We start from the raw sequence: 57,671 nt of genomic DNA on the forward strand, positions 1-57,671 counted from the left end.
GGGTTTAGGGACAATTGTAGGGGCGGGTTTAGGGACAATTGTAGGGGCGGGTTTAGGGACAATTGTAGGGGCGGGTTTAGGGACTAAATTCAGATATTCACCGATAACGGAACAACAAAACCCGCCCTCCTCACCGATAACCCAACAACAAAACCCGCCCTCCTCACCGATAACCCAACAACAAAACCCGCCCTCCCCACCGATAACCCAACAACAAAACCCGCCCTCCCCACCGATAAATGAACAACAAAACCCGCCCTCCCCACCGATAACGGAACTCTCATAGATTCTATTTTTTGAGAAAATTGGATGTCTGACCCAAAGTCGCACCAGTATGTCCAGTCGTCACCCATAATAAAGCTCTCGCACCATCCCGCAGGGATTTCTCAATGGGTTCAGGATCACGTCCTAAAGACACAGGGACGGGTTTAATCATGATCCCGCGACTGCCAAACACAATTTCACCAATGACACGCGCACGCAGCATGTGATCGTCCGCCGTAATCAAATAGACACCATCGATTCCTTTGGCTTTCAACTCATCCACCAACGTCGTAAAGTTGGTTACCGTATCGGTAGCACGGCGATCAATATGGAGATGGTTGCGGGGAATTCCGGCTTTGGCGAATACCTTTTCGGTGTACCAAGACGGACTACCCGACGATACCCAGATATGGAGATTGGGGTGCTGCTGGGCGAAATCCGCCGCAAAGAGTTCTCGTTCTTCTTCTCCCCCTAAAACCAAAATAGCTTCCGGCTGGATCAAATAACTTTGAATTTGCTTATAGCCACACAATAGCGAAACCGCCAAAATCGGCATCAACCAGGACAGTAATCTAACCTTAGAGCGCCGCGATCGCGAAAACAAGTATCGCCGTTGACGCACAGACATCCTCAAAAGCATGAGTAAATAGATGAATCAGGTGGTATCAAGGAGGAGCGCTCTTTTGGGCGGAACCTGAAAATGCCCTCGACATCGCAAGTTACCAGTCTAAAGGTACGGTTAACCGCAATGCAATCCATTACTGGAAAAGTTCAACGATCCTTCAAAACTTTCCACCCTAACCCTCTGCTAGTCCGTACAGATTTTGATGTAGCAATCGCCATAGCGATTTAAACCGAAAACTCTTCGGTCTACTGATATTCTCTTAATTACGGGACTGGCCGGATTTGAACCGGCGACCTAGCGCTTCAGATTGGTGTGAGTTTCCTCACTCTCTGGACTATCCCTTCACCTTGGGCTTGTCGCCTTTAGGTGGTAGCCGTTCTGTTTAAGGACGTTTGTACTTTATAGAGCATACTGTCGTGGATGTAAGGACGAATGAAAGCTAGAAATCGTTTTCCTTCCTTCGTTCCCATTCGCAGACGATAAAGACCTTTCCCTTTACTCAGCCCCCACTTAAATCCCCAAACCTCTGCAAAATAAGCAACAATGATCTCATTTTGTGGTTTCGAGAGATAAGTATTGAGATTAAGCGTCAAAGCATGAACCTTTCCGTCTTTTTTCGGGAAGGACTTAGCACCATCATCCATAAACCAGATGGCTATTCCCTGGGGGGTTAAGAGATTCAGGAACTTCCGGGTGATTGTTTTCGTTCCAGCTTGATAAAGCTTCTTAACCAAAACCCGCGTCAGCGGAATCAACTTGGGTTCCAGGCGAATCTGCTTATAGCCCTTCCTTGTACTCCCGCGTCGGATACTGACTGATTTTCCGGTTATTTGTTCGAGAAGCTTTTTCTTAAATAAGAGATACTCCTCATGTTTAGATGAAGTCTGGATAAAGAAGTTTTTTTGATTTCTTTTTCCATCACCTAATAACAGTCCAGCCAGAATACCGCGTTGCTCTACTTTCGATGAGACATTGTAGTCCATCTTTTATTGGCTTCCTTAAACCAGTCTCTGCACCTTCCGATTAGTTATAAGGTTGGAGTTTTGCCAGATTGACTTAAACTCCAACTAATCGGCTTGGCTCAAGATTACCTTATCTGTGATCAGACTTAGGCTTCCTTGAATTTGACTACATTCACTCGTTAGGTTTCCCTGACGGTGCCCGATTTTTCAGGAGGCGCTTGCTCTATCCATCTGAGCCACAGCCCCATTTCAATTCAACCATTATACCCAATAGTTTCTCTCTAGTCTTGCCTGATCCCCAACTTCAGCAAAAAATTGTCATTTGTCATTCGTCATTTGTCTGTCGAAGAATTCTGACCCTCAGCCGGGGCGGGTTTAGTTATATCAGGGTGAAAACCTTCCCGTTAATGGTAAAACCCGCCCCTACAACTTTCAAAACTCTTCCCAGCTCCCCCAGCTCCCCCAGCTCCCCCAGCTCCCCCAGCTCCCCCAGCTCCCTCAGCTACTAGGAAATCCAGGGCAATTTTGCTTGAGCTGTCCAAGCCTCATCCCAAGGTTCCCCACCCACTTCTAGTCCGCAAAGAGAGCTATGGGCTTTAAGAATCGTTTTAGCAGTTCCCCCGCGTCGCGATCGCAGTTCCAGGGTAAGCTTACCCTGCATGGTATCGCGGCAAACAAAAATTAAACCCTGTTCCGTTGGGGCGCGTAGGAGAGTACCCGGTTGATTTGTCGTACTGATTAACTCAACCTCATACTCAGCATTGCGGGCTTGCATTTGCCAGTCTCCCCAAGGCTGAATCTGCCAGCGCACTTCTGAATTCCAGGGGACAAACTCATAAAATTGCCCTTGATAGTGGATACCAATTAACGCCGCTGATTCCATCCACCACAGCACTCCCCGCCTACCCCCACCCGCCGTGAGCGCCAAGTCAGGTTCATTGTCAAAGCTGTTGCAATTGAGCCAAAACCACTTTTGTGGAAAAGAACGTCCCCAGTTTTTTTCGCCGTAAGCGGGAGCATTGGTAAACTCGTAGCGTTGACCCTTCCACTCAATCCAACCCGTCGCCCAGCCGTGAGCCATCAAAATCTGCCAACCGGGTTCAAATATCTGGAATGACGATAACCAGCCTGCGGTTGATTGCTCAGGTGCATCGCGACTCGCCCAACCATAGATGGGTTGAATTTCATAGCGCCAATGGCAGTAATCTCCCGTGGCAGGATCACTAATTTTACCTTGATTCAAGGTAGCGGTGGCTTGATACCCTTGGTGGATATGATTGTCAAAGGTGGCGGGATCTAAATAGTGGGCAGGAATGGCTAAGTCTGTTTTGCCCCAATGTCCTAGGGCTAAGGATGTGGGAGATGCCCAAAATTGCTCAACATCTGGAAAAGTACGGCACAGATAACCATCCTCAGGACCCAAAATTTGAGCGGCGCCACCGGTGTGGGGTTGACCGGCGATGGGATCTTCAATGGAATACATAAAGCCAAAGGTCTGACCCCAATCGGGTAAGGTTACTCGATAGTACCATCCTTCAAAGAAGCGAGAACTACTTCCATCCCAGTGATAGCCGCTATGGGGGGTTTGCAGGAGATTGGCATTCATTCGTTGAGGTAAGGTGAAAGGGAGCAGAGGGAGATGGGGCAGATGAGGGAGATAGGGGGAGAATTTACAAATGACGAATGACGACTAAAACTTTACCAAAACTTTATAGAGGATCAGTATCATTCATAAATATTACGCCATAATTATGTAAAGCACTGGGAGAATAATAATTGTGTCACGTTTGGTTATCAATTTTTAAGATTAGTTAAGTGTTCGAGAGGATCGGGTAGCCCAGCTAAGGTGGCGAATCAAACGCCGACTACAAATGGAGCGATCGCGGCTGCAACATCCTAAAGTTAGCCCAAGCCAACTCCTTAGACAACGTTATTAAAAATGGTTCAAAACCCTGCTAGTTCGACAAATTCCCTAGCTGAATTTTCTACACTTACGGAACTGCTACGTTGGAGGGCGCTGCAGCACCCAGACAAGTTAGCCTATAAATTTCTCGTTGATGGCAAGCCAGAAGGACCCGAACTCACATACGCTGACCTTGACCGTTTAGCCCGGGCGATAGGGGCTTGGCTGCAACAGCATAGTGCTAGAGGTGAACGTGCTTTACTCCTCTATCCCCAAGGATTAGAGGTGATTGCTGCCTTTTGTGGCTGTTTGTATGGGGGGATTATTGCCATCCCTGTCCCGCCTCCGGATGGGGGACGAATGAAGCGCACGTTACCCAGACTGCGCTCTATTGTTCAAGATGCCCAAGCCTCTATTTGTTTAACCACAGGTCGAATTCTTTCTCTGCTGGAGAATGGACGGGAGGAGTTTCCCGAATTCGACCAAATGCAGTGGCTGGATACTGAACAGGTCGATCTCAATCTGGCTCAAGCATGGCAAGACCCCCAAGCAAGTCGGGATGAGCTAGCTTATCTCCAGTACACATCAGGATCTACCTCCACACCCAAGGGGGTAATGCTATCTCACCATAACCTGATGTTCCATTCCGGCTATCTTAATCAAGCCTGCGGTTACGATGCAGATAGCGCCACTGTCACCTGGATGCCTTACTTCCACGATTACGGGTTAGTCCAAGGCATGGTTCAACCCCTCTATAACGGGACGCCCTGTTATGTAATGTCGCCCTTTTCCTTTATTAAGCAACCGATGCGATGGTTAGGGGCGATTACCCATTATCGGGCAACTCATAGCCAAGCGCCTAACTTTGCTTACGATTTGTGTGTGCGGCGGGCAAAACCCAAACAACTAGCAAAACTGGATTTGAGCAGTTGGCAAGCGGCGGGAAATGCGGCGGAACCGATTAACCCGAAAGTGATGCAGTCTTTCTTTGAAACCTTTGAAAAATGTGGGTTCCGTTGGAATGCCTTTGCCCCTGCTTATGGACTAGCAGAAGATACCCTGCTGGTATCCAGTAAGCCATTGCTCACCCCGCCGGTTCTTTGTATCCTTGATGCGTCTGCTTTAGAAAAAAATCGGATTGTTCCCGTATCCAGCCCCCAAGAAGGGGTAAGGATGTTGCCCAGTTGTGGGCGTCTGGTTTGTGATACTCAAGTCGTTATCGCGAATCCTGATACATTGACCCAATGTGAGCCTGATCAAGTAGGGGAAATTTGGGTGAAAGACCCCAGTGTGGCTCAAGGGTATTGGCAACGTCCAGAGGCGACGAAGGAAACATTTCAGGCAAATCTTGCAGATACCGGGGAAGGTCCGTTCTTACGGACAGGGGATTTAGGATTTTTGCGAGACGGTGAACTATTTATTACCGGTCGGATTAAAGACCTGATTATTATCCGAGGTACTAATCATTATCCTCAAGATATTGAATGGACGGTGCAGCAGGTTCACTCCGCTTTGCGTCCTGATTATGGCGCCGCCTTTTCGATTGAGGCTGGCGGTGAGGAACGGTTGATTGTGCTACAGGAGGTTGAACGTCGGACTCAAGATGTCAACTTTGAGGCAGTGATTACGGATATTCGTCAAGCTGTAGCCGAGGAACATGAAATCCCAGCTTATGCTGTTGTCCTAGTTCAACCGGGAACAATTGAGAAAACCTCAAGTGGCAAAATTCAGCGCCTTGCGGCGAGAACTAAGTTCTTGAATGGAGAACTGGGTGTGATCGCGGATTGGAGTGAAAATCCGAAACTCAGGAGTAAGTTCCGCACCCTCCAGGGAGAAGTCGATGCTTTGGTGCAGCAATTACAAGTTCCCAAGTCTTAGGTTTGGTGATTGGGGATTGGTGATTGATTAAAGATTTATTCCACCATATCGGGGCGGGTTTAGGAACATCAGGGTGACAAGTAAGGATAATCGTAAAACCCGCCCCTACGAAAAAACAAAGAGGGTACAAAGAAATGCATCAACTGAAACAGTATCAAATAGCACAAGCCCTAGAACGGGATTTAGGAGATCCGGCTCATCCAGAGAGTACGATGTCCTTCAAACGGGTGATGGAACTGGATGAGAGCGAAGAGTTTCCTGAAGCTGAAGTGGATTGGCTTTATAACTGGAAACTGCAAGATTACTACGTCCCAGAAAACTGTGGGGGTAAATTTACCTCCTTTGAGGAATTCGTCGCCTTTGTGCGGGTGATGTCAAGGCGGGATCAAACGATCGCGATCGCATTTACCACCATGTTCTGGTCGTTCCTCACCTGGATGGCGGGTACAGATGCCCAAAAAAAGAAACTTTCCCAGTTTATCCGCGAGGAAAAGGGAACCATGTGTCTTGCCTATTCCGAACGAGCCCATGGGAGTGACTTGATTGGTGGCGATGTGACTGCCAAAAAAGTTGAGGGAGGGTATCTCCTGAATGGGGAAAAGTGGCCCATTAACCGCGCTACCCGTTCCGGGGTATCGTTTGTTTTAGCCAAAACCAGTGAAGAAGAAGGCGCTCGTTGTCTGTCCTTATTTATGGTTGACAAACGTAAACTTGACCCCTCTACCTACTACAACCTGCCCAAAATCCTCACCCATGGTATTCGCGCCTCAGATATGAGTGGGATTGGGTTTAAGGATTGCTTCATTCCCGAAGGGATGCGCTTAAAGGACGAAGGTTCGGGTTTAGAACTTGCACTCAAGGGCTTCCAAATCACCCGCATGTTGTGCGCCGCCTTCTCTCACGGTGCTGCTGATACCGCGATGAGAACCACGCTAAACTTTGCCATTAACCGGGTTGTTTATCACAAAACTGTTTTTGATATCCCTCAACCTCGGCAAACCTTAGTCGATGGGTTCATCGATATGTTGGTTTGTGATTGTGAAACCATTGGTGCCGCGAGAGGGTTTCATATTATCCCCGAACAATTTTCCGTCTGGGCGACGGTGGTTAAATACTTTGTCACCATCAAACTAGAAGAGGTGATTAACAGTGTTTACGTCGTCCTCGGTTCCCGTTTCTATATGCGCGATGAGCATGACTACGGCATTTTCCAGAAACTGCTGCGGGATAATTCGATTATCAGTATGTTTGATGGCAGCAGCGTGGTTAACCTTCATGCCCTAATTCTTCAGTTTCGCCCAATCGCCAAATATCGCTCCAGACGCAAGCAGAAGACGATGGAGGGTATCCAATCCCGTCTGGATGCCATTTTCTCCCTAGAAAAATCCGTCCCGCCATTTGAGCCAGAGAAGCTGGAATTATTTGGTCGGGGGGCTGACGATGTTCTGCAAGGGCTAGAAATTGCCTGGGAACAACTCCAGGCGCTGAAGACACAAGGGGATGTTGACGCCGAAGTAGTGGAAAAAATTATCACATTAACTACCATTGTTCTAGAAGAACTCGACGCCTTCGATGAACGTATTGCCAACTCCGGATTTGAACATGGTCATGATCAAGATCCCGAATTATTTGAACTGGCGAAAAAATACTGCGACTTACACGCCGCCGCCGCATCGGTTCACACCTGGATTTACAACCGGACAATCTTAGGTGAGTTCTTTAGCAAGGGAGAATGGTTAGTATTAGGACTTTATCGCCGCTTACGCCCCTGGCGATCGCTGCCCAATATTGTCCCGAAAGTCTACAGTGAAAATGTGGCACAACACCTGCTGAAGCTGCATCAGGAAAACAAAATGTTTTCCATTGTACCCATTCAACTAGCCCACACTGAAACACAAGAGGAAAAAACCCATGCAAGTGCAGAACTCCAACTCCAAGCCTAATGACGTTATGGTTCAAAGCGACGTAGAAACCACCAATCAGCCCGTTGATTCCGTTCAAGCTATTCAAAACTGGATGGTAAATCAACTGGTAGAACAACTATCCCTAGATGCCAAAAACATTGATGTCACCGAACCTTTAACCCGCTATGGGCTGGATTCCATTGACGCGGTAACCATTGTCGGTGAACTCGAAGATTGGTTAGAAGTTGAATTACCTTCGACATTGTTCTGGGATTATCCGACAATTGAGAAATCGGCTCAATACCTAGTCGCAGAATTCGATGTTTCAGCCGCATTAAACAACGCCGAACCCGTAGCCCCCTCGGATAATAAAGACGTGGAACCCGAAGCATCCGAAAAATCCGGCAAAGGCTGGGGTGGATTTTGGAAAGGATTGGGAGGGTAGAGACGTGCCATGGCACGTCTGGGAGCAGGGGGAGCAGGGGGAGCAGGGGGAGCAGGGGGAGCAGGGGAAGTTAACTCAAAAATCTACCTTACCTATTGCCTATTGCCCATTGCCTATTCCCTATTCTCTGTTCCCCGTTCCCTAACAAATGACGAATGACGTAGCTTGCTTCTCGCGAAGCGAGTATGACAAATGACAAAAAAGGAGGAAGCTGTTAATTGAATTTTTCTGACTTTTCCTTCTGGTGGGTGCTACTGCTTTACGCCATTCCTTTCTTTGCCATTCGCTATGTTGGCAAATCCCTGAAGCTGTGGCGAGACAACTTTGACACCATCGGTTTGGCGGTGATGTCACTGATATTGTTTTTGAATGCCAGTCGCTCTAGTTTCGCCATCTTTATGGTTGAGGTAGTGTTCAACTACTTCATGGTACGGCTGATGCTCCAGCGGCGGGGGAATGGTGCTAAGTTAATTGCCGCGATCGTGATTATCACCGATATTGCGATCCTCGCCTACCTAAAATACTTGACATTTTTTGCCGAAGATGTATTGGGAATCGTTGTACCGGGATTCAGGAACAATTGGGAACAAAACTTTCCCTTGCCAATTTTTCAACAGATTCCCCCTGGCGTTTCCTTCTACACCTTCCAGATGGTAGCATTTGTGGTCGATTCCCTCAGACCTAAATATAAAAAACCTATCGCTTTTCTGGATTACATTAATTTTATTGCCTTCTTTCCGCAGATTGTCGCAGGACCGATTGAACGACGGGCTGACTTATTACCCCAAATTCAAGGGTTTCGCTTTAAATTCACAGCAGAAAATTTTGAGTTGGGATTACGATGGCTATCTTTGGGCTTCTTTATGAAGTTGGTGCTAGCCGATAATATCGCCCCCTACATTAACTTACAAGAAACTGCAAATCCCTGGATTGTTTGGTTCTTTGCTTACTTATTTACCCTGCGAATCTACTTTGATTTTGCCGGCTATAGTTTCATGGCGATAGGTGTGGCGAGAATATTGGGAGTTCAACTAACCGTAAACTTCCTGGCTCCCTATACCTCCGTCAGTATTCAGGAATTTTGGCGGCGATGGCACATTACCCTGAATAACTGGTTTCGCGACTATGTGTTTTTACCCCTAATGGGTTCTAAAAAACAATTAGCCGCCTTCTTTTTATTCATCACCTTTACCCTATCAGGGTTCTGGCATGGTGCGGCGTGGAATTTTATTATTTGGGGCGCGTATCACGGCTCGTTACTGTTGCTATTACGCTACACAGGTAGACCTTTTCAACGCTTTATGGGAAAAGGAAAACAGGTGTCCCGTTTTCAGTTTATCTCTTGGGCGCTAACATTTGGAGCCGTGACGCTGGGGTGTCTGTTCTTTATGGAAACAGATATTCTACGATTACTCTCAAAGTTACGCACGATTATTACCCCATGGGCGTATTCTTTATCGAATTTAGGCGAATTCTTGAGTTCCTACAGTCTCAACGAGGGTGCTGTTTTGATTGTCACACTCTTGCTGGCAAATGCTGTGTTATTTATGGAACATCTCGCCGTTTGGCAAAAACGGAAGTTTGAATATGAATTGTTACTATTGCCTTGGGTATCGCGAGTTTTATTAGGATTAACCATCCTATTCGCGGCGAATCAGCCGTCTGAGTTTATTTACTTTGAATTCTGATGTGGAAATCATTAAAACTGAGCAGTTGGATTGCAGTTGCTGCGATCGCGTGGACAATAGGTTACATTTACAACGCCCGCTATGGTGGAGAGTTGAGCTGGCTGCGGATGATGTACGAAGACAAAATCGCGTTAGCCGAGAAGGTGGAAGCGCCGCGACGTTTATTGATTACTGGGGGTTCAGGGGCGCATTATACGATAAACTCCGAGTTGATGCAAGAGAAACTGGGGATTCCCGTGCTGAACTTGGGAATCGATGGACCGGTGGGTTTAAATGTGATTCTGCCCAGTATTATTGATCAGGTTCGTCCCGGAGATATCGTGCTACTGATTCCCGAATATCTCATTTTATGGTCAGAAAATGGATTAGGCGATCGCTCGGCTCAATTTGGTGTCGCCATTGGACGTCCCGGGTTAGGTGGAATTCCCCCCAAGCAACTGGCTCAAGATACCCTAATGCTGGGTACCGCCACACTCAGAGGCGTCACCAAGTCTACGATAGATGTGATCCAAAAAGGACAGATGACGGGTTACTACTCGGATGGGGTGAATGCTTATGGAGATCCCGCCCCTGAAGATGATAAACAGCGCACGGGAGACTGGTGGGAATTACCGATTAATCAACCCATCACCAAACAAGCCGTCAAGCGGATTGAGCAATTTCGTCAGGAAGTAGAAGCCAAAGGAGGAACATTAGTTCTATCATTACCCTGGGTCTATGCTCGCACCGATGAGAAATCAGTTGCTAATGTGGAAAAAACGGCAGAGGAGTTAGCCAAAATTGGCCCGTTAATTTATGATCCAGAGTCTTTAAATATGAAGACAAACTCAGATTTATTTGCCGATACCCACTACCACCTAACCCCTAAATCTCGGATAATTCGCTCCAGGGAGTTGGTTAAGCAACTGAGGGAAATTCCTGAACTAAACTTTAGGAATGAACAATGAACCATGAACCATCTATTCACATCTGTATTCTAGGCGGGGGGTTTGGTGGACTTTATACCGCCTTATACCTGCAACGGTTTCGCCTGTTTAAATCACCCAAATATAAAATTACGTTAATTGATCGCAAAGATCATCTGGTGTTTACACCCTTACTCTATGAACGAGTTACCGAGGAACTGCAAGCCTGGGAAATTGCCCCCCGTTATCGAAACTTAATTAAAAACACAACGATTGACTTTTGTCAAGGAACGATTCAGGCTCTCGATCTAGAAAAACGCCAAGTTAAGCTGCAATTAGAGACACTATCAGAATCAGGGCAAAATCTCAGAATTGTAAATTATGACTATTTAGTATTAACCGTTGGTGCCGAGATGCGCTTGGAGGGCGTAACTGGTGCAGCGACGTATGCTTATCCCTTCCGCACCGTTACTGATGCGGAACGCCTCAACCAACGGCTTAAGCAGTTAGAACAATCCAATTTGCCACAAATTCGCGTCGCCGTGATCGGCGCAGGACCGAGTGGTGTAGAGTTAGCCTGTAAAGTGAGCGATCGCTTGCAGAAACGGGGACAGGTAAGACTAATTGAACGGGGTCAACAATTGCTGAAAACCTTTACCCCTTACAGTCAAAAATCCGCCTATCGCGCCTTAAGTGCCCGTCGGGTACAAATGGAGTTTGAAACCAGTGTAGAAGCAATTGAAGCCGATCAAATTACTCTAATTAATCCCAACGGAAAAACCATTATGCCCGTTGATCTGGTGTTATGGACAGTGGGGACTCGTTCCATTGAATGGGTAAGCCATCTCCCTTGTCAACAGAATCCTCAAGGTAAGATACTCACCCACCCTACTTTACAGGTTGTGGATTATCCAGAAGTCCTCGCCCTAGGGGATATGGCAGAAATCCCAGATTATCCACAACTCCCCAAAACCGCACAAGTAGCTTACCAACAAGCGGATTGTGCCGCCAAAAACCTGTATCGGGCGGTTAGGGGTAAACAGTTAAAGCCGTTCCGCTATTTACATTTAGGAGAAATGTTGACCTTGGGAAAAGGGGAGGCGGTAGTTTCCAGTTTTGCCCTGAAGATAAGCGGTCCTTTGGCTGGTATGATTAGACAATTCGTTTATCTCCAGCGATTGCCAACCCTGCGCCATCGCTTGCGGGTGTTGCAGCATTGGGTGAGTCAATGGTTGGTTAATTTGAGGCGAAAATTAGCACAGCTATTCTGGAAGCGTCGGCGGCGAAGGACGGTTCATCGTTAATTGTCATTGGTTATTCGTCATTCATCATACACAGAGGACTAACGTTTATGGCGTCCAGTGTGCAGAAACCGAAAGGCAAGTGGGTGAGTAAGATTGAACCATTGTTTGGGTTTGATTTGCGATCGCTCGCTGTTTTTCGTATTGGTGTAGCGATTATCCTGATTGCCGATTTGCTCATCCGTGCCCAGGATATTACAAGACTTTACAGTGATGCTGGGGTATTACCGCGCACCGCATTGATCGATGAGATTCTTCCTCCTTGGTATTGGTCCGTGCATCTAATGGGGGGTCAACCCTTTATTCAAGGTGTTGTCTTTTTGCTGGCGGGATTAATCGCGGTAGCCCTACTTGTAGGATACCGGACAAGGTTGGCTGCGATCGCGTCTTGGGTCATGCTAATCTCCCTGCACAACCGGAATCCCGCTGTGTTATTTGCCGCTGATGACATGCTGCGGGCGCTATTGTTCTGGATGATGTTCTTACCCCTAGGGGCGTCTTACTCGGTGGATAGCGCCCTGAATTCATCCAGTAAGCCCTTACCCAAGCGGATTCTCACGGGGGCTACATTCGCGCTAACCTTACAAATTTATTATGTCTATGCCTTTTCCGCTGCGTTTAAAACAACCAGCGATATCTGGTTCCCCAAACTTACCGCCGTCTATTATGCCTTAAGTTTTGACCAGTACGCTGCACCACTGGGTCAATTCTTACTGAACTTCCCGCCCCTGTTAGTGTTTTCCACTGTCGCTACATTAATATTGGAGTGGATTGGACCCCTATTTCTATTTATTCCCTGGCGGACTACGTTTTTTCGCTGCGCCACGATTATCACGTTTATCTTGTTACATGTCGGCTTTGGCTTAACGCTGCATATTGGCTTGTTTCCGGCGTTAGGGATATTTGTCTGGTTGGTGTTTATCCCGACTGAGGTATGGGATGCCCTCTATAAGCGAGTGTATACACCTAAACGGGCTGGGTTAAGGATTTATTACGATGCCGACTGTGGGTTCTGTAAAAAGGTTGTTTATCTGCTGCGAACCTTTTTAATCTTACCCAAAACCCCCTTACAGATGGCGCAGGATGACCCCTCAATTTATGCCGATATGCAGGATAAAAACTCCTGGGTGGTTGTAGACTGGCAAGAGAACAGGCATTTTAAGTGGGAAGCGATGGCGTATGTGGTGAGTCTTTCTCCAGTCTTTAAACCCCTAGCTTACGTTCTCCGTTGGCGTCCTTTCATGGCAGTGGGGACAAAGTTCTATGAGACAATTGCTTCAAATCGTAAAATCGCGGGTAAATTCACCGCACCCTTAAAATTTCGTCCCGTGGAAGTCCGTTCTTCGGGACTATTAAACATCGTCACATTGTTGTTATTTGCTTACGTTACAGTTTGGAATTTCCGCAGTTTAGTCGATGCGCGATCGCTAAAGCAGACACTCGATCCCAATACTCTTGCCAAAATTGACCGGGTGATGAAGTCAAGGACGCTGAATTCCCTAGACTGGATTAGTCGCCTATTGCGGTTAGATCAGTCGTGGAGTATTTTCGCCCCAGCGCCGCCCACGGATGATGGCTGGCATGTTATTGTCGGTAAACTCAAGGATGGTAGCGAGGTTGACCTTTTGCGGAATCGAGGTTCTGTAAATTGGGATAAGCCGAGTATTAAGCAGCGCAATGCCCTGTATCCCAATATGCAGTGGCGTACCTACTTCATCAATCTCAATCGCGCGATCGGTAATAAGCTGTATCCTTATTATGCGGCGTATCTGTGTCGAAACTGGAATGAACAAAATCAGAGAAACCAAGAATTAGAGAGTTTGGACATTTATTTTGTAGATGAACGAACTGTTCCACCCGGAGAAACTCAGGATGTAGAGAAGAAGATTCAGTGGCAGCAATCTTGTTCTGGAGAGGATTAGGCAAAATTGATAAAAACAAACTTAATGAATTAAACAAAAATGAATTAAACTGAGTCGAGTGAAAAATTTAAAATATACCTTTACCTAAGACAATGTAATGCCCGGTATCACAAAATGTAATGGCGTGCCATTTAGTCAATTCAATTTACTCATAGTCATAGTCTTCCAGATCGATTAATATACTTACTATAAAAGATGCTATTTAATTCCTACGTCTTTATCTTTATATTTTTACCGATTACACTAATAGTATTCTTTGGATTAGCGAAATTTAAATTACTCAAACTTGCTACCATCTGTTTAACCATCAGTTCCTTCATTTTTTATGGCTACTGGAATATAGCCTATCTTCCCCTATTGGTTATTTCTATTGTCTTTAATCATCAAATGGGCAAAGCCATAGAAAATACTAAACCTGAAGGAAAGGAAGCCAAAATATTACTATGGGTAGGAATTAGCATTAACTTAGCGATCATTGCTTATTACAAATATGCTAATTTTTTCCTCTATTCAATTAACGGCATTCTCAACACTGAGCTGATCATTCCGACAATTATCTTACCTCTGGGTATTTCCTTTTACACCTTTACCCAAATTGCTTACTTAGTTGATGCCTATCGAGGTGAAACAAAAAATTCTAACTACGACTTGCTCACCTATAGTTTATTTATTAGTTACTTTCCCCAGTTAATTGCTGGACCTATTCTACGTCATGACGAACTCATCGATCAGTTTCGCCAAAAGCGACATTTCATTTTTTCCCAAAAAAACATGGCGTTAGGATTAACCATGTTTAGTCTGGGGCTATCCAAGAAAGTCTTAATCGCGGATAACATTTCGCCCTGGGTAGCCCCTGTCTTTAATAATCCAGGGGATGTCAGCTTTATTGAAGCCTGGGTGGGGGCACTTAGTTATACCTTTCAACTGTATTTTGATTTTTCGGGCTATTCGGATATGGCAATTGGTTTAGGGTTAATGTTTAATATCCGCCTACCGATTAACTTTAATTCCCCCTATAAAGCTACCTCGATTATTGACTTCTGGCGACGTTGGCATATTACCTTATCCAATTTCCTGCGGGATTACCTTTACATACCCCTCGGTGGTAGTCGTCGCGGACAAGTACGCCGCTATACTAACCTCTTGATTACCATGTTACTGGGTGGATTATGGCACGGTGCGGGTTGGACTTATGTAATATGGGGCGGATTGCATGGTACTTATTTATCCATTAATCATGGGTGGCGTAAGTTGAGTGTGCCATTACCCAAACTATTAGCGTGGATGGTAACCTTTATTTCTGTGATTATGGGATGGGTGTTATTTCGCGCTCGCAGTTTGCCTGAGGCGCTAGAACTTATTCAGACAATGGTGGGGATAAACGGTGTTATATTACCTGGTGAACCTCAAGGTAAATTGTCAATACTAACCCAGTTTGGTTTGCAGCTTAAGTCTTGGAATAATTTAGTTTATTTGCCAGAAGTTAATGGCAGTAAGGCTTTAAGTTTAGTTATTTTAATTGCCCTCACTTTATCTGTCACTTTTTTACCCAATACCCAGGAAATTCTGCAACACCTTAAACCTAGATGGTGGTGGGCAGCCTGGGTGGGCATCTTAGCGAGTTTTTCTTTACTCTCACTCAATCGCGTATCAGAATTTTTGTACTTCCAGTTTTAATTGATATTAGTCATTTTATGAATACATCCAGCTATTTGAAGTCAATTTACTCAATAATTTTATCTAAAAAACAGAATTCTGGGCTAAAAAAATACCGCAGATTCAATCTCAGTTTTATCATTGCCGTCTTTCTACCTTTGATGTCTGTTGGAGTTTTCAATATTGCCATTGATCCCTACGGAGTTTTTAACAGTCCAGAATTAAGAGGATGGAATCATGCCAAACCAAGCAAAGATAACAATGATAGAGTTTATAAAGCTATTGACGTTATCCGCATTAAACCCGTAACTATTTTTCTGGGTTCTTCTAGAATAAAGCAGGGACTCGATCCGAGTTATCCGGCTTTAGCCAAGAATCAATCTGCTTATAATCTAGGACTTAATGGTGTAAATGTTTACGAACAACTACGTTACTTAGAACACGCAATTGCCAATCAAAAGAACTTAAAATTAGTCATTCTCGGTACTGATTTTTTTTCCTTCAACTCCTACCTGCTGAATCCACCCGTTTTTTCTGAGGATAGGCTAGAAAAAAAACACCTTACTCTACAAGATACTATTAATTTTGGCTTTTCATTAGATGCTTTATTAGCAAGCAGAGAAAGCTTTGCTGCAAGTGTTAATAATCCTCATGAGGAAAGCCACCATAACCATGGCTTTAGTCCCCACCAAAATATCGATCCATCCCAGACTAGTTGGAGATTCAATGTGGGCATTAATGATTATTTTAAAAATCATTATAACTATCAACTCTCTAGTAAGCATATAGCTGACTTTAAAAAGATTGTGAATATATGCAAAAATAACAACATAAAGTTAGTCGTGTTTATATCTCCATCTCATGCTACGCAGTGGGAAGCCATATATGCTACTGGACAAGGGCAAACTTTTGAACAATGGAAACGGGAACTTGTCAAAATTACGCCAGTCTGGGACTTTTCTGGTTACAACAGTATCACAACAGAACCCATTACTCCTGAAATGGAAAATTACACAGACAATTCCCATTACACGCCTAAAATTGGTAACTTGGTACTCAATCGCTTGTTGTCTTACCAAGAACAGAAGGTTCCCCAGGATTTTGGTGTTCTGGTTACATCAAACACTATTGAATCTCATCTGGCTAAAATCCGGACTGAGCGTGATTTGTGGGTAAGGAAGCATCGGGATGAGGTGAAGTTAGTTCAAGATATGCAACATAAATTTGAAACTAAAGAAAAGGAAAAACTAAAGTAACAGAGGAAAAAGCTTAAAAATAAAATGAAAATATGCTAGACCATTTACCTAAACCTAATACATTTTCTCTTAAGAACCATCGGATTGCGGTTTTGCTTCCGTGCCATAACGAAGCCTTAACTATTGCCCAAGTCGTCACTGAGTTTCAATCTACACTTCCAGAAGCCAAGATTTATGTCTACGATAATCGTTCAACCGATAATACGGCAGAGCAGGCAGTGAAGGCGGGTGCTGTTGTTCGGCATGAGCCTAGGTTAGGCAAGGGTAACGTAATCCGGCGCATGTTCGCTGATATAGAAGCGGACATCTATATAATGGCAGACGGTGATAACACCTACGAAGTCCCAGCAGTGCGGCGATTGGTGGAGCGCCTATTAGGAGAGCAACTAGATATGGTTGTCGGTGTACGTCGCACAAGCGCAGGAGAAAGTGCTGCCTACCGTCGCGGTCATCGGGGCGGTAATGCATTTCTCACTGGCTTTGTCAAATTCCTTTTTGGGGCGCGGCTGTTGGATATGCTTTCCGGCTATCGAGTATTTTCGCGCCGATTTGTCAAATCATTTCCAGCACTCTCTAGTGGTTTTGAGATTGAAACGGAGTTTACCATACACGCGCTAGAGCTGAAAATGCCATTTGCCGAAGAGCCAACGGTGTACATTTCCCGACCCCCAGGTTCAGAAAGTAAACTCAAAACCTTTAAAGATGGTTGGCGAGTTTTAGGAACTGCACTATTGTTATTTAAGGAAGTGCGACCGTTCCTTTTCTTTAGCATTATTTTCGTCATGCTTGCCCTGATTTCTCTAATTCTCGGTATTCCTATCGTGGAGACTTTTCTAGAGACAGGATTAGTCCCCCGGTTCCCCACCGCTATCCTAGCCGCTTCAATTATGTTATTAGCGTTCCTCAGTCTCACCTGTGGTCTAATTTTGGACTCCGTTGCTCGTGGACGGCGAGAGGTAAAACGTATTGCTTACCTTGACCATCCTCTGCCTGAATTTGACTGATACGATTTCAGCCTTCTTCCTTAATAAAGTTTAATAAGGAGCTTATCCCTTTAGCCTGGAAGTAAAACGATTCATGAAAACAATTAAATTTTGATAAAAAATATGAGAATAATTAAATTTTTTAGGAAAACTCCCATAAAAATAGTTTTGATTGCTTTACTATGGATTACCGCCGTAAACTCAGGAACTCTTGGTACTCTAGATACTGATCTCAGATTGCAGATGGCTCATGCTTGGTGGACAGGTACTGAAGAAGTCCAAATCTCCCCCGATTATCAACTTAAGGTACGCGGAGATATCCAAGCTGGAGTTATAGGGACTAGCGGAAAGCGTTACATCGCCTACGAACAGGGACAGTCTTTACTCATGCTTCCAGGTGACTGGTTGGGAACCCAGTTGCATAGGTTTTTTCCGGAAATACCCTCAAAAATAATCCGGGACTTAACCGTTAACTTCTTAATTTTCATTCCCTTAAATGTGGCGGCTGTACTCGCTTGTTTCTGGTTACTGAGACTTTTTGACTTTGAAGAACGAATTGCCGGATTAACCAGCATTGCTTGGTTACTTGGCACGACAGTTTTACATTACGCCCAAGTACATCAGCATAATAATCAAGTAATGCTATTTACTATCATTGGTTATGCAGGTGCTTTGGCTTATGTGCGAAGTGGACGCCCTCGCTTTGTCTTTATCAGTGGACTCGCCTTAGGTGGTGCTGTATTGATCCGAATTACCAGTATTGTTCATGCTTTTACCGTAGTCCTTTTTCTAGTCGGGTGTCTGGCTTATCAACGCCGCGACAAAATTCAAGTGATTAAGACGGTAGGATTATGGGTAGTCGGTTTCATCCCGTTTACGTTACTAGGACGAATTTTTGATTATATCCGCTACGGTAGCTTTTTCGCCACTGGTAAAAGCGTAGAAAAGCAGCAACTAGATACTGATCCCATGTGGGCAGGTTTACCGGATCTCCCGGATAATTATCCCCTAATCAATGAACCATCTGTAGGAATTATTGGACCTCTGCTATCACCAGCCAAAAGTATTTTTATTTATGATCCCTTACTTATACCATGTTTAGTATTAGGCATTATCCTCTGGCGAAAACTTTCACCATTTATGCAGTGGTATCTAGTTACGGGAGTATTAAATTTGGGTTTACATCTGGTTGCCTACAGTCGGTTCTTTTTCTGGCATGGAGATAGTGCTTGGGCAGCAAGATATCACGTCACCTCTGTTCATCTGTTACTCATCCCTCTTTTAGCTTTATTTATACAGCGTCTTGTATCGGAAAAAAAGTTGAAGGCTTGGGTGTTTAGGGGAATCTTGGCAATTGCAATCATCGCTCAACTAGCATCAGTGGCAATGCCGATGAATCTGGAAATTTATCAAAAACAGGTAGGAATGCCAGGAACTCGTTTTGACGCCCGTCTAGCTCAACGGTTTAATAACATTGTTTGCCTGGTGGATGGTTCCTTCTCTAAAGGATGTGTCGAGAGAAATCCTGACAAAAAGAATTTTGTCAAGCATTTAAACCACCTGTACTTCTTGCCATTTAACTTGAAACAAGAAGCAGCCGAAAATCCAGAAATATTAAAACTTTCACAAGTTTTTTTAGTTGTTTGGGTAGCTGTAGTCATTTTGGCAATTGGAACGACTCTCTGGTTTTGTTACGTCGGGTGAGGAAAAAACGTTTATGCATTGAATTAAAAAATGACTTTTCATTAGCGCCCAACGACAGGACGTAATGATACCAAAAGCTGGTATAATTGGAATGCAGTTTTGTTTGGATCGGGTTTATTTGTTTCAAACAATTAGAGTAAAAATTGATAAACAGGCTTACTTGAGAAAACCTGGACTTGGGAAATGACAGATTCATTATCGTTTAAGGACTATCAATCGCAAATCACCCGGTCAAAGCCGCTAGCCTTATCGGTGGTTGTACCCATTTACAATGAAGTCGCTAGTATACCGCACTTGGTTGAAGCAGTAGCAACCAGTTTAAATGCCAATCAGCTTACCTATGAAATTGTCTGTGTCGATGATGGTTCCCAAGATGGTTCCACCGAACTCCTCCTGGAATTAGCACGCAGTCGTCCGGATTTAAAAGCCGTTATTCTCCGCCGAAACTATGGTCAAACTGCCGCCATGTCAGCGGGTTTTAAACATGCTCAAGGTGGCGTTATTGTGATGATAGATGGCGATTTACAAAATGATCCGGCTGATATTCCCGCCTTACTCGCCAAAATAGAAGAAGGGTATGATTTAGTGAGTGGTTGGCGTAAAGAAAGACAGGATGCGGCTTTAACTCGACTCCTGCCCTCTAAAATTGCCAATTGGCTGATTGGGAAAGTGACTGGCGTAAAATTACATGATTATGGTTGTTCCCTGAAAGCCTACCGTTCTGAACTGGTTGCGGATATGAATCTTTATGGCGAGTTACATCGATTTCTACCCGCGTTAGCCTATATTGAGGGGGCAAGAATTAGCGAAATTCCCGTGCGACATCATGCCCGTCGTTACGGTAAAAGTAAGTATGGATTGGGGCGAACGTTTCGTGTGGTCATGGATTTATTGACCGTATTTTTTATGAAAAAATTTCTCACTCGCCCTATGCATGTCTTTGGACTATTCGGCTTGCTTTCATTCAGTGTGGGATTGTTTTTAGGGCTATATTTAACGATACTAAAACTAGGTTTTGGGCAGAGTATTGGTGACCGACCTTTGCTGATTTTAGCTGTTGTTCTGTTATTAGCAGGCGTCCAGTTATTTAGCTTTGGTCTATTGGCAGAAGTGTTAATGCGAACCTACCATGAATCCCAAGGGCGACCGATTTATCGAGTGCGGGAGGTGGTTGGGAGGAATTAGGGCTTGCTGAATAAGTATTGTGGTGGGGGTATGAAGCAGGGGAAGCCGGGGGAGCAATGTAGAGACGCGCCATGGCGCGTCTCTTAGCAGGGGGAGCTAACGGCTGTCGCTAAACCGAGACGCTAGGAGGGCGGGTTTAGTCAAGTTATCGGTTGAAAGCCAAAGGTGATTGGTAAAACCCGCCCCTACAATTGATTGCTATTCTAGGAAGTCCACAAACGTTGGCTGATAAGGGCTAGTCCAGCTGCGCTGAGTTCTGCCAAAATACTAACAAGGCGAAATAGGGCAACCCCTGTAAGGATGAGAACAGCAGACAACTGCTGATCTAAAAGCGCGATCGCAGTGGCTTCAAATACGCCTAAACCTCCCGGTGCGCCAGGTACGACTAATCCCAGTAACCAGGCGAAACTAAATGCACTCAGTAACGGCAGAATTTGACTGGGAGTAATTGATCCTAGCGCCAGTAAAGTAAATAAAAATCCGGTTCCCCGAAATCCCAAAAAGCCCATTTCACCCAACAATGGCAATAAGGGATAGCGTTCAATGTAGAAGTCTCCCGTATCTGTAACCTTCTTGGAACGGCTTAAGCGTTGAACAATGGGATTGAGAACTCGCGGATGAACTCCCAACAGCACCACGATTAAGCCCAAAATTTGTAAACCCCACATCCGGCTATCAGACGCCGTGTTAATCCACCCCAATCCGCCACTAATTAACGCGATCGCTAACGCAGCGGCTGCCATTAACAGGGGTTCGAGTAACACACTGATACTAGCAGCACCCACTGATCCCCCCGCCCCCCTCACCGCTGAAATTCGACCATAAAAATGCCACACATTACCCGGTAAATATTTAGCGATATTAGTTTTCAGGTAAACCTGTAGCGCCCAACGCACTCCTATGGGTTGCTTAAACGCCTGTAAAATCCACGTCCAAACCCAACCCGACCAAATATGTGCCAGCAGCGTAACCAAAAGTGCGATCGCCAGCATTGTCCACCCCTGGGGATCAATGCGAATCCCAGCAACATCTCGCCAATGATCTTTAAAAGCTTTGGCGATAAAAAACAGCGTTCCGCCCAGAATGACCCAGCGAATGTAGGGTTTTATCGACGACCAGATTTTTTTCATCGGCTAGCGGGAGAAGCTGGGGGAGATGGGGGAGATGGGGGAGATGAGGGAAGCTAGGGGAAATTTTGTAGCTCTAAAATAAAAAACCTACACCTGTCAGAAATTTTGTAGGGGCGGGTTTGACTACTATCTTTTGGGTTACACCCAGATGCAACTAAACCCGCCCCTACTTAAGGTAGCTTGTTTGGCGATCCGCGAGTAGGACAAATGACATAAACGAAGGACGAATGACAAACCCCTATTTACTGATTGAAGCAGCGAGCTTGGCTATAGATTCTTCAACAATTTGAGCGGCTGCATCCACTTCTTCAGCCGAGACAATCAAGGGCGGGACAAAGCGCACCACCTTAGAACCTGCGGGGACTAACAGCAATCCGCGTTCCATCGCCGCTTTCACCACATCCACCGCCGTAAGTTCCACATCCGCGTTCAACTCCATCCCATTAATCAGTCCCCAACCGCGCACCTCAGTAATTAGCTGGGGATAGTTCATCGCGATCGCTCTTAAACGAGTCCGCAACTGTTCACCCCGTTGCTGAACATTGTGCAAAATATCGTCCCGTTCCAACGTCTGAGCCACAGTTAATGCAGTAGCACAAGCCAAGGGATTCCCGCCAAAGGTACTCGCGTGATCCCCAGGTTGAAAAACATTACAAAATTGCTTACACAGCATCGCCCCAATTGGAACACCGCCAGCTAATCCCTTAGCGCTGGTAAAAATATCTGGCTCAATCCCTAGATTCTCATATCCCCAGTACTTACCCGTGCGACCCATCCCGACTTGTACTTCATCTAAAATCAGCAAGATCCCCGTCTCGTCACAGATTTTCCGCAAGCGCAGGAAGTACTCCAACTCTCCTGGACGCACACCTCCTTCTCCTTGCAGAGGTTCCAGCATCACCGCCGCTACTCGTTGATCCCCTTCATCCAATTCTGTGATCGCATTTTCCAGGGCGCGGATATCGTTATAAGGAACATAATAGAATCCCGGCACCAAGGGGTCAAAATTCTTCTGATACTTTGGCTGACCCGTTGCTGTAATCGTCGCTAACGTGCGTCCATGGAAACTGGCATTCGCTGTCAAAATTACCGGTTTCTCAATCTCTAGAACCGTGTGGGCGTATTTCCGAGCCAATTTAATTGCCCCTTCATTCGCCTCCGCACCCGAATTACAGAAAAAGACGCGATCGGCACAGGAATGCTCAATCATCCACCGAGCTAAGTCTCCTTGGGGGGGAATATAGTACAGATTAGAAACATGGTGCAGGGTTTTGATTTGTTGCGTCACCGTTTCGATGAGAGCCGGATGGGCGTGACCCAAGGTACAGGTAGCGATCCCAGCTACAAAATCGAGATAATCACGTCCGGCTGTATCCCAAACCCGGCAACCCGTACCCCGTTCTAGGGCGATGGGGAAGCGACTATATGTTCCCATCACGTTAGTATCGAAATCGTTGGGATTGTATGCAGTAGATACACCATCTGCTGATTCAGCAGGGATTCCGGGATTCTCGACGAGAGTTGGTCTAGTCACAAACATCATCTCCTAATTTGATTGGTCATTTTTCAGGGAACAGGGAACGTTTTCCCCAATGTAGGGGCGGGTTTCACTATTATCGTTTTTTTCCTGCCCTGATGTGACTCGCACCCGCCCCAACCGAAGTTTTGAGTTAACTCCCTTGTCTCCCCATCTCCCCCATCTCCCCTTGCTTCCCCATCCCCTTCAGCTTATTTTCACCCGATCGGTAGAGAGGAAAACACTGACCTGTATGAGATTCTGTATATAGCCCATTGAATTTCCCGCTATAATCCATACACCTATGCTGTTGAGTAGTTTGTAATCAGGGCAACAACTAGCCAAATTGCTTCTGGTAGCCTTAGAATCAGTATTTTCTAATCCTAAACGTAGAGAAGGTATCGAGATGAGGGGTGCGCCTTGGATGGCAACTCCCATTCAAATCGTCTCCGATGTTGAACTGTAAAGCCCAGAGCTACAGCCAGTTTTGAAAAAATTTCTTGAGAACGCTCATTTATATTCAGTCCATCGGCTCAATCTGATTTGCCAGAAAACTCAATCACAATTTCCATAACACTCCTACTTCAAACCTAACTATGACTATCGCACAATTGAACCCAACTTCTACTCGTCAGTTTACAGAAGATACGGATTTTTCTCACCCTCAGACTGATCAAATCTCAGACAATGACCAAAATCTTGTAGAAGTCGAATTCTCCGACTCAGAGACTCGTTCTGGAAAAACGCGGCAATCTGGCTACCATAAAACTAGCTCTGATGATACAGTAGGAGCTTTCTTCAAGGAGATGGCGCGTTATCCCTTGCTGAAGCCAGAAGAAGAGATCGAGTTAGCCACTCAAGTTCAATTTTTGGTAGAAATGGACGAGATGACAGAACGCTTGCACCAAGAGTTGGGGCGCAAGCCCACGAATGCGGAACTGGCTCAAGCCCTAAATCTAACCGAACGTCAATTAGAAAATCGCCTCTATCGGGGGCAGATATCTAAGCGTAAAATGATTCGATCCAACTTACGCTTAGTTGTTTCCATCGCCAAGCGTTACCTCAACCGGGGAGTTCCTTTCCTGGATTTGATTCAAGAAGGCGCATTAGGACTCAATCGGGCGGCGGAGAAGTTCGATCCCGCCAAAGGTTACAAATTTTCCACCTATGCGTATTGGTGGATTCGTCAGGCGATTACCCGTACCATTGCCAACGACGCCCGTACCATTCGTTTACCGATTCACATTGTCGAAAAGCTGAATAAGCTGAAAAAAGTGCAGCGGGAACTCAAGCAGAAACTGCAACGGACTCCCGACGAAACCGAACTCGCAGAAGCCTTAGACATTAGCCGCACTAACTTGCGTCAGTTGTTACAATTACGTCGGCGATCGCTCTCCCTCAACCATCGGGTGGGTAAAGGCGAAGATACAGAACTCGTGGATTTGCTAGAAGATAATGATTTGCACTTGCCAGAACAGCAGATGAGCGAATCTATGATGCGTCAAGAGATTTCCGATGTTTTGAGTGATGTTCTCACCGAACGGGAAAAGGATGTCATTTCTCTGCGCTATGGGTTAGCTACTCCTGAAGCCTACACCTTAGAAGAAGTCGGCAGTATGTTCAACCTTTCCCGCGAAAGGGTACGTCAGATTCAGAGTAAAGCCATGCGGAAGCTGCGCCGTCCTCAAGTTGCTCGTCGCCTACAAGGGTGGTTAAGTTAGGATGGGTTTTGTAGTAAGCGCTTCAGCGCTGATGGCACGAAGCGTGCCAACTACGAACGAACAATGAATAAGTTGAAGATACGACCAGCTACTCCAACCGATGTGCCAGTGCTGTTTGAACTCATTCAAGCACTGGCTGAGTATGAAAAGCTGTCTCATCTAGTCACAGGGACAGTGGAGGCTCTCCAAGACCACTTGTTTGGCACTAAGCCTTATATTGAGGCAATTCTGGCAGAGTATGAGGGGCAGACAGTAGGGTTTGCCCTGTTTTTCTCTAACTATTCCACCTTTTTAACCCAACCGGGCATTTACATTGAAGATTTATTCGTGCGCCCGGAATTCCGGCGTCAGGGTATCGGGAAGGCGTTGCTAACCTATATTGCCCAACTAGCGATAGAACGGGATTGTGGGCGCTTAGAGTGGTCAGTCTTGGACTGGAATGAACCTGCGATCGCGTTTTATCAGCGTCTAGGTGCTACAGTACTACCCGACTGGCGCATTTGCCGAGTTACAGGTGATGCACTTCCCCAACTAGCGAAACAAACCTTATATAATCTTTAAATTGGTTTACAACTTATGTCGCCAAGGCTGATGAAATATCAAAAACTGTGTTTTTCCTCTTGCAGTCAGTGATCCCAGTCTTTTACAAAATAAGTAGATCGACTTAAGATGAATGGCACTAAAATAAACATTTGGGGATCGCCCAAACCCTTGATATACCGTAGGGTGGGCATTGCCCACCAGCAGGCCAGTCAGTGCCATGGTACTTAAAATTTTGATTAACTGTTTCAGGGATGAGGAGAATACAATGATTTGGGTAAATGAACAGCTTGATCCCGGAGGTCTGATTTATTCGTGCATCGCTTGTTGTGACGAAGACCAAGCCAAAGACTGCCACAAATCCTTCCAGCAGAACTTGACAGAGGAGCAAAAATCAGCAGGTTGGGTGGCGCGTCTGAGAACCGTCAGTTCCTGGGATGAAGTGCCAGTCAATGCGTTGAAGCTGGACTGAGAATATCTGTATAATCTGGATAATCTGGGATTGTAGGGCGACCCGCTTGCACAAATCACCAACGGTGTCCACTCAATTTGTTCGGGTCGCCCTGGACTTAACCCCGTATATCAGAAAGTGTTTCTTGAGAATTATGTGCTTAAGTTGACACCAGTGACCGACGTGCGCTCATAACATCCGTCAATGCCCACTCCCATTGGACTTTAAGGTTATTGGCATTTGTACAAAATATCATTAAAATCAGAGGATTGGAGAAAAGCTAACCAAGGACAAATGACCAATGACAAATGACCAATGACGCAAGAACTGATAATTGAGGCAGGTCGCACCGAACAACAATATTGGAAAGACTTGTGGCGTTACCGGGAATTGTTCTACTTTCTAGCATGGCGAGATATCCTAGTACGATACAAGCAAACGCTCATTGGCATAGCCTGGGCATTAATTCGACCCTTTTTAACCATGGTGGTATTTACGATAGTTTTTGGTAAACTGGCAAAGTTACCATCTGAAGGAGTCCCTTATCCGATTTTGGTATTTGCGGCGATGTTACCCTGGCAGTTTTTTTCCAATTCCCTTTCCGGGTGCAGCAATAGTTTAATCAGTAATGCCAATTTAATTGCCAAGGTCTACTTTCCCCGCTTGATAGTGCCAGCCAGTGCCGTGATTGTCAGCTTTGTAGATTTTATGATATCGGGGATAATTTTGCTAGGCTTAATGGCGTGGTATAATTTCTTACCCAGTTGGCGAATTTTGACACTACCATTTTTTATCATAATTGCATTTGCGGCATCAATGGGGGCAGGGTTATGGTTAGCCGCGCTAAATGTCAAGTATCGTGATTTTCGTTATATTGTACCGTTTATCGTCCAGTTTGGTTTGTATATTTCGCCCGTGGGATTTAGTAGCACAATTGTGCCTCAAGAGTGGCGATTAGTTTATTCACTAAACCCTATGGTCGGGGTAATCGATGGATTTCGTTGGGCAATTTTAGGTGGGGAAGCCAGAATTTACCTGCCAGGATTTCTCCTCTCATTGGGATTAGTGTTTGGAGTATTGGCGAGTGGGATTTGGTATTTTCGCAGGGTAGAACGGACGTTTGCGGATGTAATCTAGGTATTTTCAAGGGATAAGCTAATTAGGTAATGGGTAATGTCTGATACAGTGATTCAGGTCGAGAATCTCGGTAAGAAGTATATTATTGGTCATCAGCAGCAGGAACGTTACACAGCGCTGCGGGATGTTATTGCTAATGGGGCGAAGTCTCTTGGACAACGGTTGCTGAACCCTTGGGGGAAACAGATAGCTAACCCTGCTGATGAGGAGTTTTGGGCACTCAAGGATGTATCTTTTGAGGTCAAGCAGGGAGACAGAGTTGGGATTATTGGGCGTAACGGGGCAGGAAAATCAACGTTATTAAAGATTTTAAGTCGGATTACAGAACCCACAACGGGTAGGATTCGGATTAAAGGGCGAGTAGCTAGTTTATTGGAAGTGGGAACAGGATTTCACCCGGAGTTGACAGGACGGGAAAATATTTATCTCAATGGCGCGATTCTGGGAATGAGCAAGGCGGAGATTAAGCGAAAATTTGATGAGATTGTTGACTTTGCTGGAATTGAAAAGTTTTTGGATACGCCAGTAAAGCGGTATTCGTCGGGGATGTACGTGCGATTAGCATTTGCGGTGGCGGCGCATTTGGAACCGGAGATTTTAGTTGTAGATGAGGTGCTGGCGGTAGGAGATGCTCAGTTTCAGCAGAAGTGTTTGGGGAAGATGCAGGAGGTGGGAAAAGAAGGGCGGACAGTTTTGTTTGTCAGTCATAATATGGCAGCTATGGAAGCTTTATGTGTGAGTGGGATTTTTTTAGAAGGGGGGCAAATAAAAAAAATAGGTTCGGCTCAAGAAGTAGCGGTTCACTATCAAAAAAATATAAAAATGAATACATCAGTACGAAACCGAGAAAATTTTGTTGGTTTTAGTAAAAAAAATCAAATAAAAGTTATTAATTTAAAAGCTTATTTCACACCCAACCAACTTAAAGATGCTTTGGATTTAAAAATAGAGTTTGATGTTGTATCTCCAAAGCATTATACAAATATCGGTGTTGGATTAATTCTATCTACTCTAGGGGGCGTTCGTGTCACAATGATGGCTCCTGCCTTTACTAACTACATTATTGAGACATTAGATCGAGCGACAAAGTGTATTTTTGAATGTCGCAACATTCAAAAGTATCTAGGAGGTGGAGATTATACAATTACTATTTGGTTGTCAAAACCAAAAGTCGAAATTTTGTTAAGAATTGAAGACGCTTTAATCCTGACAATTCCGGCTCGCGATATTTTTGGTACGGGTACATATTTTGAATCTCATATCCATGGTTTAGTTCCTTTACCTCTAAACTATAGAAACAAAAAATTAACGACTGAGTTAAAATATTAAAGAGATTATTAATTATTTAAACCGACTGAATTATAGTGATAGATTAGCATTAAAAATGTTTATTGATGAGAAAAATATGGTTATTGAAACTACAGCAAATTCCACTCTTATTTTTTTTCTACATCTTCCTAAAACAGGTGGAACTACGCTAAATAGTATCATCAAACGTCAATATCTATCGCATCAAATCTTGTCCATCGATCAACAATTCAATACAACTATACAAGCTCCTCAAATGAGCAAAAGTGAACTATCAAAGTTAAAGATTGTTAAAGGTCATTTTAGCTTTGGCTATCATCAGTTTTTCTCACGTCCATTTACCTACTTTACCATGCTCCGAAATCCTGTGGATCGGGTCATATCGGATTATTACCATATTATTCGTGTTCCTCAACACAAGTTACATAATCAAATCATTTCTCAAAATATGAGTCTTAAAGACTATGTTTGTAGCGGCATATCAAGGATGTCAGAAAATGGACAGACAAAATTTTTATCGGGTCAACATACAGAAATAGGGTTTAATCAGTGTTCTTCTGAAATCCTGGAGTTAGCTAAGAATAATTTAAAAGAACACTTTATAGTTGTTGGAATTACAGAAAAATTTAATGAGTCACTTATCTTATTAAAGAGAGCTTTTAAATGGGACTTTAAAAAATGCCTTTATATAAAACAAAGAGTAGGGAATAACAGAATATCTAAAAACGATATACCTATAAAAAGCTTGAAGCTTATTCAAAAATACAATCAATTTGATCTAGAACTATATCACTACGGCATAGATATTTTTAATGAATTAAAAGAAATAAATGAGATTGATTTTCAAGTCAAAAAGCTCGTTTTTTTTAATAAAATATATGGAGATTATTATGCGAAATTACCCAACTTTGCCAAATCTATTTGTCAGAAATTTAAATAATTATATAAGGTTGAATAAATTATAAATTTGTAAAAAATGTATAAAATATTTAATTTAATGGTAACTTGAAAATTAAATTATGGGAGAAGTGTCGTCCTGCCACAGTCTTAAGTAAGAAATAAAGAACTAATGACCAATGACACGAGATGCAAACGCAGATATACAGATCAATGAATTCGATCCGAAGCATTCTTAAAAAATTATTGCCTGAGTCATTTAGAAAGATAATTCGCTTTTGTATAAACTCTAATTATCGGGCAATGAGAATTCGTAAAATAGCCAGAACGCTCCGTCGCCGTAAAATAGCCCAAGCACAGTCGGTGTTGAGGAGTAAAACAGATGGATATATCGCCTCAGGTCCTTTTCAAGGATTACGTTATATAACTGATTCAATTAACAGTGCTTGGTCTCCAAAAGTAATAGGAACTTATGAAAAAGAGCTATGGTCTATTGTTGAAGAGATTATTGACAAATCTTATAAACTCATCATTGACATTGGTGCAGCAGAAGGATACTACGCAGTGGGTTTTGCTTATCGTATGCAAGAAACCAAAGTCATCTGTTTTGAGTCAGAACCAAATGCTCACTTACTTCTACAAAATTTTGCAAAATTAAACACGGTTGATGACCAAATTGAGGTATTTGGAGCCTGTACCCCTGAAGTTTTATCAGAAATTATATATTCAGACCAAAGAACCGTAATTATTTGTGATATTGAAGGAGCAGAATATACACTCCTTGATCCTAAAAAAGTTCCGTTGCTGCAAAATACAGACATTCTGGTAGAACTCCACCACTTTGTTTGTCCAGATATTGCCCATATTTTTTATGAGCGATTCAGTGAAACTCATAGAATTGAGTTAATCAAAACAAATCCTAGAAACTACCAGGATTTTCCTCGGTGTCTTACTATCTCAAAAAAATATGCCATGGCTTGTATGGACGAAGATCGTCCCTGTTCTATGATGTGGTTTTGGATGAAAACCAAGGAAGTATTGGTTAACTAACTGATGTGCATATTGCAACTCCTTTAAGTAACTTTGTCAATAGGATAAAACCCCAAATGTATAAAACATTTAAACGTATAATTAAAAATGGATCTTCTCGAGTAGTTATGATAAATTACCTGTAAAAAAAACAAATAATTGCAATATTTTAACGCTTGAAGTTGCATTAAATCGTTGCTGTGCCTTGATTTGAATTAAATTGATTGAATATAATATAATTGAGATTGATATTTTTATTATAATTATTTAACTATGTCTATAGGCTCATTGTTATTGAAAATACGCCAAAAATATAAACATGGTTTACAAACGACTTTCTACCGAGATCATGTTAGGTCGAAAATTTTAACTTCTAAACCAGTAACTGATATAACAGATACTACTTGTGAAATCCATGTTTTGACTTCTACAACCGATTGGCTAAACCTAATTTGGGTCTTGAAGTCTTTCTACCATTTTTCTGGTCGGTTCTACAGCCTTTGTATCCACGACGACGGAACATTGAAGCAGGAACATTGTGATACGCTCCAGTATCACTTTCCAGATAGTAGAATCATTGACCGAAAGATAGCAGAGGAGAAGATGGTAGCAATATTGAAACCCTATCCTCGCTGTCTGGAGTTTCGTCAGACTAATCACCTCTCGCCCAAAGTGTTTGACTTTGTGGCTTATCTAGAGAGCGATCGCATGTTGCTGCTAGATAGCGATGTATTATTTTTTCAGGAACCGACAGAATTGCTGAAGCGGATAGAATCTCCTACCTATTTATACAATTGCGTCAATAGGGATATAGCTAGTGCCTATACAGTAGAACCGACAGTTGTGAGAGAACGTTTGGATTTCACGATGCAACTTAGATTTAATTCAGGATTAGGACTAATTCACAAACAATCAATAAATCTAGACTGGATTGAGGAATTTCTCGGACTCCCTGGAATAATTGGTCATTTTTGGCGCATTGAGCAAACACTTTTAACGCTTTGCAGTTCTAAGTTTGGCGTTGAACTATTGCCTGAGGAGTATGATATTCGTTTAGAAAAAAGAATAAAGGGTTCCCCTTGCCGTCACTATGTTGGAGTCATCCGACATTTAATGTATAGTGAAGGTATTAGGCAGTTAGTGCAAAATGGATTTCTTGAGGAGTTGAACCAGTGAGTGTTGAAACTTCTACACCATCTACACCAATCCAAGTGTTAATGATGCCTGATTATCGATACGATAATCCTTATCAAACTCTTTTGGCTAAGGCATTAGAGTTAAATGGTGTGCGAGTGCATTTTCCTTGGGGTTATCGCCGAGTCTTTCCCATATTTCGGGTGATTAAAACGAGTCAACAGTCTTTTGATATTGTGCATTTACATTGGTTAAGCCCTTATATCAAAGGTGACAGATGGTTAACCAAGTTTGTTTATAGTGTCAAACTTCTAATCGATGTCCTGATGACTCGCTGGACTGGTATCAGAGTAGTGTGGACAGTTCATAATCGCATCTCCCATGATTCTAAGTTTCCTCGTTTGGAGTTATGGACTAGACGTATTTTGGCTCAGTTGGTTGATCAGATTATCTTGCACAATTCTTCAACCTTAGATGTAATTTCTCAAGAGTATTGGTTTGCTCCTGCCAAAGCTGAAATTATACCGATTGGGCATTATCGAGATATTTACTGTCCTCTAATTGATGAACAATTGGCACGAAAGGAACTTAATTTATCTCCCACCGGACACATCTATCTTAACCAAGGCATGCTTAGACCTTATAAAGGGATAGAGAGGTTACTTAAGGTTTGGCATGAAAATCCGGATGTTTTTGAGAATGATATTCTCCTAATTGTAGGAAAACCACTGGATGATGCTTATGGGCGAAAATTAAATCAGCTAGCTTCAAGGATAAGAGGAGTCATCCTTTATTCTGAGTTTGTTGAAGATGATAAAATGCATCTTTTTTTTAGTGCCGCCACAGTTGTCGTGCTTCCCTTTGAAAATATTTTAACATCTAGTAGTTTGGTGGTTGCCATGTCGTATGGAAAGCCAATTATCGCGCCCAAGTTAGGGGGTATACCGGAAACCCTTGAGATAGCAGGTAGCCTGCTTTATGATCCAGATGATCAGCAAGGGCTGCTTCAGGCATTGATAAAGACTCATGATATTAACTTAGGTGAGCTTGGTCAACAAGTTACAGAAGTTTGTAATAAACTTGATTGGCACAAGATTGCTGCTAAAACGAGCAAGGTATATCAAATGCATCTTAACCCGCGTTAAAAATAGGAATAAATCATGAAAAAATAGGATTATATTCAGAGAAAATTCGCAGCAAAACCTATACAGTTGCCAAAGCTATTTCTATGCAAGACTATGAAATTTATTTGATTACTCCAGAAAAAAATGCTGTAGATAACCAAAACTCACTTTATTTGAGTAAAATAAAAAAAATATTAAAGTTATTAGCAATCAAAAAACAATCAAAATTGACTATAGCAGTTTTAAATGAGTCGTAACAGATATAATATGAATATTAACCTCTTAGTCAAAGGAGCTTATCAGGATTCCCAGAAATTTCGAGAATATTTAAATAAAATTAATCAGAGTTTATTAGAAGAAGAATGGCTGATAAGTTGTACAAAATTTTCTCCTAATGCTCCCGATCAAAACCCGATAGAAGATATTTGGTTACAAATAAAAACGTTTCTAAGGCATTCTTATCATTTTTGCAGTTCTTTTAAAATAGTGAAGTGGTTGTTCAATTTTTTTATTAATGGTCAAATATTCGATTTTCCAAAACTTTATCAGTATGAATTTTTACCACAACCTATTTAAGATTGCTATAGATTATGTTTTCTAGAGTAAGTATATTAATTCCCTGTTATAATGCAGAACGGTGGATTTATCAGGCTATAAAAAGCGCTTTAAACCAGACATATTCTGATAAAGAAGTAATTGTACTTGACGATGGCTCCACTGATAAAAGTCTTGAGATTATCAAAAGTTTTGGAAATAAAATATATTGGGAAAGTACTTCAAATCAGGGTGGTAACGTTGCTAGGAATCGCCTAATCCAACTCAGTACAGGTAAATGGTTACAGTATTTAGATGCTGATGATTATCTGTTGCCAAATAAAGTGGAAAAACAAATAAATTTTATTGCTAAAGTTCCTCAAGCCGATGTTATTTACAGTCCCAGCCTTTTTGAATATCACCGAGATGGTAAATCATGGCAAGAATTTTTACCTATTCCTGCACCTCACGATCCTTGGATTTTATTAGCGAGATGGTATCTACCTCAAACAGGAAGTCCGCTTTGGCGCAAGCAAGCTATCTTAGATGTTGGAGGATGGAAAGATGATCAGCCTTGCTGTCAGGAACACGAGTTATATTTGCGGTTGCTGATGGCAAGGAAACGCTTTGAATATTTCCCTGAATCTGGTTCAATTTACAGACAATGGAGTGAGTCAACAGTCTGTAAGAGAAATATAACTGAAATCCATTATCAGCGTCTAGCAATTGAAGAAAAAATAGAACAATATCTAGAAACTAGAGGTGAGTTAACTCAATTACGACGGAATGCAATAAACCAAGCTCGTTTTGAGTGTGCCCGGATGATTTGGCTTTATAATAAGCAATGGGCTACTGAGGTTATTTCTCAGATACATAGGAATAGTTCAAATTTCATGCCTTCAGGCAAAGCTGCACCTGTAATTTATCGCTTTGCCTATAAGCTGTTTGGATTTAATATGGCTGAAAAACTTGCTCAGTATAAGCGAAATGTTAATATTAAATAAACGCCAAAATTTACTTTATAATGATCCATGAATTTTCGGTTTGATCGATTGCCTAATTTTGTGATAATTGGTGCTATTAAATGTGGAACATCAAGTCTATATCATTACTTGAAACTACATCCTAAAATCCAAATGTCTACCCTAAAAGAGCTTGATTTCTTTATAAAAGAAAAAACTTGGAATCGGGGTTTAGATTGGTATCAATCTCACTTCACAGAATCAACAACTCTTAGAGGTGAGTCATCGCCTAACTATACAAAATACCCGGCGTTCAAGGGTATACCAGAGCGCATGTATCGCTTGATTCCAGAGGCAAAACTCATTTATATTGTTCGAGACCCAATTCAACGTATAGTTTCTCACTACATCCATAATTTTGCTGCTCGCTGTGAATATCGAGACTTGAAGGAAGCATTGGCAGACCTTGACACTAACCATTACATTCACTGTAGTCGCTATTACATGCAGCTAGAACAGTTTTTGCCTTACTACCCACTTTCTAGAATTTTGGTCATTGACTTAGACGATTTAGTCAGCGATTGTACGGGAACATTACATCGAATTTTTCATTTTCTCGAAGTAGATTCTACTTTCACACACCCAGAATTTGCCAATGTGTTTCATCAATCTAGTCAAAAAAGGCGACTGACAAACTTAGGTGTACAGGTGACGGCATTTCCTGCAGGAGGTCGGCTTCGGAAAATCATTCCCTGGTTACTAGAGCAGCCAATAAAACAACCTGTGTTAAGTGAGTCACTTCGCCAAGCATTAGTAGATGTGTTGCGTGGCGATGTTGAACAACTTAGAAAGCTGACAGGGTGTTCGTTTGCTGCATGGAGCTTTTAGTCTAAAGGTTCACATAGCCATGCCTCAACTTCTGCCAATTTCAGCAATTATTCCCACCCGTAACCGTAGCATTCCGTTACTCCGAATGCTTCAAAGCTTTTCTCAACAGTCAGTTCAGCCTCTTGAGATAATTGTGGTCGATGGTTCGACTCACGATGATACTCAACAAGTTTGCCAAGCCAGTATTCCTGGTTTAGCGACTCCAATCGCTTACTATAGAGCTACAGAAATAGGTGCAGCAACCCAGCGCAATCAAGCCATGCAGTACACGACCCAAGATACTATTTGGTTTCTCGACGATGACATCATTTTAGAGCCAGATTGTCTATGGCGGTTATGGAAAGCTCTCCAGAGTGACTGGAGTTTGGGAGGTGTTAACGCCATGATTACGAATCAGCGATATTTACCGCCCGGTTGGATTAGTCGCACTCTATTTCACTTTCTCCATGGGCATTCGGAAAAGAGTTATGCGGGAAAATGTATTGGGCCGGCGTTAAACTTGCTACCTGAGGATCGGGTGGATTTACCAGACGTTGTTCCTGTAGAATGGCTTAATACCACTTGTGTTCTTTATCGACGGCAAGCTTTGCCCCAACCCTTGTTCTCCTCTCTCTTTACAGGTTATTCTCTAATGGAGGATGTCACCCTTTCTCTAATAGTGGGTAAACAATGGAAACTGGCTAATGTTCGCACGGCTCGCATTTTCCATGACAGCCAACCTGGAGAGCATAAGAGCCATCCAGGAGTGGTTGCCAAAATGGATTTAGTTAATCGTCACTATGTCATGACCTGCATCTTAGACCGACGACAATTTTCGGATTATGTCAAACTCGCTGTACTGCAATGGTTTGGGATCGCTGCTTCTCTTGTTTCTGTGAAGGGTTGGCTTTATCTCCCAACGGTTCTTAGGGGCAAAGTGAGCGCCGTTAGAGAAATTATTTCATCAAAATATGGGACACCAGGGGATAAGTCATGAGTTGGCTGCGTCCTGGAATTTTAGCCATCAATCGAGTTATTGAAGGCGTAAAAAGTCGTTGGCGCAATGTCTACTATCGCACGCTAGGAGTCAAGCTAGACGGTTATGTCTGGATGCGACATATTGAAATTCCCCGCAATTTTGCGGATATTGAAATCGAAAGTCCTTGTGCGTTAGATCGAGGTGTGATACTACTTGCCACGGGCGAACCCCTCCCTCATCCGAAGATTCATATTGGTGCTAATACCTACATCAACCGCCATACCTTTCTGGATGCTATACTATCACTGACTATTGGTAAAAACTGCGGTATCGGTCCTAATTGTTACATTACCGATCACGATCATGGTCACGATCCTACGCTCGCCCCCCTTGAGCAACCGATGATTGCTAAGCCTACTCAAATTGGAGATTGCGTTTGGTTGGGAGCCAATGTCATAATCCTCAAAGGTGTGACGATTGGCGATCGCACCATTGTGGGTGCAGGAAGTGTCGTCACTCACGATTTACCCCCGAACGCGATCGCTGTAGGAGTTCCCGCAAGAGTCATTAAGCATAGGAATAAATAGCCAATGAATTCCAACGCAGGAATCGTGATTACCACTCGTAACCGAGAGCAAGATTTGAAAAAGCTATTTTGCCATCTAAAAGAAAATAAGGCTTGGCAAAAGTATCCAATCTGGGTTCATGATGATGCTAGTAATCAAGTTTCAGAAGATTACTGGAAATTCCTCTCTAAATATGCATACTATTTAATTCGTAACCCCAGAAACTATGGTGCTTCACTTAACCGTAATATCAGTAATGCTTCAGCGCCTTTTGATTTTATTTTTAGCCTTGATGATGATTCGTGTTTTGTTGATACAGATGGTCCGGCTCAAGCCATTGAATATATGGAAAATCATCCAAAAGTCGCTATTTTATCGTTTCCTTTAGTTTCAAGTTTTAATCCTCCCCCAATTCACCATACTTCTCCGTATCCTTGCTTATCTTATGCTGCTTGTGCTGCGCTGATTCGCAAAAGTGCTTTTCTCGAAGTAGGTGGATATTACAGTGACTTTTTTTATTATGGTGAAGAACCAGAACTATGTTTACGACTTTGGGCAGCAGGATATGAAATTCACGCTTTTCCCCTCTGTCGAGTTTATCATTGGGTGAGTTCTAATGATGAAGATTATCGATGCAAAGGATTTTATGGTCCTCAAAATCGGGTATGGACTCACATTTTGCATACACCTATACAGTTTTTGTTGGCAGAAGTTTTGAGGACATTTCCTAGTTATAGTAAACTTTCGTTGCAAACAAAAATTCCTTTAATACACTTTAAAGGTTTAATTTCTGGAATCAAGCAAGGTATTTTGCATCTAGGAGAGAGACAACCTTTACCATTGTCTTTATATATCCATTTAAAATCTTTACCTGTATCAGCTCAATTTAAAACTCGTGAGTGAATTACAAAACCAAGCTAATCAGAAGAAAATTATATTCTAGTAGTTAAAGAAATGTCAAGGGTTGCGTCCAAGATGGTTGCCATCTCAGATTGCAACTTTATGGGTCAAGGTTCCCTAGTTTTACGTTTACTGAAATATTCCATATTTTCCCTGGGGCTTTGGTCATTGGCAAACTACTTAAAGACAAAAGGAAAAGGATATACCTTCAGTAAAGGCGATGGTTTAGCCTATTCCTACTCTGTGTATCAAAGTCTAAACACATTACATGAATTTTGGCAAACACTGCGATTGAATAGCACAAAAGGAAAAAGTGATACATTTTTTGGATCAATTATTTCTGCTGAACATTTGTTGATTATTGGTTTCAATAAAAATGGCTAATGCACCGCAACTTTAACAGGATTGAGTAATTCTCAGCTCTGCTGAAGTTGGAATCGATAAACGATGGAGCTTGACTAAGCAACTATTTCAAAATCTCCTCCAGCCAGTGCTGGTGTGCCATTAAGGATAGCAAACTGACCACCACCTGAACCAAACCCTACAGCAGCGCCATTGGTATCATAAAACAACCTGCCAGTCTGACTGTACACGATCACAGCACCAGTTGTCTGAGCCTGTAAATCGTCAGCGGCTAGTGCAAACTCTCCAGATACGCTAAAACCCACGCCAGTAGCACTGCTCAAAGCAGAGAAAGTCCTCTGACTCAATTGAATAATGTCTGCACCGTCTCCAAAGTCGGTAATTGTATCTATACCCAAAGAACGAACACTATTCGTTCCACCGAAAAAGAAGATATCCGCGTCAGCTCCCCCAGTCAAAATATCATCCTGCACAAACCCATTGAGAAAATCCTCACCGTTTCCACCATTGAGGATATCAAAGCCAAAGCCACCAAACAGAGTATCCGCACCCTCATCGCCGAATAGTTCGTCATCACCACCACCACCATCAAGAGAGTCGCCATCGTTTCCTCCATTGAGGGTATCATTACCTGCCCCTCCCCTGATATTATCTTGACCCGCTTCACCAAAGACAGTATCGTCACCCTCACCACTGTCAATCAGATTGTTGAAATCATTACCCGTAATCGTATTATCAAGTTCATTTCCCCTCCCTAAGGTCGCACTACCCAGCAGGGTCAAGTTCTCTAGACCACTACCAATACCTAACCCCCTATTAGCAAAAGACTCTACCGTATCAGTACCACTGGGGTCAGCCACAATTGAATCATTGGCGTTGCGAATGATGTAAGTATCATCGCCATCGCCACCATCCAGAGTATTGATGCCGCTGCCCCCATCGAGGATATCATCGCCATCACCACCAATCAGAGTGTCATCACCATCTTCTCCAAATAGACTATCAGCGCCGTCTCCACCGTCGATAATGTCATTACCAAAAGAGCCAAAAATACTGTCATCACCGCCTAAACCGTTGAGCGTGTTATCTTGCCGATTTCCGATAATCTCATTGTTTAAGGCATTTCCTTCACCAAAGATAGGACCTTCTATTGCCCCTATCGTAGCTCCAGGTGCAGCCAGAATTAGATTCTCAACCTCACCCGCAATACTGAAACCACTGGGGAGAGCGTTCAGAGAAAAATCAATCGTAGAGAAAACAGTATCAATGCCACCTCCGGTGGATTCATCAATTTCGTCAGTGCCGCCCCCGGAAATATTGTAGGTATCGTTACCCGCACCACCGATGAGAGTGTTGCTACCAGAACCACCTTCTAGAGTGTCGTCGCCGCTTCCACCTTCAAGGATATCATCACCATCTGCTCCCTTGAGGAGGTCATTGCCATCCAAACCTCGAAGGGTGTTATTGGTTGCATTACCAATGATTAAGTTATCAAAGTTGTCTCCTGTACCATTAGTAGCAGTATCCAGGAGGCGTAAATTCAAGCCTTTGGGACCGATGTATCCACTTGCTTGCGTTGACAGATTAAAATCTACGGACGAGTTAACTGTTCCCCGACCATCTGCATCGACAATTGTTTCATTGGGATCATCAACAGTATAAAAGTCATTACCAGCACCTCCATCAAAGGTGTCTAAGCCTGCTCCGCCTATAAGTTGATCATTTCCGTTACCTCCAATAAGATTATCATTGCCATCACCACCCTTGAGAATGTCATCACCATCTAAGCCTTCGAGAGTGTTACTTTCCCCGTTACCACTAATTAAATTGTCAAAATTGTCACCTGTACCATCAATAGCAGTCCCTATAAGCCGCAAATTTAAGCCTCTTGGACCACTATACCCACTCGCTTGAGTTTCGAGTGAGAAACTCGGTGCTATAGAAATAACGGTGCCCCAACCATCCGCATCTATAATCTGATCTGTGGTGCTATCCACGATGTAGCGGTCGTTGCCTCTGCCGCCATCCAAGATATCATTACCACTGCCACCATCCAGTTCATCATTGCCAGTTGCCCCTATGATGGTGTCATTACCAGCCCAACCCCGTAATAGATCGTCGCCAGCCCGACCTTGTAGAATGTCATTCCCATCTAGACCATTGATGAGATCATTAAGAGCTGTTCCCCTTAGTATAGGATTGACAATACCGTTATCATCGAAAGGTGTACCAGTAATGTTAGCCATGTATCTGCCTCAGAGCTTAATTGATGACCATGTAGTGGTAGAGAGCGTATCGCCGTAGGCGGTTGTGTTAAAACTATACAATCACTTACGGAAGCGAATATCCTCAAATCTCTAATTAGAACTAATAGAACCTGATAGCCAGGATTTTTAAAACTGTAATCGAACTACACTCTTAATAATAACCGACTTCGGCAATATGCAATCTAAAGAATTTCAAAGTTTCAATAAATTTTCATGAATTTTTATAAATAAATCTGCTTATACGGGAAAAGTAATATTTAGTGCAAATCCATTCTTGATTCGGCTAAATATAAATAATAAATAATGATTGAATGTGTAGGTTTGAAAATTTACCCGCCTTAATTTTTAATATAGCTTAAGGGAGGAATCTAGCGATTGCAACCGCCTCGGTTGACATCATTGTTTCTACAGATATCGGGTGTCCCTCGGATAAAGAAGGGTTAGTTGAACTGGTTCACCCCATGTTTAACGATCCCAACCTTGAATAGTAAGGTTTCAGTGATGCTGCGTCTCCTACGCTTACGAAATGCCGCAACACAACTTATAATAATGAATGTTCCTCACCCCTGGTTTAAACTAATCGTGTTTGAGTACATGACTAATATCTATGGGATAAGCGGCTATGCACGAGGTTTCCTGCGGGGTCTGTCTCAGTGTCAGCCGTGTCGGCAGCGCCTGAAATCTGTATAATCTGTATAAAGCGGAGTTGATGTCCCAGTGGCACGCCAAGAACATCATAATTTAAAACCTGACTCTCTCCTGCCGTCCCCGTTAGCACATCAAGCTGCCACGGATCTGAGAGTATCTGTGATGATTACGACTCATAACCGAGTCAACGAACTCAAGCAAACTTGTGAAGTATTGGAGTCCTTATCTCCACCCCTTGATGAGGTGTTGCTCTGTGCTGAAGGATGTAGGGATAACACTGTTGAATTGATTCAACATAATTACCAGCATTATCGCTTTTTCATTAACCCAGTTAGCAGAGGTTCTGTAGCTTCCCGATATTACCTCATTCGCCAAGCCGAAGGGGATTTAGTACTTGTGGAGTATGTGGCGCAGATGTCCTTTTCCTTGTGTGCTGGCACTTTCCCTATATCGGTTCTTTAGTCAGCTTAGATATGCAGTCAAACGAGGAATGAACGGGGTTGTTCGAGAACCTTGTTGATGGTTCGCTGCCTTACAAGGTTTACCCTATGCCTTACTGAAAAGAAGCCCAATTTCTTGGCAGGTTTATCGTTTGTGGCTCTCCCTTCTCTCACAGCCAATCTATAGGGATGAGGAATGGCAAGAGAAATTTTACGCAGTTGAAGTTAAACCGTCACTTTGTCAACAACAGTCGGATATGAATATTACCACCAGGATTTAAATAAATTAACTATCATAACATGCTTCAAAAATTAGAATAGCCCAACCTATGAAAAAATCGCAACTCATTTTGTCTGATTCAAATCTAGATTTTTGTCCCCGATTAAAAACCATTATAAAAAATGGACAAACTATAGATGGAGATGGAAATATTATTCAGATTCGGGGAATGTCAACAATAAATAATTTACAAATTATCCGAAGACTAATTATCGATTTATGCCCAAAGAATACATTAGAAATTGGATTGGCATTTGGAGGTTCTGCATTAGCTATTCTTTCAACTCTTCAAGAGGTTCACACAAAAAAAGATTTTTTACACACAGCAATCGATCCATACCAAAGTACCGTCTGGAAAAATAGTGCTATTACTGTCATTACACAAGAACAGCTTGATAGAAATTTCCGTTTCTTTGAAGAGTATTCATCATTAGTGCTGCCCAGGTTGATTTTAGAACATGAAAAATTTGGACTAGTTTATATAGATGGCTCTCATTTATTTGAAGATGTGTTTGTAGACTTTTATTTTGTAGTACAGCTCCTTGAAATGAATGGAATTGTTATTTTTGACGATTGTCGAAATAATCATGTACACAAAGTTGTTCAGTTTATTAAAAATAATTATTCTAAGATTTTGACAAGTTATCCAATTTATTTTCCAGATAAATCTTTTCCAAAAATAATTGCTAACAAGTTGGGCTATAAGCAAGTAGAAATATTTTGTAAAATAGGAGAAAATTCCAGAAAATGGAAAGATAAATTAAAGAAATTTTAGACAAAAATAAAATAAATATAATAATAAAATGTGCAAAAATAATCCTTAGTAATTATAAAGGGAATGTTTGATCAAGTGCCATCATGGATATGCTGTCAACTGGGTGCCCGTGAACATTATGCTATCCCACGAGCATTACAACAGTATGGAAAACTTGCCTATCTGATTACCGATGCTTGGGTTTTACCTAAGTCTCCACTAAACTTGCTACCGAGACATGTTTTAGCGAATTTACGCGATCGCTTCCACCCTGACTTAGCCCAAGCCTCTGTCCACGCCTTCACTCACTCTTTGATGCGCCTTGAACTGGCGCAACGCCTGCAAAATACTTTAGGGTGGACAAGTATTATTGCCCGTAATCGCTGGTTCCAACAACAAGCCGTTGAGTTACTGGAAACCATCACGCCAAAACTTAACACTTGTCCTATCCTCTTTGCTTACAGTTATGCAGCTTTAGAACTGTTCCGCTATGCCAAAAGCCAGGGTTGGTATACTATCTTAGGTCAAATCGATCCAGGACTAGTCGAGGAAACATTAGTTCGACAGGAACATATTAGATATCCCGACTACCAATCTACTTGGCAGCCCGCACCGCCTCAATACTGGATGAATTGGTTAGAAGAATGTGGGCTAGCTGACCGAATTATCGTTAATTCTCCCTGGTCAAGCCAAGCCTTGCAACAAGTCGGAATTCCGGTCAATAAGATGAACATTATTCCCCTTGCCTACAACCCCCCTGAGACAGCCAGCAATTTTGAGCGAATTTACCCCTCAACTTTCTCGGCTGAACGTCCTTTACGAGTGCTGTTCCTCGGTCAAGTGATACTACGCAAAGGTGTTGCAGCACTGCTAGAGGCTGCTAAACTACTACAGGATCAACCGATAGAATTCTGGCTAGTCGGTTCTCAAGGCATTCCTGGATATCCACTAAACAAAGGACGGATACGGTGGGTTGATGCCGTCCCTCGTAGTGCAACAGCAAAGTACTATCGCCTAGCAGATGTTTTCCTGTTTCCTACCCTCTCTGATGGTTTTGGACTAACACAGTTAGAAGCGCAAGCATGGCAGTTGCCTGTTATTGCTTCTAAATTCTGTGGGAAAGTCGTGACAGATGGAGAGAATGGACTGCTCTTACCGGAAGTGACACCAGAGGAAATTGCCAATGCCTTAAACTTTTGCCTTAACAATCCGCAAAAACTCACAAGTTTTGCACAGCAATTAAAACACAATAACATTATAAGCTTATCACAACTACAGGATTTCCTGAATAAAACTCTTGACTAACCTAACTGTTATAAAGTCTATATTCCAATGCCCTTATTTGAATACCCAGAACTAGCCTTCAGTCAAATCACCCTCCTAGTTATTAGCTGGATTTGGTTACTGCAACGAAACGATGAAATTCCCCTGATCATAAGCAGTTTCATGTTTTATGTGGCATCCTATCGATATTGGGCAGTCACTCAAGGAATTAATCATTGGGTAAACCTCACTTCGCTGGGGCTGAGTTCTGTGACTCAGGAAGCTGCACTTGAAGCGTTAGCTTACATCGTATTTGGTCAAATCTGTCTTTTAGGAAGTTACATGTGGCATCAGAGGAAAATCATGCCGATTATTATGTCTACTGATGTCGATTACTCTGTATTAAAATGGCTATACCCTAAAGTTATTGTATTAGGTTTATTTTGCCTACCCCTAGTCGTAGTTACTCGCTCGCAAGTTATTATGCAATTAAGGGTAGGAAAGTCATTGGCTTTTCAGATCAGCAGTTATCTATATTTATTTCCTTTAGCTTTGGTAGGAATTACTACCCTAATCTTTTGTTTATGGAAATTTGGTTGCTTTCCATCATTGCTCAGTAAAATTTATGCTATCTCGATTGTATTTGGGGTATTTGAATTGACATTTGGTAGTACGGGTCGTTTCCAGTTTATGGGATGGATAACCGCTGCTGGAATCATTGTATCCTCTTCCTATCGACCGAAAACTCGTCTTGTTATTATTGGTAGTTTTCTCCTCTTTGCAATCAGTCTGTTTGCCATAGCCGGAGCAATGCGTAATCCCAACTTTGCCGATGATCGCTTAAATCAAGCAGCCTGGGAGCGTGCATCCAGTGCTGAAGATGCCAATATGCTCGATGGCTTTGTACTTCTACAGAATGTCTATCCCCAACGCCTAGACTTTCAGTGGGGTATGGAGCATCTAGAAATCCTAATGCGCCCGATTCCCCGAGCTTGGTGGCCAGAAAAACCAGTGGGAGGTTATATGAATAAACTAGGCTTAACTATTCATGGCGGCAAGGGAACACTAGGGATTTCACCGAGCCTATTTGGATCGTTCTACGCTGAGGGGGGTATTATTGGTATTTTCCTATTTTCATTGCTCTACGGAATAATTATGGCTAAAATAGTAGGTTACACTACTAAACTAAAACCCTTTGCTGCTATCCTTGTCCGTGCCATTCTCTGTGCTTCGTTACTCCCGTTGCTACGTGGCGGGGACTTGCCTGGAATTTATGCCTGGATTGGTATGGCTTTTTGGCCTTGTTTTCTATTACTTTGGATTAAACGCGCCGATTGGCGATTGAAATTACCTGAATCAGTTTCTGTTTATTATCGTGAAATAGAATGAATTTTATACAAACATTATAAACATTATCATGGATTAAATTGAAAACTATTGTCTAAACTAGAATAGCATCTGTAGATAATTTAGCTATGCATGTTGTTATAATTTTTCACACGATTGGAGGCTATCATGCGGCTCGACTGCGTGCTGCTTATACTGTTTGTCAACAAAAATGTTGGCGCTTTACTGCAGTTGAAGTGACAGACAATACCATAGAACATCCGTGGGGTGACATAAGGCAAGAAATTACGTTTCCTTATCAAACTCTCCTGCCTGTGGCAACTACTCCGGCTTTAACAAATCGTAGTTCTCAGTCTACTGAAGCAGTATCTTTACTATTTTCTTGTCTGGATACTCTGAAACCAGATATTCTGGCTATTCCCGGTTGGGGATTTCCTGTTTCTCGTGCTGCTTTGTCATGGTGTCAACGTAATCATATTCCATCAATCGTGATGAGTGAGAGCAAAAGAGATGATGAAAAACGGCTGTGGTGGAAAGAACGACTTAAATCTTGGCTTTATATTAAGAAGTATAATGCTGCGCTTGTGGGTAGTGAACTACATCGCCACTACTTGATCGAATTAGGTATGCCAATGGAGCGAATTTTTCTGGGTTACGACGCAGTTGACAATGACTATTTTAATAAAGGAGCTAATGCTGCCCGAGTTGATCCAGATGGGGCAAGACGGCGCCAGCCGCAAATTCCTTTGAAACCTTATTTTATCACAGTAACTCGCCTACTCAAGCGCAAAAATGTGTTACGCCTTGTAGAAGCATTTACGGCTTATCGTCAACAAATTGGAGAAGATAAAGCGTGGGATCTGGTGATTTGTGGGAAAGGTCAAGAAGAAATATCTTTACGGAATTTAATTGGGAGAAATCAACTTTATAGCTGTATTCATTTGCCCGGTTTTGTCACCTACAAAGCCATAGTGGACTGGTATGGTTTAGCTAATGCTTTTGTACATCCTGCAATACAAGAACAGTGGGGTTTAGTGGTGAATGAAGCTTGTGCAGCTGGACTACCAATTTTGTGTAGCAGAACAGTGGGGGCTTGTCATGAACTTGTCCAAGACTATCAAAATGGTCTCTTATTTGATCCGGAAAGCGGTCAAGATATTAGTCGAACCTTGATCAGTACACATCAATTAGATGTATCATCAAGAACTACTATGGGACAATTAAGCCAAGCACTTGTTGCTAAATATAGCCCACAGAGGTTTGCTGATGGTCTCATAGATGCTATCAAAGCAGCTTTGTTAGCTAGGCGAGATTTATATATATAGAGTCGTCAGCAATGAAAAGCCTACATGTGATCTCTTCTGTATCTCCAGTTCGTGGTGGACCTACTCATGCTGTTCTGCAAACAGTTAAAGCATTACGCAATTTGGGAGTTGATTCTCAAATTGTTACAACCAATGATCACGGCTCGGAGCAACTGCTAAACGTATCATTAAATACAAATATTGAGTATCAAGGAGTCCCGACTAGATTTTTTTCACGATATTATCCATTGATAAAAAAAAATAATTTTAATAGGGATAAAGCTTTTATATTTTCGGCTGAACTGACTCGTTGGCTCTGGCATCATATCAGAGACTATGATATAATTGAAACCCGTTATCTTTTCTCTTATCCCTCTAGCTGTGCTAGAATAATTGCCCGACGACAAGGAATTCCATATATAGTTCATCCAACGGGTCAACTAGCTGCTTGGGCACTAGCACAGAGTCGCTTTAAAAAACAAATCTATTCCTTCTTGATCGAGCGTCCTAATCTGAATTCCGCAGCAGCTATTCAGTGTTCTTCCAAAGGGGAAGTAGAAGATGTGCATAAGTTTGGAATTCAAGTTCCCACCTTTACAGTACCAGTAGGAGTCAATTCATTCGTTGATTGTCCAGAAGCAGAAGCTAGACATAAGTTACATCATACTTATGGAATACCTAATCATAAGCCAATCGTACTCTTTTTATCTCGCCTGCACTATAAAAAGCGTCCCGATTTGTTAATCCAAGCCTTCAGCAAACTCGCTGTTCAAACCTATGATTTTCACCTGATATTGGCGGGTTCAGGGGAAACCGACTATGTAAATCATCTCAAAAAATTAGTCGCCTCTCTTAGTTTAGCTAAACATACATCATTTGCTGGTTTTGTCACAGGTGAAGACAAAAACTTACTCCTCCAAGGTTCTGATATTTTTGTTCTCCCTTCTTTTTCCGAAAATTTCGGAGTAGCAGTAGCCGAAGCCATGGCGGCTGGATTACCCGTGATTGTTACCCCCGGTGTACAAATTTCACCAGAAATTGCCGCAGCCAAAGCGGGATTAGTTGTAGAGGGAGAGATTGAGACTCTTGCTGATGCGATCGCGACTTTGCTAACCTCTCCCCACCTACGCCATGAATTAGGCGAGAATGGTAAGCGCTTGGTGAGTCATCAATATTCCTGGAAGGTGATCGCTCAAAATCTGATTTCTGTCTATACTGCAATAATCGAAGGGAAACCTTTACCTGATCATCTCAGTTCGACAAATTCTTGATCAGCTGTCAAATCAGTGACATTTCCCCCTAGCCCGCTAGTACAAATATTCTGGTGAAAATCTGCCGTCATCAATTTAAATGGAGATGCTGTTTGACCAGCGCTACCCTGATCCTACTTCTACTGAGTATCATTCCCCTGCGGCTGGCGATCGCACAATACCAATCACCCTACCCTCAAGCTATTCTAACCTTAGGCGGTGGGCGCGATCGCGAAACCTTCACCGCCCAATTTGCCCAAACTCACCCTTCCCTAGACATCTGGGTTTCCAGTGGTTCACCCCCAGACGTTTTGTCTGCTATTTTCCAGAACGCCAATATTCCAACTCAGCGCGTTCATCTCGACTATCGCGCCGTCGATACCGTCACCAATTTTACCTCTCTCGTGGCTGACTTCAAACGCCACAAAATCCAACATATCTACCTAATCACCTCCGATTATCATATACCCAGAGCCAAAGCGATCGCGACTCTTGTCCTCGGAAGCCAAAGCATCGCCTTCACCCCCATCGCCGTACCCTCCAACCAACCCACTGAATCCTTGCTGCGTATCCTTCGTGACAGCATTCGCGCCCTAATATGGATTATTACAGGTCATACTGGCGCTACACTTAAGCCACAATTGATTAGTTATTTGTCCTTTGTCCTTCGTCATTTGCCCTTTGTTATATAATTTACGAGAACCTCTGCGAACCTCTGCGCTAACCTCTGCGTCCTCTGCGTTAAAAAAGTATAACTTATCGGGAAACTCCCTTAAACTCATCCGCCACTATTCATCGCCATCACGATAAAACGCAGCACAAAAATTACCGCCAAAACCCACACCGCGATCGCGACTTCATCGACTTTCCCCTGAAACCCTTTAATTAAAGGATATGTAATCAATCCAATCGCCAAACCTTCCGCAATCGAATACGTCAACGGCATCATTAAAATCGTTAAAAATGAAGGAATAGACTCCGCCGGATCATCCCAGTGAATCCCCCGTAAATTCCCAGCCATCAACACCCCCACAATCACCAACGCTGGTGTCGTAGCAAAAGCCGGAATTCCCGAAAGTAAAGGAATAAAAAATATCGAAACAACAAACAAAATCGCCACAACAACAGCCGTAAATCCCGTGCGCCCCCCTTCCGCAATACCCGCAGCCGACTCAATATACGTCGTCACCGTCGAGGTTCCCAAAACCGCCCCTACTGTTGTCCCCACCGCATCCGCCATCAACGCCTGATTCGCCCTAGGCAATTCCCCATGTTCATCAATATAGCCCGCCTGCATCCCCACCCCAGTCAGCGTACCCACGGTGTCAAATAAATCCACAAACAGAAACACAAACAACACCGCCAGGAAATCCCACCCATTCACCTGATTGATTCTACCCAATCCCGCGATCGCAACCCCAATTAAATCCACAGGTAACTCAGGAACACCAATAATCCCCTCTGGTAACGGAGACACGCCAAGAATCCAGGCTAGCGCCGCCGTTGCCAAAATCCCCCATAGCAGCGCCCCCGTGAGGCGACGGGCGACAAATGCCGAGGTAATCAGGATACCCGCGATCGCAATTAATGTCGAAGGTTGACTCAAATCCCCTAATTTCGTTTTTGTCACCGCATCAGCGGCGATAATCCCCGCCCCACTTAAGCCAATATAGGCGATAAATAAGCCAATTCCCGCCGCCGTTGCCCGTTTCAGACAATCGGGGATCGCTTTGACGATTAAATGGCGCACATTTGACAGAGTTAGGGCAATAAAAATCAACCCTTCGATTAAGATAGCAGAAAGGGCAATCCGCCAGTCGATGCCTAATCCCAATACCACCGAGTAGGTAAAAAAGGCATTGAGTCCCATACCGGGGGCAAGGGCAAGGGGATAATTCGCCCACAATCCCATAACTAGGGTAGCAATTGCCGCAGAAAGTGCTGTGGCGATGACTAATTCATTAAACAAATCTCCTGATGCTTGTAAAAAAATGGCATCGGATAAAATGCCCGGATTCACAACCAAAATATAAGCCATTGTCATAAAGGTGGTGAACCCTGCCAATAGTTCTATGCGGATCGTGGTTTGGTATCGATCAAATTTAAAGAATTTAGCCAGAACTCCTAACTGTCTCCTTGGTTGTCCAGAAGGATCATGATGACTCATAACTGTCCCCTGAGATGCCCTAATATTAGCTTACTCCTTTCTCAGGATGAGATATGGAGTAGATGTTAGCGTTAGCGAAGCGGGGTGAACTCCCCACCCGATCCTCGACTTCTTAAAGAAGTTGGGGATCTAATGCCAACCAGATTCACCTGATATTATATGATTTTAAATAACAAATCATTAACCTTATCAAACTATTGGTTCCATTTTGGCTTAACGGCTATTTTTTTAGCCTCAGCCATTCTCCGATTTTGGGGCTTGGGTCGATTTAATGCTTTGGTATTTGACGAGGTATATTATGCCAAATTTGCCAATAATTACTTAACGGGAACAGACTTTTTCAATGCCCACCCGCCCTTGAGTCAATATATCATCGCGATCGGGATGTGGCTGGGTTCTCATCTTCCCTGGGATCAGCAGTCCATGAATGGTTTGGCGGGTTCATTGCGATCTACATGGAGTTATCGTTGGCTGAATGCGCTCACGGGTTCGTTTATCCCCTTAGTTGTCGCCGGGATTGCCTATCAGCTTAATCGGCGTCGCAGCTATGCGTTAATTGCCGCTTTTTTAGCCGGGGCAGATGGTCTATTTTTAGTTGAGTCTCGCTACGCGCTGAATAATGTTTATTTGGTTATTTTCGGATTATTGGGTAATTTATGTTTGTTACTCGCACTCAGTCACTCTCAGTCAAAACGCTGGATAAATTTGGCATTATCGGGTGCTTTTTTAGGGGCATCTGCTTGTATTAAATGGAATGGTTTATGGTTTTTATTCGGGATTTATTTCCTTTGGGGGATGGCTTGGTTGCTTCAGTGGAGAGGAGATAGTTCAAAGTTTAAACCTTGGGTAGGGGCGGGTTTAGTTGCATCTGGGTCAAAAAGAGACGATAGTAATGAAACCCGCCCCTACAAACCATGCACTACAGCGAAGCGAAGGGTCAACACTCAACACTCAACACTTAAAACTACCTTAGTTAATCTAACTCAATTAAACGGGATTCAGTTTTTAGTCAATTTTGCCCTAATTCCAGCGTTAACCTATAGCTTACTCTGGATTCCACACCTAATCATGAATCCCCAACCCGGATTTTGGGACGCCCACTATAGAATTTTGACCTTTCACGAAAAAATCGGTAGCGGACCAGAGGTTCATCCCTACTGTTCTAAATGGTACACTTGGCTGATTATGCTGCGACCTGTGGCTTACTTTTACCAAACTGCCCAGAGTACCCGTGAACAAGTTCCGGCTTACCCTCCGTTACCCAAAGGATATGGTCAGGTGATTTATGATGTCCATGCTATGGGAAATCCTATCGTTTGGTGGCTATCAACAGCAGCAATTTTATTGTTACTTTTGCTGTTGCTACAGCGTCTTTGGTCAGGAATGCAGGGATATTTTCCACCTACAACGGTGAATTATATTAGTCTGTATTTAGGGCTTAACTGGCTGGCTCAGTTATTACCTTGGGTTGGGGTCAGTCGCTGTACATTTTTATACCACTATATGGGCGCTTCTGTGTTTTCTGGGTTAGGGTTAGCTTGGCTGATTGACCGTTGGCTACATCGGGAGCAAGAGTATTGGCAAATTGCGGCAATAACGGTTATCAGTTTAATTCTGTTGGCATTTGTCTTTTGGTTGCCGATTTATTTAGGTTTACCTCTATCTCTTAAGGATCATCAAATGCGAATGTGGTTCGATTCTTGGATTTAGATTATTTGCTCATTGGTCATTGATCATTGGTAATATCGGCTACACTGTAATGGAGGTGACTCTCATGGAATCAAAGGAGAAGCGATCGCCATGATTCCAGTGATTGATAAAACACCAGTCTCAATCGATCAATTCCTGGATTGGTATCCACAGATTTCAGAGAACCGCTACGAATTGAGACGCGGGGTGATTGTCGAGATGCCAAAACCGAGAGGGAAGCATTCGGAGATTGCAGGATTTGTGATTAAAAAATTGAATACCGTGATTGACGATAAGCAAGTTCCTTTCTTTATTCCTAGAGAATGCATTATCAAAATCTCGGAGGATACTGGCTATGAACCTGATGTCGCGGTGGTGAATCGACCAAACTTAGCGAATGAATCCCGTTGGGAAAGTTCATCAGTTATTGAGCATGGGGAATCGGTGAAACTCGTAGTCGAGGTGGTTTCCACGAATTGGCGTGATGATTATGCCCTCAAAATGACTGACTACGAGAGTATTGGCATTGGTGAATATTGGATTTTAGATTATCTTGGCATAGGTGGGCGGCGCTACATTGGCTCACCCAAGCAGCCAACGTTCACCGTTTGCACCATGGTGGATGGGGAATACGAATTACAGCAGTTTCGTGACAATGAGCGTATCATTTCTCCCACATTCCCAGAATGGGAATTAACGGTCAACCAGATTTTCCATCCAGGTGAATGAGCCAGTGGTTGGTGAATTGCTCCATCGTGTTGGGTGGGTAGTCCTTGAGTATCCTGTTTCCCTTGGACAGTAAGCTGTCATGCATTTAAATTGGGTATTAGTAGCGAGCAAGATGTATTAGTAGCAAGCAAGATGCTCGCACGACAAGGATTTCACCATTGTTGACATTAAGCTTTAAATGCCGAACAGCTTAAAAGGGCGTGGAGTAAACAGAGAGCTTTTTTTTATGGGTTTGGTTACCCCATTTTCAACCAGTCAAAGACTTGGTTGACGCTAAGAGATAATTTTATATCGCCCAAAACTGGCAGGACTTGTTCGCCCTGAAATAACACAGGTTGCTGCTGCGGTTGTAGACACAAAATGCTGAGATCGTCAGGGTCAATAAACCAGCCTAGGCGACTGCCATGTTCTAGACAATAGAGAATATTGCCTAACACTTTGTTGGGTCGTTGTTCGGGGGAAAGAATTTCTATCGTCCAATCTGGCGGAAGATCAAAATTATCGGGTACGTTACCCTCAGCAGTGAAGGGAATACGTTCCCACTGAAAAACTGCCACATCGGGGACGATGGATCGTACACCAAAACTACATCTTAATTCTGGGAAGGCATAGGCAATTTTTGTCTCTTCTGCAACTTGATTGATAGTGGCGCAGAGTTTTCCTTGCAAGCGGCTATGTCTTCCCTTTGGCATGGGCTTTTGTATAATTTCTCCATTGATATATTCACTGGCGGGTTTGGTTTCTGGTTGTTGCAAAAACTCGTGCAATGTTAGTGGCTGTCTGAGTGCTTGTACCATGGGGATCGCCTCCAAGGTGAGACGGCAAGTTATAGACTCAATTCTAGTTACAAAGCGACGCGATCGCGCCTTGGTACGATAGACCTATCGTAGTGGCTTGGCACACCTAATTTAGTGGATTAGCCTTATACCCAGAAAATTTATAAAATTAGGGGCTCACATCCCCTACTACGAAACCAACCCACGATCCTAGACGTTCCACCGGAGGAGTCTCTACAAGTTTCCCCTCTGCTTCCAGAGGCTTCTTGCATCGTGTCTGGAACATTGTTTCCCCTGCACCTGGAACCCCTCCGCTCCCCCTCTTCCGCACGATAGAATAGGTGAAATGACCAGCGATCGCACTGCCTCTGGTCAACTATCTACTAAAATCTCTAAAGTTATTGTATTCAGCGATTTGGCATTAACAGCGAGAGGAGACAAAATTACGCATGGGCAAGGTAGTCGGCATTGACCTAGGGACAACAAACTCTGTGGTAGCCGTCATGGAGGGTGGCAAGCCGGTTGTCATTGCTAATGCAGAAGGTATGCGGACAACCCCTTCTGTGGTGGCGTTTAGCAAGGAAGGGGAACGCTTAGTCGGACAAATGGCACGTCGCCAAGGGGTTCTGAATCCCCAAAATACGTTTTATGGGATTAAGCGATTTGTGGGGCGTCGATATAGTGAACTCAATCCTGAGTCTAAGCGCGTCCCCTATACGATTCGCCGTGATCCAGAAGACGCGATTAAAATTCGCTGTCCCCGCCTGAAGCAGGAATTTTTCCCGGAAGAAATTTCGGCGATGGTACTGCGGAAGTTGGCGGATGAGGCGACTCGCTATCTGGGTGAAGAGGTGACGGGGGCGGTGATTACGGTTCCCGCTTATTTTAATGATTCTCAACGACAGGCGACGCGAGATGCTGGGCGGATTGCGGGTTTGGAGGTGTTGCGAATCCTCAATGAACCGACAGCCGCATCCTTAGCGTATGGGTTAGATCGGCAAGAGAGTCAGACTATTTTAGTCTTTGATTTGGGCGGTGGTACGTTTGATGTCTCGATTCTAGATGTGGGGGATGGCGTATTTGAGGTTAAATCCACCAGTGGGGATACTCAATTGGGGGGAAATGATTTTGACCGCAAAATCGTGGATTGGCTAGCCGAACAGTTCCTCGAAACCGAAGGAGTGGATTTACGTCGCGATCGCCAAGCCCTCCAGCGATTGATGGAAGCTGCTGAAAAAGCCAAGATTGAGCTTTCGGGGGTGGGGGTGACGGAGATTAATTTACCCTTTATCACCGCCACCGCAGATGGACCTAAGCATCTGGAAACCAGACTGACTCGTCCCCAGTTTGAGGGATTGTGTGGGGAATTAGTGAGTCGTTTACGTCGTCCCCTAAAACGCGCCTTCAAAGATGCGGGATTGACGCCTGTGCAAATTGATGAGGTGGTTTTGGTTGGGGGTTCGACTCGCATTCCCTTAGTTCAGCAATTGGTGCGGAGTTTAATTGATAAAGAACCGAATCAAAATGTGAATCCCGATGAAGTGGTGGCGGTTGGGGCGGCAATTCAAGCGGGTATCCTGAGTAATGAAGTTAAGGATGTGCTTTTGCTGGATGTGACGCCGTTATCGATGGGATTGGAAACCATTGGTGGGGTGATGAAAAAGCTGATCCCCCGGAATACGACTATCCCCGTGCGGCGATCTGATATCTTTTCTACGAGTGAAAATAATCAAACCCTGGTAGAAATTCATGTCCTGCAAGGGGAACGGGAAATGGCAAGTGATAATAAATCCCTGGGACGATTTAAGCTGACCGGAATTCCGCCTGCGCCTCGAGGCATTCCCCAAGTGCAAGTAGCGTTTGATATTGACGCCAATGGGATTTTACAGGTAACCGCCCTGGATAAAACCACCGGGCGAGAGCAAAGTGTGACAATCCAAGGTGCATCGACCTTAAATGAGTCCCAAGTGCAACAGATGATTCGCGACGCCGAGGAAAATGCCCAATTAGATCGTCAACGTCGGGAAAGGGTAGAGAAGCGCAATCGCGCCGAAACCATGGCGACGGATGCGGAACGTCAACTCAAAGAAGTTACGCTGGATTTTGGCACCCAATTTGCCAGTGCGTATCGGCGGCGGATTGAAGCGTTGGTGCTGGAACTACGAGACGCGATCGCGCAAAATGATGACCGGGGGATTGACCGGGCGCAATCGGATTTACAAGATACTATCTATGAACTCAAACGGGAGGTAAGGTTAGCTTACGCCGAAGATGAGGATGATGACTTTTTTGGCTCAATTCGTCGTGTCTTCACTGGAGAAGACGAAGAGGACGCCTATTGGGAACCCAAACGGCGTGAACCCCGTGAATCCCGTGAACCTTATGATTATGGTGTAGGGACAGGTCGATCCAGTCGCCGACGCGATCGCGATCGCGATAGAGATAGAGAGAAAACCTATTCCCGTCGCGATGTCCGTTCCGCCCCCTTAGAAAATGATTGGGATGAAGAAGATGATGATTGGTTCTAAATAGTATAAAGGCGTAGCATGGCACCTCTGGGTGTAGGGGCGGGTTTTACTGATAACATTTCAGAGAAAACCCTTAACTTAACTCGCACCCGCCCCGATTTAATCCGTTTTATTCATCAACGATATCACCGGAGTTGGGCTCTCGCATTTGGGTATAATATTTTGGATAAGTATCATCAGATAGCCCCCCAAATGCGAGAGCCCCTACAAATAACGAATGACGAATGACGAATGACGAATGACGAATGACGAATGACGAATGACGAATGACAAATGACAAATGACAAATTACATAAACAAATGACTGAAAATGCAAAACTTTCGGAATTATTACGAGATTTTAGGAGTTCCCCCCGATGCATCCAGTGATGAGATAAAAAAGGCATTTCGGCGACTCGCCCGTAAATATCACCCGGATGTGAATCCAGGGGATAAAGAGGCTGAGGAACGGTTTAAGGATATTAACGAAGCCAACGAAGTCCTGTCTGATCCCAGTCGGCGATCGCAGTATGATCAGGTTGGCAACTTCTTTAAGAAGAAAGGATTTACCCGTAAGGCGGCGAAAACCAATCCTGTGAAAACCACCTTCTCCCGCAATGGTCGGGGGCGGACTTCTAGCCAAGAAGTGGATTATAGTGAGTTTGGCGATTTTAACAGCTTTGTTGAGCAACTCCTCGGACGCCGTCCTCCTCGTCCCGGTATGGGAACGGAACGAACCGGAAGCCGAGTTGATTCCTCTGATCCGTTTCGCCCAGGAACCCGGAAAACCGCTTATCGAGTTAATCCTAGCGCCCAGCCTAAAGATGTAGAGGCGCGATTAACATTGCCCTTAGAAAAAGCTTATACCGGGGGAATTGAGCGAATTCGCCTCGAAGATGGTCGATCTTTAGAAGTTGAATTACCCGGAAATATGGTCACAAATCAGCGAGTTCGCCTCAAGGGTCAGGGAATCGCTGGTGGGGATTTGTTTTTAATTATTACGGTTTCGCCGCATCCATTTTTTAAGCTGAGAGGGTCAGATATTATTTGCCAGTTACCCGTGACAGCAGCCGAAGCGGTATTAGGAACTCCTGTAGAAGTACCGACTCTGGATGGGCGAGTGAAAATGAATATTCCGGCGGGGGTGCAGTCAGGTCAACGATTACGTCTAGCGAATAAGGGGTATCCGATAGAAGGGGAACGGGGTGATCAGTTAGTCGAGATTCAAATTGTGGTGTCAAAAACGCCAAGTCCCGAAGCGCGAGAACTGTATCAGAAATTGTTAGAAATTGAACGGTTTAATCCTCGGCGGGATTTGCCGATTTGAGGGAAAGGTAGAGGATGAAGGGAGTGCGATCGCGGGATTGCAACACAACGTAAGATACTTAGCGATTAACATCGCAGCTACACAAAAAAGAGCGCTAAAGTCCAGTATATTGGTAGAATCGCCTTTGCGACAGGAGAATGATTTATATCGAGTGGTGGGAATTTTGAAGCATTTGAGGGAGTTGGTGCTGAGTGAAGATTGGCAAGCGCAGCAGGTTGGCTAGAGCGTCAGTCGGTGTAACTAAAATTAGCGCTTATGTAAAGAAATGCCATAGCACGTTTGTTAATTGTAGGGGCGGGTTTAGGGACTAAATCTAACTAAGAAACCGATAACTGAGCAACAAAACCCGCCCTTAAAAGGGGTCTTCCGGACTTAGTGTGCTAAAATATCAGATTTAATGAGCCAGGAATCTTACCAAACAACGACTGTAGTCTACTGATATCTTGCACTTGGCGATTAGAAATCGCGGCTATACAAACCAAACCCACCTCCGTGGGTTTCCAACCTTTTTTGTCAGTCCTTACCTTGCGGACTTTGTTTGTATATGCCCCTCCAAATTCCATTCTGAGGGCATGGTACTTGAAATCAACTTAAACGTTGGCGTAGCCACAATGCCAATAGAGGGAGAGCCAGTCGATAATTTTGCTCGGAGCCATAAATTAAACCTTTGTGTTGTAATCCCGCGATCGCACCTTGGAGACTTCCCCCTCTGGATAGGTAATGTTTGTGAATATAATCGCGACTTTGGGGCTTGTCAGTCGGATCTAACGCCAGAGATTCCAACAGATGCGCTTGATTCGCCGGAAGCAGCATCAGTAATGACTCGAAAACCATGGATAGGTCAGATAATAGATCTTGGATTGCCTGCTGGATGTGGCGATCGCGAATTAACCCGTCAGCCACCCGCACCGACTGGAGGCGTCGCACCAGTGCGGAAGCATCGCCTAAATGCCCCTGTACCGCATTGACAAACAATTCCAAGGCTTGCGATCGCGGATCGAATGTTAGCCCTTCTACATGGAGGACTTCTTGCGCCCAAGCCGCCACCACATCATCGGCTAAGGGAGCAAGCTGCACGATTTCTAAACTATTCCCCGGTTCATCAGGATGAATGCTAATTTCTGCGATCGTTGCTACCAAGACATAACTCACCTGAGTCTGACTCTCGATCTCTTGCTTCAAAA

Annotated in this window: 51 protein-coding genes and 1 pseudogene (1 of these 52 running past the window's edge); 43 read left to right on the forward strand and 9 right to left on the reverse strand. The window is 43.6% G+C overall.

Annotated elements, in window-relative coordinates; translation table 11 throughout:
* The coding region (locus RLO19_RS25070) for a hypothetical protein (protein ID WP_446360117.1) at positions 1–286 on the forward strand (286 nt) is incomplete at its 5' end.
* Positions 287–289: 3 nt separating this feature from the next.
* Here RLO19_RS25070 and RLO19_RS25075 read toward each other — a convergent pair.
* The 3 genes from RLO19_RS25075 to RLO19_RS25085 all read right to left on the reverse strand — a co-directional run bounded on the left by RLO19_RS25075 (position 290) and on the right by RLO19_RS25085 (position 3,457).
* A complete protein-coding gene (locus RLO19_RS25075) occupies positions 290–904 on the reverse strand; it encodes a YdcF family protein (RefSeq protein ID WP_446360118.1) in 615 nt (204 codons plus the stop codon).
* Positions 905–1,251: 347 nt separating this feature from the next.
* A complete protein-coding gene (locus RLO19_RS25080) occupies positions 1,252–1,872 on the reverse strand; it encodes an LAGLIDADG endonuclease (RefSeq protein ID WP_446360119.1) in 621 nt (206 codons plus the stop codon).
* Between the two features lie 484 nt (positions 1,873–2,356).
* Entirely contained in the window at positions 2,357–3,457 is a 1,101-nt protein-coding gene (locus tag RLO19_RS25085) for a tocopherol cyclase family protein (RefSeq protein WP_446360120.1), read from the reverse strand.
* Between the two features lie 333 nt (positions 3,458–3,790).
* Between RLO19_RS25085 and RLO19_RS25090 the strand changes: the two genes are divergently transcribed.
* The 13 genes from RLO19_RS25090 to RLO19_RS25150 all read left to right on the forward strand — a co-directional run bounded on the left by RLO19_RS25090 (position 3,791) and on the right by RLO19_RS25150 (position 20,581).
* Complete coding sequence (locus tag RLO19_RS25090; RefSeq protein WP_446360121.1) at positions 3,791–5,632, forward strand: fatty acyl-AMP ligase; 1,842 nt, start codon at positions 3,791–3,793, stop codon at positions 5,630–5,632.
* A gap of 134 nt (positions 5,633–5,766) precedes the next feature.
* A complete protein-coding gene (locus RLO19_RS25095; protein WP_446360122.1) occupies positions 5,767–7,575 on the forward strand; it encodes an acyl-CoA dehydrogenase in 1,809 nt (602 codons plus the stop codon).
* Complete coding sequence (locus RLO19_RS25100) at positions 7,544–7,981, forward strand: acyl carrier protein (RefSeq protein WP_446360123.1); 438 nt, start codon at positions 7,544–7,546, stop codon at positions 7,979–7,981. Before RLO19_RS25095 ends, RLO19_RS25100 begins: the two co-directional genes overlap by 32 nt.
* 9 nt (positions 7,982–7,990) lie before the next feature.
* Positions 7,991–8,140, forward strand: a complete 150-nt coding sequence (locus RLO19_RS25105; RefSeq protein ID WP_446360124.1) for a hypothetical protein — start codon at positions 7,991–7,993, stop codon at positions 8,138–8,140.
* A gap of 59 nt (positions 8,141–8,199) precedes the next feature.
* A complete protein-coding gene (locus tag RLO19_RS25110) occupies positions 8,200–9,669 on the forward strand; it encodes an MBOAT family O-acyltransferase (protein WP_446360125.1) in 1,470 nt (489 codons plus the stop codon).
* Positions 9,669–10,616 (forward strand): hypothetical protein, encoded by a 948-nt coding sequence (locus tag RLO19_RS25115; protein ID WP_446360126.1) that lies wholly within the window; start codon positions 9,669–9,671, stop codon positions 10,614–10,616. The genes RLO19_RS25110 and RLO19_RS25115 overlap by 1 nt, the downstream gene beginning before the upstream one ends.
* Positions 10,613–11,878: an NAD(P)/FAD-dependent oxidoreductase gene (locus RLO19_RS25120; protein WP_446360127.1), complete on the forward strand. Its 1,266-nt coding sequence runs from the start codon at positions 10,613–10,615 to the stop codon at positions 11,876–11,878. Before RLO19_RS25115 ends, RLO19_RS25120 begins: the two co-directional genes overlap by 4 nt.
* 47 nt (positions 11,879–11,925) lie before the next feature.
* Complete coding sequence (locus RLO19_RS25125; protein WP_446360128.1) at positions 11,926–13,797, forward strand: DCC1-like thiol-disulfide oxidoreductase family protein; 1,872 nt, start codon at positions 11,926–11,928, stop codon at positions 13,795–13,797.
* 195 nt (positions 13,798–13,992) lie between these two features.
* The gene (locus RLO19_RS25130) at positions 13,993–15,474 is read left to right on the forward strand and encodes an MBOAT family O-acyltransferase (RefSeq protein WP_446360129.1); all 1,482 of its coding nucleotides are present in this window, start codon (positions 13,993–13,995) and stop codon (positions 15,472–15,474) included.
* Positions 15,475–15,491: 17 nt separating this feature from the next.
* The gene (locus tag RLO19_RS25135; protein ID WP_446360130.1) at positions 15,492–16,709 is read left to right on the forward strand and encodes a hypothetical protein; all 1,218 of its coding nucleotides are present in this window, start codon (positions 15,492–15,494) and stop codon (positions 16,707–16,709) included.
* A gap of 32 nt (positions 16,710–16,741) precedes the next feature.
* On the forward strand, positions 16,742–17,713 hold the full coding sequence (locus RLO19_RS25140) for a glycosyltransferase family 2 protein (protein ID WP_446360131.1): 972 nt from the start codon (positions 16,742–16,744) through the stop codon (positions 17,711–17,713).
* A 147-nt stretch (positions 17,714–17,860) separates the two neighbouring features.
* Positions 17,861–19,396: a hypothetical protein gene (locus RLO19_RS25145; protein WP_446360132.1), complete on the forward strand. Its 1,536-nt coding sequence runs from the start codon at positions 17,861–17,863 to the stop codon at positions 19,394–19,396.
* A gap of 183 nt (positions 19,397–19,579) precedes the next feature.
* The gene (locus RLO19_RS25150; RefSeq protein ID WP_446360133.1) at positions 19,580–20,581 is read left to right on the forward strand and encodes a glycosyltransferase family 2 protein; all 1,002 of its coding nucleotides are present in this window, start codon (positions 19,580–19,582) and stop codon (positions 20,579–20,581) included.
* A gap of 203 nt (positions 20,582–20,784) precedes the next feature.
* On the opposite strand, the gene RLO19_RS25155 is transcribed toward RLO19_RS25150, so the two are convergent.
* Positions 20,785–21,711 (reverse strand): UPF0104 family protein, encoded by a 927-nt coding sequence (locus RLO19_RS25155; protein WP_446360134.1) that lies wholly within the window; start codon positions 21,709–21,711, stop codon positions 20,785–20,787.
* A gap of 238 nt (positions 21,712–21,949) precedes the next feature.
* Entirely contained in the window at positions 21,950–23,251 is a 1,302-nt protein-coding gene (locus tag RLO19_RS25160; RefSeq protein ID WP_446360167.1) for an acetylornithine/succinylornithine family transaminase, read from the reverse strand.
* Between the two features lie 572 nt (positions 23,252–23,823).
* On the opposite strand from RLO19_RS25160, the gene RLO19_RS25165 reads away from it, so the two are divergent.
* The 17 genes and pseudogenes from RLO19_RS25165 (at position 23,824) to RLO19_RS25245 (ending at position 37,760) form a co-directional block, all read left to right on the forward strand.
* Positions 23,824–24,948: an RNA polymerase sigma factor, RpoD/SigA family gene (locus RLO19_RS25165; protein ID WP_446360135.1), complete on the forward strand. Its 1,125-nt coding sequence runs from the start codon at positions 23,824–23,826 to the stop codon at positions 24,946–24,948.
* 63 nt (positions 24,949–25,011) lie between these two features.
* The gene (locus RLO19_RS25170) at positions 25,012–25,509 is read left to right on the forward strand and encodes an N-acetyltransferase family protein (RefSeq protein ID WP_446360136.1); all 498 of its coding nucleotides are present in this window, start codon (positions 25,012–25,014) and stop codon (positions 25,507–25,509) included.
* A 247-nt stretch (positions 25,510–25,756) separates the two neighbouring features.
* Positions 25,757–25,960 carry a glycogen debranching protein gene (locus RLO19_RS25175; RefSeq protein WP_446360137.1) on the forward strand — a complete coding sequence of 68 codons (204 nt, stop codon included), beginning with the start codon at positions 25,757–25,759 and terminating at the stop codon, positions 25,958–25,960.
* Between the two features lie 294 nt (positions 25,961–26,254).
* Entirely contained in the window at positions 26,255–27,076 is an 822-nt protein-coding gene (locus RLO19_RS25180) for an ABC transporter permease (protein WP_446360138.1), read from the forward strand.
* Between the two features lie 36 nt (positions 27,077–27,112).
* Complete coding sequence (locus RLO19_RS25185; RefSeq protein WP_446360139.1) at positions 27,113–28,405, forward strand: ABC transporter ATP-binding protein; 1,293 nt, start codon at positions 27,113–27,115, stop codon at positions 28,403–28,405.
* A 76-nt stretch (positions 28,406–28,481) separates the two neighbouring features.
* A complete protein-coding gene (locus RLO19_RS25190) occupies positions 28,482–29,324 on the forward strand; it encodes a sulfotransferase family 2 domain-containing protein (RefSeq protein WP_446360140.1) in 843 nt (280 codons plus the stop codon).
* Between the two features lie 260 nt (positions 29,325–29,584).
* Positions 29,585–30,331, forward strand: a complete 747-nt coding sequence (locus tag RLO19_RS25195) for a hypothetical protein (RefSeq protein ID WP_446360141.1) — start codon at positions 29,585–29,587, stop codon at positions 30,329–30,331.
* A 438-nt stretch (positions 30,332–30,769) separates the two neighbouring features.
* Positions 30,770–31,486 carry a hypothetical protein gene (locus RLO19_RS25200; RefSeq protein ID WP_446360142.1) on the forward strand — a complete coding sequence of 239 codons (717 nt, stop codon included), beginning with the start codon at positions 30,770–30,772 and terminating at the stop codon, positions 31,484–31,486.
* Positions 31,483–32,589 carry a glycosyltransferase family 4 protein gene (locus tag RLO19_RS25205; RefSeq protein WP_446360143.1) on the forward strand — a complete coding sequence of 369 codons (1,107 nt, stop codon included), beginning with the start codon at positions 31,483–31,485 and terminating at the stop codon, positions 32,587–32,589. The genes RLO19_RS25200 and RLO19_RS25205 overlap by 4 nt, the downstream gene beginning before the upstream one ends.
* An 83-nt stretch (positions 32,590–32,672) precedes the next feature.
* The gene (locus tag RLO19_RS25210; protein WP_446360144.1) at positions 32,673–32,825 is read left to right on the forward strand and encodes a hypothetical protein; all 153 of its coding nucleotides are present in this window, start codon (positions 32,673–32,675) and stop codon (positions 32,823–32,825) included.
* Between the two features lie 40 nt (positions 32,826–32,865).
* A pseudogene (locus RLO19_RS25215) lies at positions 32,866–33,144 on the forward strand (IS630 family transposase); the annotation flags it as partial.
* Positions 33,145–33,158: 14 nt separating this feature from the next.
* Positions 33,159–34,106 (forward strand): glycosyltransferase, encoded by a 948-nt coding sequence (locus tag RLO19_RS25220; protein WP_446360145.1) that lies wholly within the window; start codon positions 33,159–33,161, stop codon positions 34,104–34,106.
* A gap of 27 nt (positions 34,107–34,133) precedes the next feature.
* The gene (locus tag RLO19_RS25225; protein ID WP_446360146.1) at positions 34,134–34,952 is read left to right on the forward strand and encodes a sulfotransferase family protein; all 819 of its coding nucleotides are present in this window, start codon (positions 34,134–34,136) and stop codon (positions 34,950–34,952) included.
* Between the two features lie 19 nt (positions 34,953–34,971).
* Positions 34,972–35,928: a glycosyltransferase family 2 protein gene (locus RLO19_RS25230; RefSeq protein WP_446360147.1), complete on the forward strand. Its 957-nt coding sequence runs from the start codon at positions 34,972–34,974 to the stop codon at positions 35,926–35,928.
* Positions 35,925–36,497: an acyltransferase gene (locus tag RLO19_RS25235; RefSeq protein ID WP_446360148.1), complete on the forward strand. Its 573-nt coding sequence runs from the start codon at positions 35,925–35,927 to the stop codon at positions 36,495–36,497. The genes RLO19_RS25230 and RLO19_RS25235 overlap by 4 nt, the downstream gene beginning before the upstream one ends.
* A 3-nt stretch (positions 36,498–36,500) precedes the next feature.
* Complete coding sequence (locus RLO19_RS25240; protein ID WP_446360149.1) at positions 36,501–37,379, forward strand: glycosyltransferase family 2 protein; 879 nt, start codon at positions 36,501–36,503, stop codon at positions 37,377–37,379.
* Between the two features lie 72 nt (positions 37,380–37,451).
* Positions 37,452–37,760 (forward strand): hypothetical protein, encoded by a 309-nt coding sequence (locus tag RLO19_RS25245; protein WP_446360150.1) that lies wholly within the window; start codon positions 37,452–37,454, stop codon positions 37,758–37,760.
* A 74-nt stretch (positions 37,761–37,834) separates the two neighbouring features.
* On the opposite strand, the gene RLO19_RS25250 is transcribed toward RLO19_RS25245, so the two are convergent.
* A complete protein-coding gene (locus RLO19_RS25250; protein WP_446360151.1) occupies positions 37,835–39,985 on the reverse strand; it encodes a calcium-binding protein in 2,151 nt (716 codons plus the stop codon).
* Between the two features lie 738 nt (positions 39,986–40,723).
* Between RLO19_RS25250 and RLO19_RS25255 the strand changes: the two genes are divergently transcribed.
* The 7 genes from RLO19_RS25255 to RLO19_RS25285 all read left to right on the forward strand — a co-directional run bounded on the left by RLO19_RS25255 (position 40,724) and on the right by RLO19_RS25285 (position 47,984).
* Positions 40,724–41,116, forward strand: coding sequence for a glycosyltransferase (locus RLO19_RS25255; RefSeq protein ID WP_446360152.1), 393 nt, complete (start codon positions 40,724–40,726; stop codon positions 41,114–41,116).
* Between the two features lie 307 nt (positions 41,117–41,423).
* A complete protein-coding gene (locus RLO19_RS25260; RefSeq protein ID WP_446360153.1) occupies positions 41,424–42,149 on the forward strand; it encodes a class I SAM-dependent methyltransferase in 726 nt (241 codons plus the stop codon).
* Between the two features lie 63 nt (positions 42,150–42,212).
* Positions 42,213–43,433: a glycosyltransferase family 4 protein gene (locus tag RLO19_RS25265; RefSeq protein WP_446360154.1), complete on the forward strand. Its 1,221-nt coding sequence runs from the start codon at positions 42,213–42,215 to the stop codon at positions 43,431–43,433.
* Positions 43,434–43,460: 27 nt separating this feature from the next.
* On the forward strand, positions 43,461–44,780 hold the full coding sequence (locus RLO19_RS25270) for an O-antigen polymerase (RefSeq protein WP_446360155.1): 1,320 nt from the start codon (positions 43,461–43,463) through the stop codon (positions 44,778–44,780).
* Between the two features lie 86 nt (positions 44,781–44,866).
* Positions 44,867–46,063 carry a glycosyltransferase family 4 protein gene (locus tag RLO19_RS25275; RefSeq protein ID WP_446360156.1) on the forward strand — a complete coding sequence of 399 codons (1,197 nt, stop codon included), beginning with the start codon at positions 44,867–44,869 and terminating at the stop codon, positions 46,061–46,063.
* An 11-nt stretch (positions 46,064–46,074) separates the two neighbouring features.
* Positions 46,075–47,313, forward strand: a complete 1,239-nt coding sequence (locus RLO19_RS25280; protein ID WP_446360157.1) for a glycosyltransferase — start codon at positions 46,075–46,077, stop codon at positions 47,311–47,313.
* Positions 47,314–47,405: 92 nt separating this feature from the next.
* Positions 47,406–47,984 carry a YdcF family protein gene (locus tag RLO19_RS25285; RefSeq protein WP_446360158.1) on the forward strand — a complete coding sequence of 193 codons (579 nt, stop codon included), beginning with the start codon at positions 47,406–47,408 and terminating at the stop codon, positions 47,982–47,984.
* An 86-nt stretch (positions 47,985–48,070) separates the two neighbouring features.
* Here RLO19_RS25285 and RLO19_RS25290 read toward each other — a convergent pair whose 3' ends face one another.
* Positions 48,071–49,459, reverse strand: coding sequence for an NCS2 family permease (locus tag RLO19_RS25290; protein ID WP_446360159.1), 1,389 nt, complete (start codon positions 49,457–49,459; stop codon positions 48,071–48,073).
* Between the two features lie 159 nt (positions 49,460–49,618).
* On the opposite strand from RLO19_RS25290, the gene RLO19_RS25295 reads away from it, so the two are divergent.
* Together RLO19_RS25295 and RLO19_RS25300 are read left to right on the forward strand one after the other, a co-directional pair.
* The gene (locus RLO19_RS25295; RefSeq protein WP_446360160.1) at positions 49,619–51,169 is read left to right on the forward strand and encodes a dolichyl-phosphate-mannose--protein mannosyltransferase; all 1,551 of its coding nucleotides are present in this window, start codon (positions 49,619–49,621) and stop codon (positions 51,167–51,169) included.
* Positions 51,170–51,259: 90 nt separating this feature from the next.
* Positions 51,260–51,877, forward strand: coding sequence for a Uma2 family endonuclease (locus tag RLO19_RS25300; protein ID WP_446360161.1), 618 nt, complete (start codon positions 51,260–51,262; stop codon positions 51,875–51,877).
* Between the two features lie 236 nt (positions 51,878–52,113).
* Here RLO19_RS25300 and RLO19_RS25305 read toward each other — a convergent pair whose 3' ends face one another.
* Positions 52,114–52,674 carry a Uma2 family endonuclease gene (locus RLO19_RS25305; protein ID WP_446360162.1) on the reverse strand — a complete coding sequence of 187 codons (561 nt, stop codon included), beginning with the start codon at positions 52,672–52,674 and terminating at the stop codon, positions 52,114–52,116.
* Between the two features lie 428 nt (positions 52,675–53,102).
* Here RLO19_RS25305 and dnaK point away from each other — a divergent pair, with 428 nt between their 5' ends.
* The 3 genes from dnaK to RLO19_RS25320 all read left to right on the forward strand — a co-directional run bounded on the left by dnaK (position 53,103) and on the right by RLO19_RS25320 (position 56,710).
* The gene (dnaK, locus tag RLO19_RS25310; RefSeq protein WP_446360163.1) at positions 53,103–55,181 is read left to right on the forward strand and encodes a molecular chaperone DnaK; all 2,079 of its coding nucleotides are present in this window, start codon (positions 53,103–53,105) and stop codon (positions 55,179–55,181) included.
* Between the two features lie 310 nt (positions 55,182–55,491).
* Positions 55,492–56,487: a DnaJ C-terminal domain-containing protein gene (locus tag RLO19_RS25315; RefSeq protein ID WP_446360164.1), complete on the forward strand. Its 996-nt coding sequence runs from the start codon at positions 55,492–55,494 to the stop codon at positions 56,485–56,487.
* Entirely contained in the window at positions 56,450–56,710 is a 261-nt protein-coding gene (locus RLO19_RS25320; RefSeq protein WP_446360165.1) for a hypothetical protein, read from the forward strand. Before RLO19_RS25315 ends, RLO19_RS25320 begins: the two co-directional genes overlap by 38 nt.
* Positions 56,711–57,072: 362 nt before the next feature.
* On the opposite strand, the gene RLO19_RS25325 is transcribed toward RLO19_RS25320, so the two are convergent.
* Positions 57,073–57,671, reverse strand: partial view of an AAA family ATPase gene (locus tag RLO19_RS25325; protein WP_446360166.1) — the 3' portion only. 511 nt of this gene lie beyond the right edge of the window; the window shows 599 of its 1,110 coding nt (coding positions 512–1,110); its start codon lies beyond the right edge, outside the window; it ends in the stop codon at positions 57,073–57,075.

The sequence above is a fragment of the Coleofasciculus sp. G2-EDA-02 genome (genome assembly GCF_040226375.1).
GTDB lineage: Bacteria > Cyanobacteriota > Cyanobacteriia > Cyanobacteriales > Coleofasciculaceae > Coleofasciculus.

What these genes read in the sequence shown, in the direction of transcription:
- RLO19_RS25075 (WP_446360118.1), bottom strand. Translation starts at nt 904, where the DNA reads ATGCTTTTGAGGATGTCTGTGCGTCAACGGCGATACTTGTTTTCGCGA.
- RLO19_RS25080 (WP_446360119.1), bottom strand. Translation starts at nt 1,872, where the DNA reads ATGGACTACAATGTCTCATCGAAAGTAGAGCAACGCGGTATTCTGGCT.
- RLO19_RS25085 (WP_446360120.1), bottom strand. Translation starts at nt 3,457, where the DNA reads ATGAATGCCAATCTCCTGCAAACCCCCCATAGCGGCTATCACTGGGAT.
- RLO19_RS25090 (WP_446360121.1), top strand. Translation starts at nt 3,791, where the DNA reads ATGGTTCAAAACCCTGCTAGTTCGACAAATTCCCTAGCTGAATTTTCT.
- RLO19_RS25095 (WP_446360122.1), top strand. Translation starts at nt 5,767, where the DNA reads ATGCATCAACTGAAACAGTATCAAATAGCACAAGCCCTAGAACGGGAT.
- RLO19_RS25100 (WP_446360123.1), top strand. Translation starts at nt 7,544, where the DNA reads ATGCAAGTGCAGAACTCCAACTCCAAGCCTAATGACGTTATGGTTCAA.
- RLO19_RS25105 (WP_446360124.1), top strand. Translation starts at nt 7,991, where the DNA reads ATGGCACGTCTGGGAGCAGGGGGAGCAGGGGGAGCAGGGGGAGCAGGG.
- RLO19_RS25115 (WP_446360126.1), top strand. Translation starts at nt 9,669, where the DNA reads ATGTGGAAATCATTAAAACTGAGCAGTTGGATTGCAGTTGCTGCGATC.
- RLO19_RS25120 (WP_446360127.1), top strand. Translation starts at nt 10,613, where the DNA reads ATGAACCATGAACCATCTATTCACATCTGTATTCTAGGCGGGGGGTTT.
- RLO19_RS25125 (WP_446360128.1), top strand. Translation starts at nt 11,926, where the DNA reads ATGGCGTCCAGTGTGCAGAAACCGAAAGGCAAGTGGGTGAGTAAGATT.
- RLO19_RS25130 (WP_446360129.1), top strand. Translation starts at nt 13,993, where the DNA reads ATGCTATTTAATTCCTACGTCTTTATCTTTATATTTTTACCGATTACA.
- RLO19_RS25135 (WP_446360130.1), top strand. Translation starts at nt 15,492, where the DNA reads ATGAATACATCCAGCTATTTGAAGTCAATTTACTCAATAATTTTATCT.
- RLO19_RS25140 (WP_446360131.1), top strand. Translation starts at nt 16,742, where the DNA reads ATGCTAGACCATTTACCTAAACCTAATACATTTTCTCTTAAGAACCAT.
- RLO19_RS25150 (WP_446360133.1), top strand. Translation starts at nt 19,580, where the DNA reads ATGACAGATTCATTATCGTTTAAGGACTATCAATCGCAAATCACCCGG.
- RLO19_RS25155 (WP_446360134.1), bottom strand. Translation starts at nt 21,711, where the DNA reads ATGAAAAAAATCTGGTCGTCGATAAAACCCTACATTCGCTGGGTCATT.
- RLO19_RS25160 (WP_446360167.1), bottom strand. Translation starts at nt 23,251, where the DNA reads ATGTTTGTGACTAGACCAACTCTCGTCGAGAATCCCGGAATCCCTGCT.
- RLO19_RS25165 (WP_446360135.1), top strand. Translation starts at nt 23,824, where the DNA reads ATGACTATCGCACAATTGAACCCAACTTCTACTCGTCAGTTTACAGAA.
- RLO19_RS25170 (WP_446360136.1), top strand. Translation starts at nt 25,012, where the DNA reads ATGAATAAGTTGAAGATACGACCAGCTACTCCAACCGATGTGCCAGTG.
- RLO19_RS25175 (WP_446360137.1), top strand. Translation starts at nt 25,757, where the DNA reads ATGATTTGGGTAAATGAACAGCTTGATCCCGGAGGTCTGATTTATTCG.
- RLO19_RS25180 (WP_446360138.1), top strand. Translation starts at nt 26,255, where the DNA reads ATGACGCAAGAACTGATAATTGAGGCAGGTCGCACCGAACAACAATAT.
- RLO19_RS25185 (WP_446360139.1), top strand. Translation starts at nt 27,113, where the DNA reads ATGTCTGATACAGTGATTCAGGTCGAGAATCTCGGTAAGAAGTATATT.
- RLO19_RS25190 (WP_446360140.1), top strand. Translation starts at nt 28,482, where the DNA reads ATGGTTATTGAAACTACAGCAAATTCCACTCTTATTTTTTTTCTACAT.
- RLO19_RS25195 (WP_446360141.1), top strand. Translation starts at nt 29,585, where the DNA reads ATGAGAATTCGTAAAATAGCCAGAACGCTCCGTCGCCGTAAAATAGCC.
- RLO19_RS25210 (WP_446360144.1), top strand. Translation starts at nt 32,673, where the DNA reads ATGCAAGACTATGAAATTTATTTGATTACTCCAGAAAAAAATGCTGTA.
- RLO19_RS25220 (WP_446360145.1), top strand. Translation starts at nt 33,159, where the DNA reads ATGTTTTCTAGAGTAAGTATATTAATTCCCTGTTATAATGCAGAACGG.
- RLO19_RS25225 (WP_446360146.1), top strand. Translation starts at nt 34,134, where the DNA reads ATGAATTTTCGGTTTGATCGATTGCCTAATTTTGTGATAATTGGTGCT.
- RLO19_RS25230 (WP_446360147.1), top strand. Translation starts at nt 34,972, where the DNA reads ATGCCTCAACTTCTGCCAATTTCAGCAATTATTCCCACCCGTAACCGT.
- RLO19_RS25235 (WP_446360148.1), top strand. Translation starts at nt 35,925, where the DNA reads ATGAGTTGGCTGCGTCCTGGAATTTTAGCCATCAATCGAGTTATTGAA.
- RLO19_RS25240 (WP_446360149.1), top strand. Translation starts at nt 36,501, where the DNA reads ATGAATTCCAACGCAGGAATCGTGATTACCACTCGTAACCGAGAGCAA.
- RLO19_RS25245 (WP_446360150.1), top strand. Translation starts at nt 37,452, where the DNA reads ATGGTTGCCATCTCAGATTGCAACTTTATGGGTCAAGGTTCCCTAGTT.
- RLO19_RS25250 (WP_446360151.1), bottom strand. Translation starts at nt 39,985, where the DNA reads ATGGCTAACATTACTGGTACACCTTTCGATGATAACGGTATTGTCAAT.
- RLO19_RS25260 (WP_446360153.1), top strand. Translation starts at nt 41,424, where the DNA reads ATGAAAAAATCGCAACTCATTTTGTCTGATTCAAATCTAGATTTTTGT.
- RLO19_RS25265 (WP_446360154.1), top strand. Translation starts at nt 42,213, where the DNA reads ATGTTTGATCAAGTGCCATCATGGATATGCTGTCAACTGGGTGCCCGT.
- RLO19_RS25270 (WP_446360155.1), top strand. Translation starts at nt 43,461, where the DNA reads ATGCCCTTATTTGAATACCCAGAACTAGCCTTCAGTCAAATCACCCTC.
- RLO19_RS25275 (WP_446360156.1), top strand. Translation starts at nt 44,867, where the DNA reads ATGCATGTTGTTATAATTTTTCACACGATTGGAGGCTATCATGCGGCT.
- RLO19_RS25280 (WP_446360157.1), top strand. Translation starts at nt 46,075, where the DNA reads ATGAAAAGCCTACATGTGATCTCTTCTGTATCTCCAGTTCGTGGTGGA.
- RLO19_RS25290 (WP_446360159.1), bottom strand. Translation starts at nt 49,459, where the DNA reads ATGAGTCATCATGATCCTTCTGGACAACCAAGGAGACAGTTAGGAGTT.
- RLO19_RS25295 (WP_446360160.1), top strand. Translation starts at nt 49,619, where the DNA reads ATGATTTTAAATAACAAATCATTAACCTTATCAAACTATTGGTTCCAT.
- RLO19_RS25300 (WP_446360161.1), top strand. Translation starts at nt 51,260, where the DNA reads ATGATTCCAGTGATTGATAAAACACCAGTCTCAATCGATCAATTCCTG.
- RLO19_RS25305 (WP_446360162.1), bottom strand. Translation starts at nt 52,674, where the DNA reads ATGGTACAAGCACTCAGACAGCCACTAACATTGCACGAGTTTTTGCAA.
- dnaK (WP_446360163.1), top strand. Translation starts at nt 53,103, where the DNA reads ATGGGCAAGGTAGTCGGCATTGACCTAGGGACAACAAACTCTGTGGTA.
- RLO19_RS25315 (WP_446360164.1), top strand. Translation starts at nt 55,492, where the DNA reads ATGCAAAACTTTCGGAATTATTACGAGATTTTAGGAGTTCCCCCCGAT.